The sequence below is a fragment of the Pseudomonas reinekei genome, assembly GCF_001945365.1.
GTDB lineage: Bacteria > Pseudomonadota > Gammaproteobacteria > Pseudomonadales > Pseudomonadaceae > Aquipseudomonas > Aquipseudomonas reinekei.
On the sequence record NZ_MSTQ01000003.1, the window covers coordinates 114,672 to 172,114 of the forward strand.

Below are 57,443 nucleotides of genomic sequence, written 5' to 3' on the forward strand. Positions count from 1 at the left end.
TATTTGATGGCGGCCAGTGCGATCAGGCTGCTGACGGGACGTTTGAGCAGCGGCCAGAGTGGGTCGGCGCGACTGTCATTGGCGCGCACCGCGAAACTGTTGATCGAGAAAGGTCGCGGCAGTGACGAGCCATTAAGGACCGAGGATGAACGCGATCAGGGAATGCTGGTTGAGCAAACGCCCTGGGGGCCTGCGCATCGCTTGCATGTGCCGCTGAAAATCACCGGGACGCCGTTGCAGTGGACGCTGGCAGCCGCGGAGTTGGGTTCACATCGCGCGCAGTGGTGGTAACCGGGCGATTGCCGTCGCGAGCAAGCTCGTTCCTACAGGTTATGCGCATGCCCTCTAGGCGAGAGCCTGCTCGCGATGACGCCAGAGCAACCAACAAAAGTGCTCGATCAGCAACAACCTCACAACCTCAACACCCCGCTATACAACCCGTACGCCGCCAACCCGGCACCGCTGATGACACAGGTAAATATGCCCTTCTCGATGGACGTGAACACAGGCTTGCCCTGTTCTTTCCGGGCCTTGGCAAACAGGATCACACCCGGCGCATACAGCAATGCCGAGAGCAGCAAATATTTCAAGCCGCCGGCGTACAGCAACCACACCGCGTAACTCAGGGCGACGCCGCCGATCAACAGATCCTTGGTCCGCTCTGCCGAGGCGTGTTCATAAGTTTCACCTCGCCCGCTCAACAACACTGCGTAAGCCGCCGACCACAGATACGGCACCAGAATCATCGACGAAGCCAGGTAGATCAGGCTGGTGTAGGTACCCGCGGAAAACAGCGTGATCAGCAGGAAAAGCTGGATCATCACATTGGTCAGCCACAGCGCATTGACCGGCACATGGTTGGCGTTTTCCTTCGTCAGGAACGCGGGCATGGTCTTGTCTTTCGCCGTGGCGAACAGGATCTCGGCACACAGCAGCGCCCACGAGAGCAGCGCACCCAGCAATGAAATGGCCAGGCCCACGCTGATCAGTAACGCGCCCCACGGGCCGACGATATGCTCCAGCACCGCCGCCAGCGACGGGTTCTGCAAAGTGGCCAACTCCGGTTGGCTCAGGATGCCCAGCGACAGCACGTTCACCAGCACCAGCAGCGCCAACACACCGAGAAAACCAATGACCGTGGCGCGGCCCACATCCGAACGTTTCTCCGCCCGCGCCGAATAAATACTGGCGCCCTCGATACCGATAAACACAAACACCGTCACCAGCATCATGTTGCGCACCTGGTCCATCACGCTACCGAAGCTCGGGTTGCTGCGCCCCCAGATGTCCCGCGTGAACACTTCGGCCTTGAACGCCACCGCGGCAATCACGATAAACATGATCAAGGGCACGATCTTCGCCACCGTGGTCAGCAGGTTGATGAACGCCGCCTCCTTGATCCCGCGCATCACCACAAAATGCACCGTCCACAACAGCACCGACGCACAGGCAATGGCGACCGGCGTATTGCCTTCGCCGAACACCGGAAAGAAAAACCCCAGCGTGCTGAACAACAACACGAAGTAGCCAACGTTGCCCAGCCAGGCGCTGATCCAGTAACCCCAAGCCGAGGAAAACCCCATGTAATCGCCGAAGCCAGCCTTGGCATAGGCATACACCCCCGAGTCCAGTTCCGGTTTGCGATTGGCCAGCGTCTGGAACACGAAAGCCAGTGTCAGCATGCCGACGGCGGTGATGGCCCAGCCAATCAGTATCGCACCGGCATCGGCCTTGGCGGCCATGTTCTGCGGCAGGGAAAAGATCCCACCGCCAATCATCGAACCCACGACCAGCGCGATCAGCGCGCTCAGGCGAAGCTTCTGCGGGGTTTGCGACATTGATGCGCCTCCAATGGCTCAGACTGTACCGGGTTAGTTATCAATGAACTAAACAGGTAAAGCGTAATAACGAACAGTAGATAATGCCAATTTACGACCACGCATCAACCGATCATGAATAAACTGCATTTCATATAATCATTCGCTTTAACCAGCATCATTAATAAAACGATTTTTTTGACCAACGCAAGCGTGAAAGTTTGCGTCTTAAAGAAAACGAACTAGCGTCATAAAGCCACCCAACAGGATCCCTTCACAGTAAAACCAAAGAGCCTCTAGGACGGGCCTTTCAGGAAAAAGACCGGTACTGCCATATCGCCCGAAGCCTTGTCTGTAAAAGGGCATGTACTGATCTATGTCAGCTGACTGAGTTGTAAACAGAACTACGCTGTTAACCCTCTTCACCTGCAATGGAGTAATGGAATGTCGGAAGCTCCCGGAAAACTTCGACTAGGTGCATTGGTTGCCCTGGTAGTCGGTTCGATGATCGGTGGAGGTATTTTTTCTTTGCCACAGAACATGGCTGCCAGTGCCGACGTCGGCGCCATTCTGATTGGCTGGGCCATCACCGCCGTCGGCATGCTGACCCTCGCGTTTGTGTTCCAGACCCTCGCCAACCGCAAGCCTGACCTCGACGGTGGTGTCTACGCCTACGCCAAGGCCGGCTTCGGCGACTACATGGGTTTCTCTTCAGCCTGGGGCTACTGGATCAGTGCCTGGCTGGGCAACGTCGGCTATTTCGTCTTGCTGTTCAGCACCCTGGGTTACTTCTTCCCGATTTTCGGCGAAGGCAACACGGTGGCGGCGGTGATCGGCGCGTCCGTTCTGCTCTGGGCGGTTCACCTGTTGGTACTGCGCGGCATCAAGGAAGCCGCGTTCATCAACCTGGTGACCACCGTGGCCAAGATCGTGCCGTTGGTGCTGTTCATCTTGATTGCCGTGTTCGCCTTCAAACTGGACATCTTCACCGCCGATATCTGGGGCCTGAAAAACCCCGATCTGGGCAGCGTGATGGACCAGGTGCGCAACATGATGCTGGTCACCGTGTGGGTGTTCATCGGCATCGAAGGCGCGAGCATTTTCTCGGCGCGTGCGGAAAAACGCAGTGATGTGGGTAAAGCCACGGTGATCGGTTTTATCTCCGTGCTGCTCATTCTGGTGCTGGTGAACGTGCTGTCGCTGGGCATCCTGACCCAGCCGGAACTGGCCAAGCTGCAGAACCCGTCGATGGCTGCCGTGCTGGAGCACGTGGTGGGCAAGTGGGGGGCGGTGCTGATCAGCGTCGGCCTGATCATCTCGCTGCTCGGCGCCCTGTTGTCGTGGGTATTGCTGTGCGCGGAGATCATGTTCGCCGCCGCGAAGGACCACACCATGCCGGCGTTCCTGCGCAAGGAAAACGCCAACCAGGTGCCGGTCAATGCCCTATGGCTAACCAACGCCATGGTCCAGATTTTCCTGATCATCACGCTGTTTTCGGCCAGTACTTACCTGTCGCTGATCTACCTCGCCACCTCGATGATCCTGGTGCCTTACCTGTGGTCGGCAGCCTATGCCCTGCTGTTGGCGGTACGCGGCGAAACCTATGAAGGTGCGGCGAGTGACCGGCAGAAGGATCTGATCATCGGCGCCATCGCGTTGATCTACGCGATCTGGCTGCTCTACGCCGGCGGCATCAAGTACTTGCTGCTCTCGGCCCTGCTCTATGCCCCCGGCGCGATCCTGTTCGCCAAGGCCAAGCTGGAACTCAACAAACCGGTTTTCACCAACGTCGAGAAGCTGATTTTCGTAGCGGTGATCGTGTGCGCGCTGGTGGCGGCCTACGGTCTCTATGACGGCTTTCTGACCCTGTAATTTGATTGTGTTGTCCTCTGGAGGATCACTGAAATGACCCAGGAAAAAGTTAAGTACGGCGTCCACTCCGAAGCCGGCAAACTGCGCAAAGTCATGGTTTGCTCCCCCGGCCTGGCCCATCAGCGGCTGACCCCGAACAACTGCGACGAATTGCTGTTTGATGACGTGCTGTGGGTGGCCCAGGCCAAGCGCGACCATTTCGATTTCGTCACCAAGATGCGTGAGCGCAATGTCGATGTGCTGGAAATGCACAATCTGCTGACCGACATCGTCGCCATCCCCGAAGCGCTCGACTGGATTCTGGAGCGCAAGATCACCGCCGACTCGGTCGGCCTCGGCCTGATCAATGAAACAGGTTCCTGGCTGCGCAGCCTGGAGCCGCGACACATCGCCGAGTTCTTGATTGGCGGCGTCTCTGCCGATGATCTGCCGGACAGTTTCGGCGGCAAGACCATCCAGATGTTCCGCGAGTTCCTCGGCCACTCCAGCTTCATCCTGCCGCCACTGCCCAACACCCAGTTCACCCGCGACACCACCTGCTGGATCTACGGTGGCGTCACGCTCAACCCGATGTACTGGCCGGCGCGTCGCCAGGAAACCCTGCTGACCACCGCCATCTACAAGTTCCACCCGCAATTCACCAACGCTGACTTCGAAATCTGGTACGGCGACCCGGACAAGGACCACGGCAGCTCAACCCTTGAAGGCGGCGACGTGATGCCGATTGGCAACGGCGTGGTGTTGATCGGCATGGGCGAACGCTCCTCGCGCCAGGCCATCGGCCAACTGGCGGTCAACCTGTTCAAGAACAAAGCCGTGGAAAAAGTCATCGTCGCCGGCCTGCCGAAATCCAGAGCGGCGATGCACCTGGACACCGTGTTCAGTTTCTGCGACCGCGACGTGGTGACGATTTTCCCGGAAGTGGTCAACCAGATTGTCGCCTTCACCCTGCGTCCGGACGAGAGCAAACCCGGTGGCATCGACATTCGCCGCGAAGAAACCAACTTCCTCGACACCGTGGCCCAGGCCCTCAACCTCAAGGCCTTGCGGGTCGTAGAAACCGGCGGCAACAGCTTCGCCGCCGAGCGCGAGCAATGGGATGACGGCAACAACGTGGTGGCCGTGGAACCGGGCGTGGTCATTGGCTACGACCGCAATACCTACACCAATACCCTGTTGCGCAAGGCCGGGATCGAGGTCATCACCATCAGCGCCGGCGAACTCGGACGCGGTCGCGGCGGCGGCCACTGCATGACCTGCCCGATCATCCGCGACCCGATCGACTACTAACCTATTAGCCTTGGCCCGCGCTTACCAGGAGCGGGCCAAGGGGATAACCGACACCTCAGGAGATCCAAAATGGCGTTCAATATTCATAACCGCAATTTGCTGAGCCTGGAACACCATACCCCTCGCGAATTGCGCTACCTGCTCGACCTCTCCCGCGACCTCAAACGCGCCAAATACACCGGCACCGAACAGCAGCACCTCAAGGGCAACAACATCGCCCTGATCTTCGAAAAAACCTCGACCCGCACCCGTTGTGCGTTCGAAGTCGCGGCCTATGACCAGGGCGCCAACGTCACCTACATCGATCCCAACTCCTCGCAGATCGGTCACAAGGAAAGCATGAAGGACACCGCCCGTGTGCTGGGGCGCATGTACGACGCGATCGAATACCGTGGCTTCAAACAGGAGATCGTCGAAGAGCTCGCCAAGTTTGCCGGCGTCCCGGTGTTCAACGGTTTGACCGATGAATACCACCCCACGCAAATGATCGCCGACGTGTTGACCATGCGTGAGCACGCCGACAAACCGATCCACGAAATCAGCTACGCCTACCTCGGCGATGCGCGTAACAACATGGGCAACTCGCTGCTGCTGATCGGCGCCAAACTCGGCATGGACGTGCGTATCTGCGCGCCGAAAGCCTTGTGGCCGCTGGACGACCTGGTGGCGCGCTGCAAACAATACGGTGAAGAAAGCGGCGCCCGCATTACGCTGACCGAAGACCCGAAAGCCGCCGTCAAAGGCGTGGACTTCATCCACACCGACGTCTGGGTGTCCATGGGTGAACCGGTGGAAGCCTGGGCCGAGCGCATCCAGCAACTGCTGCCATACCAGGTCAACGCCGAACTGATGAAAGCCACCGGCAACCCGCGCACCAAGTTCATGCATTGCCTGCCGGCGTTTCACAACAGCGACACCAAAATCGGCAAGCAGATTGCCGAGCAGTACCCGGACCTGAAAAACGGCATCGAAGTGACCGATGACGTCTTCGAGTCGCCGGCCTGCATTGCCTTCGAGCAAGCGGAAAACCGCATGCACACCATCAAGGCGATTCTGGTTTCGACGCTGGCTGACCTGTAACGGCTGACGCGGCTCTCACAGACTGAACATGGTCAATGTGGGAGCTGGCCTGCCAGCGATTGCAATGTGTCAGTCACCATCATCATGGATTGATCGATCGCAATCGCTAGCAGGCTAGCTCCCACAAGGGGCCAGTTCCGACAGTGCGATCAAGTCGTTTGCCTTTTCTCTGTTTAGAAGGACATGCACCATGCGTATCGTCGTTGCACTGGGCGGTAACGCCCTGCTCCGCCGGGGTGAGCCGATGACCGCTGACAACCAGCGGGCCAACATCCGGATCGCCACCGAACAGATCGCCAAGATCCATGCCGGCAATCAACTGGTCATCGCCCATGGCAATGGCCCGCAGGTCGGCCTGCTGTCGTTGCAGGCTGCTGCCTACACCTCGGTTTCGCCCTATCCGCTGGACGTGCTCGGCGCCGAAACCGAAGGCATGATCGGCTACATCATCGAACAGGAACTGGGCAACCTGCTGGACTTCGAGGTGCCGTTCGCGACCTTGCTGACCCAGGTCGAAGTCGATGCCAATGACCCGGCGTTCCAGAATCCCACCAAACCCATCGGCCCGGTATACACCAAGGCCGAAGCTGAAAAACTCGCTGCCGAAAAAAGCTGGGCCATCGCCCCGGACGGCGACAAATACCGCCGCGTGGTCGCCAGCCCCAAACCGAAACGCATCTTCGAAATCCGCCCGATCAAGTGGTTGCTGGAAAAAGGCAGCATCGTGATTTGCGCCGGCGGTGGCGGCATTCCGACCCTGTACACCGCCCCCGGCAAGCTCGAAGGTGTCGAGGCCGTGATCGACAAGGACCTGTGCTCGGCGCTGCTGGCCGAACAACTTGAAGCCGATCTGCTGGTGATCGCCACCGACGTCAACGCCGCGTTCGTCGACTTTGGCAAACCCACCCAGAAATCCATCGCCCAGGCGCACCCGGACGAAATGGAAAAACTCGGCTTCGCTGCGGGCTCCATGGGACCGAAGGTGCAGGCAGCCTGCGAATTCGCGCGCCATACTGGGAAAGTCGCGGTGATCGGTTCACTCGCCGACATCGAAGCGATCGTCCAGGGCAAGGCTGGCACGCGCATCAGCACTGCGACACCTGGCATTACTTACTCATAAGGAGAGACGTCTATGGCACAGTTTGATCCAGGCCACTTGCACATCGAACGTCATGCGCTGACCCCGGATGATGTCAGCTACAACATTCACCTGGACTATGAAGTCAGCAAGAATGACAAAGGTGAAAAAGGCATCCAGTTCACCATGCATGGCAACATTCAGGGCAAGGACATGTCAGAGCCCTTCTTCCTGCCCAAGGAGGAGGCCTACAACTTCGCCAGGGATGTCACAAGAATCGCCGAGAAGTACGGAATACCGAAAACGCACAGCCAGATCGGCTCCGTCCACAAGCATTACGATTTGGTGTTTGAAGACATCCGGCAACAGTTGGATATGAAATCCGGCGACCCGGTAAACCTGGAACATTTCGAATAACCCGAGCACACAGGCTGTGCTCGACCACAATCCACTGTGGGAGCGAGCCTGCGCGTGAAAGCGGTGCGTCAGTGGCCAACCACGTTGCCTGACACGACGCCTTCGCGAGCAGGCTCGCCGCGACAGGGGACATCGCTGACCTGAAGTCCTGCGCCGGATTTCACCTTACCCCCTGCTCCAAGGCATACTTGCCACCCTCCGCACTCCAGAACCCGAAAGCGTCCCATGCGTATCCACGTCAGCTTCATCGACCGCGTCGGCATCACCCAGGAAGTCCTGGCCTTGCTCGGTGGGCGCAATCTCAATCTGGATGCGGTGGAAATGGTCCCGCCCAACGTCTACATCGACGCCCCGACCCTGAGCCCGGAAGTTCTTGAAGAGCTGCGTGATGCGCTGTTCAGCGTGCGCGGTGTGCAAGCAGTGACGGTGGTCGACATCCTGCCCGGTCAGCGCCGGCACTTGCAGCTCGATGCGTTGCTGGCGGCCATGACCGACCCGGTGCTGGCACTGGACAGCGCCGGCAAAGTGCTGCTGGCCAATCCGGCATTGATCGCCCTGTACGGACGCGAGCCGGCCGGTGAAAGCATCGCCGAGCTGTTTGCCGACCCGGCGTTGCTCGACGCCTTGCTCGAACACGGTTTTCGCTTGCCGCTGCGGGAAATCACGGTCAACGGCCAGACTCTGTTGCTGGACGCCACGCCGATCACCGACGCCGGCGCCCTGCTCACGCTGTATCAACCCAATCGCATCGGCGAGCGACTGTCAGCCCTGCACCACGACCACGCCGAAGGTTTCGATGCACTGCTCGGCGAATCGCCGGTGATCCGCACGCTCAAGGTCCGCGCCCAGCGGGTGGCAGCCCTCGATGCGCCGCTGTTGATCCAGGGCGAAACCGGCACCGGCAAGGAGCTGGTGGCCCGTGCGTGCCATGCCATCAGTGCGCGGCACAGCTCGCCGTTTCTGGCCTTGAACTGCGCGGCATTGCCGGAAAACCTCGCCGAAAGCGAACTGTTCGGCTATGCCCCCGGCGCCTTCACCGGTGCGCAACGCGGTGGCAAGCCGGGGCTGATGGAACTGGCCAACCAGGGCACGGTGTTTCTCGACGAGATCGGTGAGATGTCGCCGTACTTGCAAGCCAAGTTGCTGCGTTTTCTCAACGACGGCAGCTTCCGCCGCGTGGGCGGTGATCGCGAGGTGAAGGTCAACGTACGGATTCTCAGCGCGACCCACCGCGACCTGGAAAAAATGGTCAGCGAAGGCCTGTTTCGCGAAGACCTGTTCTATCGATTGAACGTGCTGAATGTCGAAGTGCCGCCGCTGCGCGAACGCGGTCAGGACATTTTGCTGCTGGCCCGCTTTTTCATGCAGCAGGCCTGTGCGCAGATCCAGCGCCCGGTGTGTCGCCTGGCGCCTGGCACCTATCCGGCCCTGCTCGGCAACCGTTGGCCGGGCAACGTACGGCAACTGCAGAACGTGATCTTCCGCGCCGCAGCGATTTGCGAAAGCAGCCTCGTGGACATCGGCGACCTCGACATCGCCGGCACCTCCGTTGCGCGTCAGGGCGATCACGACGTCGACAGCCTGGAGCAGGCCATGGATGAGTTCGAGAAAAACCTGCTGGAAAAACTTTACGTCAGCTACCCCTCGACCCGCCAACTGGCCAACCGCCTGCAAACCTCCCACACGGCGATTGCCCATCGCTTGCGCAAGTACGGAATCCCCAACAAGCCGTAAGGCTGGAAATACGATCTCGTCCCCGACACAAAACCACTGTGGGAGCGAGCCTGCTCGCGAAGGCGGACTGACATTCACTATGGATGTCGACTGCGAGCAGGCCCGCCCCCACAGGTTTATGCGCGGTATGAAAAATCTCCTCAAAAACGACCTCCACCTGTACTGAAAGCGCTACAGCGGAACGATATCGCTACACCTCTCTCTGATCAGCGCTGCACAAGGCTTTGATCCACATACGCTTTTATCCGCGACAGATGCCGTATCGATTTCGCTACAGACAGCATTGACCAGCCTTCCAAAAAACACCCTAAATCATTGATTCAAATAACAAAAATAACATTGGCCGCGATCTTGCTATATAGAGCCCCATAAGCAGGGCATCGCCCAAGCATTCAATCGCGTCCACCAGACGAGTCTGGCCCCTTTAGGAGTTTCCATGAGCGAGTTGCGTTTTACTGAAGATCACGAATGGCTGCGCACCGAAGCTGACGGCAGCGTCACAGTCGGTATCACCGCTTTCGCACAAAACGCCTTGGGCGACGTGGTTTTCGTACAACTGCCTGAACTGCAGTCCTACGACAAAGGCGCCGAAGCCGCTACCGTGGAATCGGTAAAAGCCGCCAGCGGCGTGTACATGCCGCTCGACGGCGAAGTGCTGGCAGTGAACCCGGCGCTGGACAGCAGCCCTGAACTGGTCAACGAAGATCCGCTGGGCGAAGGCTGGTTCTTCCGCTTCAAACCTGCCGATGCCGCCGCTGTCGGCCAACTGCTGGATCAAGACGCCTACGACCGCCTGATCAAAGCCCAAGCCGAAGCCTGAGGAGCACTGACATGACCCAGATTAATCCTGCCGTTGTAAACATAAGTACCGCCAACGAATTCATCGCCCGTCACATCGGCCCGCGCGCCGGCGACGAGCAAGCCATGCTCAACAGCCTGGGCTTCGACTCGCTGGAAGCCCTGAGCGCCAGCGTGATTCCGGACAGCATCAAAGGCACCAGCGTACTGGGCCTGGAAGACGGCCTCAGCGAAGCTGACGCCCTGGCGCTGATCAAGTCCATCGCCGGCAAGAACCAGCTGTTCAAGACCTTCATCGGCCAGGGCTACTACGGCACCCACACGCCGTCGCCGATCCTGCGCAACCTGCTGGAAAACCCGGCCTGGTACACCGCCTACACCCCGTACCAGCCAGAAATTTCCCAAGGCCGTCTCGAAGCGCTGCTGAACTTCCAGACCCTGATCAGCGACCTCACCGGCCTGCCGATCGCCAACGCTTCGCTGCTCGACGAAGCCACTGCCGCTGCCGAAGCGATGACCTTCTGCAAACGCCTGAGCAAGAACAAAGGCAGCCACCAGTTCTTCGCCTCCGTGCATTGCCACCCGCAAACCCTCGACGTCCTGCGCACCCGTGCCGAGCCACTGGGCATCGACGTTGTGGTCGGCGACGAGCGCGAATTGAGCGACGTGACGCCGTTCTTCGGCGCGCTGCTGCAATACCCGGCGAGCAACGGTGATGTGTTCGACTACCGCGAACTGACCGAACGCTTCCACACCGCCAACGCGCTGGTGGCGGTGGCCGCCGACCTGCTGGCCCTGACCGTACTCACCCCGCCGGGCGAATTCGGTGCCGACGTGGCCATCGGCAGCGCGCAACGCTTCGGCGTGCCACTGGGCTTCGGTGGCCCGCACGCGGCTTACTTCTCCACCAAGGACGCGTTCAAGCGTGACATGCCGGGCCGTCTGGTCGGTGTCTCCGTGGACCGTTTCGGCAAGCCGGCCCTGCGCCTGGCGATGCAGACCCGCGAGCAACACATCCGCCGCGAAAAGGCCACGTCCAACATCTGCACCGCGCAAGTGCTGCTGGCCAACATCGCCAGCATGTACGCCGTGTACCACGGCCCTAAAGGCCTGACCCAGATCGCCAACCGCGTGCATCACCTGACCGCGATCCTGGCCAAAGGCCTGACCGCTCTGGGCCTGAACGTCGAACAGCAAAACTTCTTCGACACCCTGACCGTGGCCACCGGTGCCGACACCGCCACATTGCACGAGCAGGCACGCGCCCAACAGATCAACCTGCGCGTGGTCGACGCTGAGCGTCTGGGCCTGTCCCTCGACGAAACCAGCACCCAGGCCGACGTTGAAACCCTGTGGGCCTTGCTGTCCAACGGCAAAACCCTGCCGGACTTCGCTGCCCTCGCTGCTTCGGCCGTCAGCACGATCCCGGCTGCGCTGGTACGCCAGTCGCCAATCCTCAGCCATCCAGTGTTCAATCGTTACCACTCGGAAACCGAGCTGATGCGCTACCTGCGCAAGCTCGCCGACAAAGACCTGGCCCTGGACCGCACCATGATCCCGCTGGGTTCGTGCACCATGAAACTCAACGCTGCCAGCGAAATGATTCCGGTGACCTGGGCTGAATTCGGCGCATTGCACCCGTTCGCCCCTGCCGAGCAAAGCGCCGGTTACCAGCAACTGACTGATGAACTGGAAGCGATGCTCTGCGCCGCCACCGGTTACGATTCGATCTCGCTGCAACCGAACGCCGGTTCCCAAGGTGAATATGCAGGTCTGCTGGCGATTCGCGCCTACCACCAGAGCCGTGGCGAAGACCGTCGCGACATCTGCCTGATCCCGTCGTCGGCCCATGGCACCAACCCGGCCACCGCACAAATGGCCGGCATGCGCGTAGTCGTGACCGCGTGCGACGCTCGCGGCAACGTCGACATCGAAGACCTGCGCGCCAAGGCCATCGAGCACCGCGAACACCTTGCCGCGCTGATGATCACCTACCCGTCAACCCACGGCGTGTTCGAAGAAGGCATCCGCGAGATCTGCGGCATCATTCACGACAACGGCGGCCAGGTGTACATCGACGGCGCCAACATGAACGCCATGGTCGGTCTCTGCGCACCGGGCAAGTTCGGCGGCGACGTTTCGCACCTGAACCTGCACAAAACCTTCTGCATCCCGCACGGCGGTGGCGGCCCGGGTGTTGGCCCGATCGGCGTGAAATCGCACCTGACCCCGTTCCTGCCGGGCCACGCCCAGATGGAGCGCAAGGAAGGCGCGGTCTGCGCGGCACCGTTCGGCAGCGCAAGTATTTTGCCGATCACCTGGATGTACATTCGCATGATGGGCGGCGCAGGCTTGAAGCGCGCTTCGCAGTTGGCGATCCTGAATGCCAACTACATTTCCCGTCGCCTCGAAGAGCACTACCCAGTGCTGTACACCGGCAGCAACGGCCTGGTGGCGCACGAGTGCATCCTCGACCTGCGCCCGCTGAAAGACAGCAGCGGCATCAGCGTCGATGACGTCGCCAAGCGTCTGATCGACTTCGGTTTCCACGCGCCGACCATGTCGTTCCCGGTGGCGGGCACGTTGATGATCGAGCCGACCGAAAGTGAATCCAAGGAAGAACTGGATCGATTCTGCGACGCCATGATCCGCATCCGCGAAGAAATCCGCGCAGTGGAAAACGGCACCCTGGACAAGGACGACAACCCACTGAAAAACGCCCCGCACACCGCGGCGGAGCTGGTCGGTGAGTGGTCGCACCCGTACAGCCGCGAGCAAGCGGTGTACCCGGTTGCCTCGCTGATCGAAGGCAAGTACTGGCCACCGGTCGGTCGTGTCGACAACGTGTTCGGCGATCGCAACCTGGTCTGCGCCTGCCCGTCGATCGAAAGCTACGCTTAAACGAATGAGGGGGGCGGGTTTACCCGCCCCCACTTCCACGAACACCGCTCCCCCCTGTAGGAGCTGGCTTGCCAGCTCCTACAGGATCTCCACAAGATTTGCGCCAATTCCTATAACAAGAAACCGGAGAACCTCATGTCGTTAAGCGTGTTCGACCTGTTCAAGATTGGTATCGGCCCCTCCAGCTCCCACACCGTCGGCCCAATGCGCGCCGCCGCGCGCTTCGTCGAAGGCTTGCGTCGTGAAGAACTGTTGACCGCGACCGCCTGCGTCAAAGTCGAGTTATACGGCTCGCTGGGCGCCACCGGTAAAGGCCACGGCAGCGATAAAGCCGTGCTGCTGGGCCTGGAAGGCGAGCACCCGGACACGATCGATACCGAAACCGTCGCCGCACGCCTGCAAGCCATTCGCGGCAGCGGACACTTGAACCTGCTCGGTGAACACCGCATTGCGTTCAACGAGAAAGAACACCTGGCGATGATTCGCAAACCGTTGCCGTACCACCCCAACGGCATGATTTTCCGTGCGTTCGACGCCGCCGGCCTGCAAATTCGCAGCCGCGAGTACTACTCGGTCGGCGGTGGTTTTGTCGTCGATGAAGACGCCGCCGGCGCCGATCGCATCGTCGAAGACGCCACGCCACTGACATTCCCGTTCAAAAGCGCCAAGGATTTGCTCGGTCATTGCGTCAAATATGGGCTGTCGATCAGCCAGGTCATGCTGACCAATGAAAGCGCCTGGCGCCCGGAAGCGGAAACCCGCGCCGGCCTGCTGAACATCTGGCAAGTGATGCAGGACTGCGTCGCCGCGGGATGCCGCAACGAAGGCATCCTGCCCGGTGGCTTGAAGGTCAAACGCCGGGCCGCTGCGCTGCATCGGCAATTGTGTAAGAACCCGGAATCGTCCCTGCGCGATCCGCTGTCGGTGCTCGACTGGGTCAACCTCTACGCCCTGGCGGTCAATGAGGAAAACGCCAACGGCGGCCGCGTGGTGACAGCGCCCACTAATGGTGCAGCGGGGATCATTCCCGCAGTCCTCCATTACTACATGCGCTTCATCCCGGGCTCGAATGACGACGGCGTCGTGCGCTTCCTGCTGACCGCCGCAGCGATCGGCATTTTGTACAAGGAAAACGCCTCGATTTCCGGCGCCGAAGTCGGCTGTCAGGGCGAGGTCGGCGTGGCGTGTTCCATGGCCGCCGGGGCCTTGTGCGAGGTCCTCGGCGGCACCGTGCAACAAGTGGAAAACGCCGCCGAAATCGGCATGGAACACAACCTCGGCCTGACCTGCGATCCGATTGGCGGGCTGGTGCAGGTGCCTTGCATCGAGCGCAATGCCATGGGTTCGGTCAAGGCAATCAATGCCGTGCGCATGGCCATGCGGGGTGACGGACAACACTTCGTCTCCCTCGACAAAGTCATTCGCACCATGCGCCAGACCGGCGCCGACATGAAAAGCAAATACAAGGAAACCGCCCGTGGCGGTTTGGCGGTCAACATTATCGAGTGCTGATGCACGCTCATCTGCACCCATCTTCAGGAGCTGAATATGTCCACCGAACAACTGTTGAAAACCCCATTGCATGCGCTACACATCGAGCTCGCCGCGCGCATGGTGCCGTTCGCCGGCTACGACATGCCTGTGCAATATCCGCTGGGCGTGATGAAGGAACACCAGCACACCCGCGACCAGGCCGGCCTGTTCGATGTGTCGCACATGGGCCAGATTCGCCTGACCGGCGCCAATGCCGCCAAGGCCCTGGAAACCCTGGTGCCGGTGGACATCATCGACCTGCCTGTGGGCATGCAGCGCTACGCGATGTTCACCAATGAGACCGGAGGCATCCTCGACGACCTGATGGTCGCCAACCTGGGTAACGACGAACTGTTCCTGGTGGTCAACGCCGCGTGCAAGGATCAAGACCTGGCGCACCTGCGCAAGCACATTGGCGAGCAGTGCAGCATCGAGCCGCTGTTCGAAGAACGCGCCCTGCTCGCCCTGCAAGGGCCGGCGGCCGTGACGGTACTGGCACGTCTGGCGCCGGAAGTGGCGAAGATGACCTTCATGCAGTTCGCCCGCGTAACAATGCTGGGCGTGGACTGTTTCGTCAGCCGCTCGGGTTACACCGGTGAAGACGGCTTCGAAATCTCCGTGCCGGCCGACAACGCCGAAGCCCTGGCCCGCGCCCTGCTGGCGGAGCCGGAAGTCGAAGCCATCGGCCTCGGCGCGCGTGACTCCCTGCGCCTGGAAGCCGGCCTGTGCCTTTACGGCCACGACATGAACACCGACACCACCCCGATCGAAGCCAGCCTGCTGTGGGCCATCTCCAAGCCGCGTCGCGCCGAAGGCGCGCGTGCCGGTGGTTTTCCTGGTGCTGAAAGGGTATTCGCCCAGCAACAAGGCGGTGTCAGCCGCAAACGCGTCGGCCTGCTGCCGCAAGAACGCACCCCGGTGCGCGAAGGCGCTGAGATCGTCAACGAAGCTGGCGAGATCATCGGCAGCGTCTGCAGCGGTGGTTTCGGGCCGACGTTGGGCGCACCGCTGGCCATGGGTTACGTCGACAGCGCGTATGTCGCTCTCGACACACCGGTGTGGGCGATCGTTCGTGGGAAAAAGGTGGCTTTGCTTGTAAGCAAAATGCCATTTGTTCCACAACGCTACTATCGTGGCTGATCAACTGTTCCTATAAGTAACGCAGTTGCGCTTACAACGCACTAATGTGTAACGCAACTGCCATAAAATAGTGCATCGTTTGGCTCTAAGCTTCGATTATGAACTTTGCTTATAACGATCGAAAACAATTGAACAGGACGATCGCATAAGCCAGCACTAGTTGGCATATTCATGCCAGCAAGGCGAGCAAATCCGGGCCTTTCACAGGGCTTGTTTTTTCTCCCGTAGTTGGCGTAGAGTTTGTTCACTGTGTTTGCATGGGTCGCTTGGAATCGTGACCTGGGCAGTAGCCTACAAGTTAGCTACATCCCGTTCGACGTCTTCTTACTCTCCTGCAACCAGCCCCAGTACTCTTTCATGAGAAGGAGACTGTCATTAATTTTTTGCGTCAAAGGAAATAAGAAATGTCCCAACGTCAGAGCGGTACCGTCAAGTGGTTTAACGACGAGAAAGGTTTTGGTTTTATCACTCCTGAAAGCGGTCCGGATCTGTTCGTGCATTTCCGCGCCATCCAGGGCAACGGCTTCAAGAGCCTGAAAGAAGGCCAGAAAGTGACTTTCGTTGCTGTGCAGGGCCAGAAAGGCATGCAGGCTGACGAAGTACAAGCAGAAGCCTAATCTTCTGTAACGAAAAAGCCCCTGATGCTGACATCAGGGGCTTTTTTGTGCGCGTAAATCCGTAAAATGGCTTCTTTTTTCCGCCGAGAACACCTCATGTCGAAACACCTGCTTACCCCCCAGGGCGAATTTCCTGCCGCTGGCCTGGGTCGTCGTCTGGCAGCGATGTTCTATGACTTTCTTCTGTGCACCGCCCTGCTGATCGTCACCAGCGGCGTTTACAAGATGATCCAGATGGCGATCATCGGCGAAGAGAAAATGCGTACCCTGACCGAAGCCGGCGCACTGGACGGTGACCCGCTGCTGTCGACGGTGTTGCTGTTCGTTCTATTCGGCTTTTTCGCCAAATTCTGGACTTATTCGGGGCAGACCCTCGGCATGCAGGTCTGGTGCATCCGCGTGCAGAATGCTGACGGCTCGTCCATCAGCCTGTGGCAGGCGCTGCTGCGCTTCGTGGTATCGATCGCGTCGCTGCTATGTGTAGGCATGGGGTTCATCTGGTCGCTGTTCGACAAACAGAAACGCAGCTGGCATGACATGTACTCCAATACACAGCTGGTGCGCATTCCGAAGAAGACCAAATAGTCCCGCCATACGAAAACCACTGTGGGAGCGAGCCTGCTCGCTCCCACAGTTTTTTGCGACCTAAACGGAGAGACGTTAAGCGTTACCGGCCAATTTCATCCGCGCAGCCTGGGTGAAATCGAGCATGCGTTTCAACGGGCGAATCGCCTGAGGAATCAGCGCCGGGTCGACAAAGATCTCGTTCGCCCCCTCCTTCAAGCTCTTCAGCGTGCGCTCAAGGGTATTCATCGCCATCCACGGGCAGTGCGCGCAGCTTCGGCATGCAGCGCCATTACCCGCCGTAGGCGCTTCGATAAAGACTTTGTCCGGGCACAGCTGCTGCATCTTGTAGAAGATGCCACGATCGGTCGCGACAATCAGCGTCTTGTTCGGCAGGGACTGGGCCGCGGCGATCAACTGACTGGTGGACCCAACGGCGTCTGCCAACTCGATCACCGAGGTCGGCGATTCGGGATGCACCAGGATTGCCGCATCCGGGTACAGCGCCTTCATGTCTTCAAGCTGCTTGGACTTGAACTCTTCGTGAACGATGCACGCACCGTCCCACAGCAGCATGTCGGCCCCGGTCTGGCGCTGGATGTAGGTGCCCAGATGTTTGTCCGGGCCCCAGATGATGGTTTCACCGTTATCCATCAGGCTTTCGACGATTTCCAGCGCGCAGCTGGAAGTCACTACCCAGTCAGCCCGGGCTTTGACCGCAGCCGAAGTATTGGCGTAAACCACGACCGTGCGCTCTGGATGCTGATCACAGAACGCGGAAAACTCATCAACCGGGCAACCCAGGTCCAGCGAGCAAGTCGCCTCCAGGGTCGGCATCAGGATACGTTTTTCGGGATTGAGGATTTTGGCCGTCTCGCCCATGAATTTCACACCGGCGACGACCACGGTCTTGGCCGGGTGAGCATTGCCGAAACGGGCCATCTCCAGCGAATCGGAGACACAGCCACCGGTTTCTTCGGCCAGGGCCTGAATAACCGGATCGCAATAGAAGTGAGCCACCAGCACCGCGTCCTGAGCCTTGAGCTCGGCAGCGATGGCAGCACGGTAATGAGCTTCCTCATCGGCGGTCAGCGGCTTGGGCTGCTTGGCGTCGAGGTGGGCTTGAACCAGAAGGCGTTCGGAAATCTGCGTCATGTTCGCAAGACCTGCAGGCGCATTCGCGCGAAAGTCGAGTATACACCCGGCTCCGGACCCTTCAGGGTACCGCCGGGAAAGTGAGTATTCATCAGGCACGGACAACGTTGAAGCTGCGCAAGGCTACAGAATATCCGGTGGATGCAAAAGATGATTCTGACCTGCGTCATGCAGCGCCGCTTCAGGATTGGGCAAACACAAATCGCGGGCAAAAAAAAATCCGGAAATCCTCACTTTCGTGGGCCTTCCAGACTTTTAAAACTGCTTGAAAATGGTGGGTCGTGTGGGATTCGAACCTACGACCAATTGGTTAAAAGCCAACTGCTCTACCAACTGAGCTAACGACCCGCTGTGTGGTGGCGCGTATAATACTGATTTTTAAGGACTATTCAACACCTATTTTGAAATAAATTAAAAATAAGGTGTAGGGTCGCTAATTCCGGCCGCCGCAAAGCCTTCCGCACGCAATCTGCAGCTGTCGCATTTGCCGCAGGCACGGCCGTCATCGTCGGCCTGATAGCAGGAAACCGTCAGCCCGTAATTCACGCCAAGCTTGGTGCCCGCTTGGACGATCTGCGCCTTGCTGAGGTTTTGCAGCGGTGCCTGAATGCGGAAACCGTTACCCTCGACACCGGCCTTGGTCGCCAGATTGGCCATGCGCTCGAAAGACTCGATGAACTCGGGGCGGCAGTCCGGGTAGCCAGAGTAATCCACCGCGTTGACACCGATGAAGATATCGCGTGCGCCAAGCACTTCAGCCCAGCCCAGCGCCAGGGACAAAAACACCGTGTTGCGCGCCGGCACGTAAGTCACCGGAATGCCTTCACCCAGTTCCTCAGGAATATCGATACTGCTGTCCGTCAGCGCCGAGCCCCCCATGCCGTTGAAGTTGAGCCCGATGACCTTGTGCTCGACCACACCCAAATCACGGGCGACGCGCTCGGCAGCGTACAACTCAGCGTGAGAACGCTGACCGTAATCGAAACTCATGGTGTAGCAGCTGTAACCTTCGGCGCGAGCCATGGCCACGACAGTTGCAGAGTCCAGGCCACCGGAGAGCAGGATGACCGCACGTTTATCCGTAGTGTTCAGTTGTTCAGTCATTTCAGCGCCCCGGCTCGTCATTCCATAGATATTTATGCAGCTGCAATTGCAAGCGCACTGGCAGGTTATCCGCCACGACCCAGTCCGCCAGATCCCGAGCATTCAGATCATGGTGACTTGGCGAGAACAGGACTTCACCGGCGCGCTGGTCCAGACCGTACTGGATCAGTTTGGACACGGACCAGTCGTAGTCCTCCCGGGAACAGATCACAAACTTCACCTGGTCGTTAGGCGTGAGCAGCTCAATGTTTTCATAGCGATTGCGATGTGCTTCCTTCGAACCCGGGGTTTTCAGGTCGACAACGCGACTGACCCGGGAATCTACCGCCGAGATATCGATAGAGCCACTGGTTTCCAGTGACACTTCGTAACCGGCGTCGCACAAGCGCTTGAGCAATGGGATGGCGTTGGGTTGCGCCAGGGGCTCGCCGCCCGTGACACACACATAACGCGGACGGTAACCGGCCACCTGCTCGAGGATATCGTCGAGGGTGCGGATGGTGCCGCCGGTGAATGCGTAAGCGCTGTCACAGTACTGACAACGCAGAGGGCAACCGGTCAGGCGCACAAAAACAGTGGGCAGGCCAGCCGTCCGCGTTTCACCCTGCAACGAGTAAAAAACTTCGGTAATTCTCAATGTGTCTTGCATAGTCGCCACGGGCGTAACAGCTAAACAGGCTGTCCGCCTCCGTCAGGCACTTCAAGGAACCCCGGCAATGCGCAGATCCCAAAAAGCGTGTTTCATAAAAAGGGCGTGAATTCTAACGAAAAAACCCGCGACAAGCGCGGGTTTCTTCGAAACGGTGCAAACAGGCTTACATTTTCTGCAGATCGCGTTGAGCCAGCTGAGCGGCGGAAGTGCCCGGATATTGGGACACAACCTGCTGCAGAATGCCTTTGACCCGGTCGGTATGACCCAGGCGGCGCTCTACATCAGCGAGCTTGTACAGCGAATCAGGCACTTTTGCATGCTTTGGGTAAAGCTGCGAAACCTTGGCAAATGCCTGGCCTGCGCCCTGCAGGTCACCCTTTGCCAGGTTCACTTCACCCAACCAGTACTGGGCATTGCCCGCGTATTGGCTGTTCGGGTATTTGCGCAGGAATGCGGCGAAGGCCTGACTGGCCTTGTCGAAATCCTTGGCCTTGATCAGGTCGAAGGCAGCATCGTAATAGAGCTTTTCCTTCGCCGGATCTGCCGGTTCGCTACCTGCGGCGGGTGCCTGGGCGGCAGCTGCCCCTGCACCTGCTGCTGCACCGGCGGCGTTCAAATCACCACCGGTGGAAGAATTTTCAGGAGTCGCGGCTGGTGCAACGCCGGTTCCTATGCGCCGATCAAGATCCTGATATCGCTCCAGGTTTTCCTGCTTCATGCGCGCTACATCATTTTGCAGAACTTCAATCGCACCTTGTTGGCGCTCGATCTGTTGCTGCATTGATTGCAGTTGGTTGAACAGCTCGCCCTGTGCCGAGACAGGGGCCGAAACCCCTCCCCCGGCATAGGCGCCGTTCGTACCGTAACCTGCAGGCGGATAACTGCTCCCGCTATTGTTATAGCCGGAGTCATTATCGACCACAGGAACCGCAGCCCACGCCGCAAGCGGCGCGAGACTGAGAGCCAGAACAGTTACAGCACGACGGCACGTTCGCATGACGAATTACTTACGCAGTTCGACGCGACGGTTTTGAGCCCAGGACTGCTCGTCGTTGCCGGTAGCAACTGGACGCTCTTCGCCGTAGGAAACCAGTTCCAGCTGAGCTGGGGAAACACCTTGCAGTACCAGGTAGCGTTGAACGGCTTTAGCACGACGCTCGCCCAGTGCCATGTTGTACTCACGAGTACCACGTTCGTCGGTGTTGCCTTCCAGAACAACGCGAGCGCCGTTTGCTTTCAGGTCTTTGGCGTGAACGTCCAGAGCGCGCATGGCTTCTGGCTTCAGGTCCGAGCTGTCGTATTCGAAGTAGAAAGTGGTGATAGCGCGCAGAGCAGCTTCTTCGCTCAGGGAGCCGTCAACTGCACCAGTGTTTGCGCCGTAACCAGCGTTTGGATCTACAGCGCCTTCACCGGCATTGTCGCCGCCTTTGGACGAGCAACCTACAGCTACAGCCATGGCCAGAGCCAGCGCAGCAAATTTACCAAACTTCAGCATTTCCATCGTGAAACTCCTAATGAACCCCAGTGTGTTAAGTAAAACGTATAGCGCCGCGTCAGTTCAGGTAAGGGGACCAGGAAGGTTCTCTGACTTCGCCTTGTGCGGTAGGAAGCGGGAGCCTTACGCGTCCATTGATGGACACGAGCATCAAGACTCCCCGGCCCTGCTGGCGGGTGGCGTAGATTACCATGGTGCCGTTGGGCGCAACAGTAGGCGACTCGTCCAGAGTGCTATCAGTGAGGATTTTTACGCTACCGCGCTGCAAATCCTGAGCCGCCACTTTGAAATTGGTGAAACCATCCTGGCGGTGAATCATCACCAGGGTCTTTTCATCAGCCGACAGTTTAGGGTTGGCGTTGTAGTTACCCACGAACGTCACACGCTCCGCACCGCCACCGCCCACGCTGGTTTTGTAGATCTGCGGTTTGCCGCCACGGTCAGACGTGAAGTAGATGGTCGAGCCATCCTTGCCCCAGAACGGTTCGGTGTTGATGCCAGGACCGTTGGTGACACGGGTGATCTGACGGGAACCGAGGTTCATCACGTAGATGTCCGGGTTGCCGTCCTTGGACAGCACGAACGCCAGGCGATTGCCATCCGGTGACCAGGCAGGCGCGCCGTTCAGGCCTTCGAAGTTGGTGATCTGCTCACGACGACCGGTGTCGATGTTCTGCATGAAGATACGCGGACGCTTCTGCTCGAACGACACATAAGCGATGCGCTTGCCGTCCGGTGCGAAACGCGGCGACAGGATCGGCTCGCGCGATTGCAGCAGGGTTACAGCACGGGCACCGTCATAGTCCGAACGTTGCAGCGTGTAGCGCGTGTTCTTCTCGGAAAAACGCTCGGCCGTCACATACAGCAGGCGAGTCGAGAACGCACCTTTGATGCCGGTGAGTTTTTCGAACGATTGGTCAGCGATGTAGTGGGACATGTCGCGCAGTTGATCGACACCGCCCGACACGCTGCCGGTCAGCACTTGCTGTTCGGTGGCGACGTTGAACAGTGCGTATTGCACCTGCAGGCGACCGCCCGCGGGGGCAATGCTGCCGACCATGACGTACTGGGCGCCCAGCGCCTTGAAGTCACGGAAGATGATTTCGCTGGCCTGGCTAGGCTGGCTGATCATGTTCTGCTTTGGAATCGGCGAGTAGTAACCCGAGTTACGCAGGTCATTACCGATGATTTCAGCCATGTCGTCCGGCAGCACGCTGCCGCCCTGGTTGCCGAACGGCACGACGGCGATCGGTGTTGCCCGATCACTACCGCTGGTAACCAGAATGTTTTTCTCATCTGCCATCGCCATTCCTGCCATGCAGCAGATAGCGATCAGCATTCCTCGAAGAAGGTTTCTCACGGGGCTAAATCCTCAGGCGTGAATGTCATCTTGAATGAACGATACGGAGCGAAATCACTCGGCTTCATTCCCTGCATTTCTGTCAAACGTCCAATATTCTTGACCGCTGCCACAGCCGATGCGTCAAACGGACCGTCGCCACTGGACTTGATCACGCTGACCGTGGTCACCGTACCGTCCGGCAACATGCCGATTCGCAACTCGACCGTCATGCCTTTGCGTGCCGAAGGTGGGCGAGCCCAGCCTTCTGCCGCTCGAAGACGAATCAGGTCATCGAAGCTGCCGGCGACTTCGTCACCCTGCTCATCGGCCAAGGCCTGCTGACGCTGCGGCGTGTCGGAAAGCAAATCTGCCAAGGCCTGAGCCTTTTTGTCTTCGGTAGATTTACGTGCCGCTTCCTGCGCCTTCTTCTTCGCAGCATCGGCAGCAGCTTTCTTCTTCGCTTCGTCGGCGACTTTCTTCTTCGCCTCTTCAGCTTCAGCTTTCTTCTTGGCGTCTTCCGCGGCTTTCTTCTTCGCGTCTTCGACGATCTTTTTCTTCGCTTCTTCAGCGGCCGCTTTCTTGGCCTCTTCTTCAGCAGCCTTCTTGGCTTCCTCTTCCGCTTTCTTCTTGGCTATATCAGCCAATTGTTTCTCTTCTGCCTTCTTGGCTTCGGCGGTCTTCTTCGCTTCATCGGCTTTCTTGGCTTCATCAGCCTTTTTCGCCTCTTCCGCTTTCTTCGACTCGTCGGCCTTCTTGGCTTCCTCGGCCTTTTGAGCCGCTTCTTCTTTCTTTTGTTCCGCAGCTTTCACCGCTTCCTGCTCGACCTTTTTCTGCTCCAACTGCTCGACTTCGGTCTGGCGCGCGGCGGTTTTCTTCGCCTCACCCGCAATCTTCTGATTGGTCTGGGTGGTTGCCTGACTTTTCGACTTCAGCTGGTACAGGGTCGCCTGGACAATCGGCTTGGCCGGCGGCAACTCCGGGGTAAAGGCAAAACTGACGAACAGCATGCCGAACACCAGCACGTGCAAGCCAATCGCCCAGACACTAGGCCAGAAGTAGCTTTCCGAGGCGGACGGCTCTCGCATTTGCTGCATCAGGGTGCCTCGGTAATCAAGCCGACATTACCGACGCCGGCTTTCTGCAACCCGCCCATGGCGCCCATGACGGAGCCGTAGTCGACAGTCTTGTCGCCGCGAATGAAGACCTGGGTGCGTTTGCCGTTATCGTTACCGGCGGCAATGATCTTGGTCACTGCACTGGTCATTTGCGGCAGGGTCATCGCCCTGTCCTGTTGCTTCTCGGTGTCGACTTCGCTGCCAAGGTTCCAGTAATAGGTCTTGTCAGCCTTGATCGAAATGGTCAGGACCTGGGTGTTGTTGTCCTGCGGCAAGGCTTCGCTGGAAACCTTGGGCAGATCAACTTTCACGCCCTGATTGAGCATCGGCGCGGTCACCATGAAGATGACCAGCAGTACCAGCATCACGTCGATGTAAGGCACTACGTTCATCTCGGCAACCGGCTTGCGCTTTTTGCGAGCTCGAGCGATTAAAGCCATCTGGAAATTACCTGCTTATTCTTCGCTGGTGTGCACTTTGCGGTGCAGGATCGCCTGGAATTCATCGGCGAAGGTGTAGTAGCGGCCGATCAGCGTTTCGCTGCGAGCGGCGAAACGGTTGTAGGCGATGACGGCAGGAATGGCGGCGAACAGACCGATCGCAGTGGCGATCAGTGCTTCGGCGATACCCGGGGCCACAGTGGCCAGGGTCGCTTGCTGTGCGGTCGCCAGACCCCGGAAGGAGTTCATGATGCCCCACACGGTACCGAACAGACCGATGTACGGACTCACGGAACCGACGGTGGCCAGGAACGGCAGGCTTTGCTCAAGCTTTTCTTCTTCGCGGGAAATGGCTACGCGCATGGCACGGGCCACGCCTTCCATGACCGCTTCAGGATCGACGCCTGGTTGCTGGCGCAGACGGGAGAACTCCTTGAAGCCGGCGCGGAAGATCTGCTCGACACCCGAATCCGGGTCCGGATTGCTGCCGGCCTGGCGGTAGAGTTTGGACAGGTCTATCCCCGACCAGAAGCGCTCTTCAAAGCTCTCCAGGGCACGTCGACCGGCGCGCAGCAGATTGCTGCGCTGAAAGATCATGATCCATGAGGTCACCGATGCGGCTACCAGGGTCAGCATTACCAGTTGCACCACGATACTGGCATTGCTGACCAGGCTCCACATGGAGGAATGGTCGACGACGTTAGCTTCCACGCTTTATCTCCTGCTTTGAGTGTTTACCCGCGCCGCTCACGTCGGCAAAGGCCGCTCGTAGAGTTTCGGGAATGGCCCGGGGTTTCAAACTGTCAGTGCGCACACAGGCCACCAAAAACTGCCCTTCACAGAGCAGCGCATCATCCGTCGCCCGCCTGACCTGCTGTTTGAATCTCAGGCTGGCACGGTTCAATTCGATTACTTCAGCGCTTACCAGAAGCTCGTCGTCCAGTCGCGCCGGCGCGTGGTAGCGCGCTTCGCTGGAATGCACGACGAACAACAGGTCCTCACCTGCCAGCTGCGATTGGGCAAAGCCCAGCTCTCGTAGCCGCTCGGTTCGAGCCCGTTCCATAAACTTGAGGTAATTAACGTAATACACGATGCCGCCCGCATCGGTGTCCTCGTAATAAACGCGACAACGATGTGCGAAAGGCTCAAGCCCGTTTTGCGCGCGCATACTCTAGTGCTTACTCCTCAGGTTGCCAATCCGGCCAGGCAACTGTTTTTCATTGTTCTGCGGCTTTCTCGCGAAAGTACGGTCCTAGGACAGCACAATGCCCGAAAATTCTGCTCGCAAATGTTAATTAATCGTCCACGGCATCCAGGAATTCGTCTACCACGGGCATCTCGCCCAATCGTGACGGAATGTTTAAGCCAAAATGCAGGTAGGCATGGCGCGTCACCACCCGTCCGCGCGGCGTGCGCATGATGTAGCCCTGCTGGATCAGGTACGGCTCCAGCACATCCTCAATGGTGTGGCGCTCTTCACTGATCGCGGCAGCCAGGCTGTCGACGCCGACCGGTCCGCCGTCGAACTTCTCGATCATGGTCAGCAACAGACGGCGGTCCTGGTGATCGAAGCCACGTTCATCGACATCCAGCAGGTTCAGCGCGAGATCGGCAATCGGTTTGGTGATGTGCCCCTTGGCGCGAACTTCGGCGAAGTCGCGTACACGGCGCAGCAATCGATTGGCGATTCGCGGGGTGCCGCGGGCACGCCGGGCGATTTCGAAGGCGCCCTCCGGGTCCAGCGGCAAACCGAGGATGCTCGCCGAACGACTGACAATCGTCGACAGGTCGGCGTTGTTGTAGAACTCCAGGCGCTGGACGATCCCGAAACGGTCCCGCAACGGATTGGTCAGCATCCCCGCCCGAGTCGTTGCGCCGACCAGGGTGAAGGGCGGCAGATCAAGCTTGATCGAACGCGCGGCCGGCCCTTCGCCGATCATGATGTCGAGCTGAAAATCTTCCATCGCCGGATACAGGACTTCTTCGACGATCGGTGACAACCGATGGATCTCGTCGATAAACAGCACATCATGGGGTTCAAGATTGGTCAGCAGCGCCGCGAGATCGCCCGGGCGCTCGAGGACCGGCCCCGAGGTACTTTTGATCGAGACGCCCATTTCCTGGGCGATGATGTTGGCCAAGGTGGTTTTACCCAGGCCCGGCGGACCGAAGATCAGTGTGTGATCCAGGGATTCGTTACGGCCACGGGCAGCCTGGATGAACAACTCCATTTGCTCGCGAACGGTCGGCTGGCCAATGTATTCGGCCAGGCTGACGGGACGAATAGCCCGATCCTGGACCTCTTCGCGGTCACGGGGACCTCCCGTGGCGGCGATCAGACGATCAGCTTCAATCACTTAGATCATTCCCTTCAGGGCACGACGAATCATGTCTTCACTGCTCAAGTCTTTCTCCTTGATCGCGGAAATCGCCTTGCTGGCTTCCTGCGGCTTGTAGCCCAGGGAGATCAGCGCGCTGACCGCATCGTTTTCCGCCGTATTGACCGGTGCGGGGCCGTCCGGCTGGTTCGGCACCAGGGCAAACATCGCCGGCACGGTTTCCCAGGCCTTGAAGCGGTCCTTGAGCTCGACCAACAGGCGTTCAGCGGTTTTTTTGCCCACACCCGGCACCTTGGTCAACGCCGAAGTGTCCTGGGATTGCACGCAACGAACCAGTTCGTCGACCTCCAGACTCGACATCAACGCCAGGGCCAGTTTCGGCCCCACACCATTAAGACGGATCAACTCGCGAAAAAAGTCTCGCTCACGTTTGCCGACGAAGCCATAGAGTAACTGCGCGTCTTCGCGTACGACCAAATGGGTGTGCAAGGTCAGCGGCTCACCGACCGACGGCAAGCGATACAGCGTGGTCATGGGCACTTCCAGCTCATAACCCAGACCGTTTACATCCAGAATCAGGTGCGGTGGCTGTTTTTCAGCCAGAGTGCCGCGCAAGCGTCCAATCACGTTACAGATCCTTGAGCGTTGGCCAGCCGAGGCCAGCGACTGACAGAGCAAGGGTTCGGCCGACAACACAGGCACAACACCCTCATTCCAGAAAAATGATTGCTGATGCTATCAGAGACGCAGGCGCCCGCCACGACTGCGTGCCGTCCCCAACCCGTGGGGCAGGAGGCTGGAACGGGTGTGAGCATGGCAAATGGCGATGGCCAGGGCATCCGAGGCATCGATTTGTGGCTTGCTGGTCAGTTTAAGCATGTGCATGACCATCATTTGAACTTGCTCTTTGTTGGCGGCGCCGGTGCCGACGACGGCCTGCTTGACCTGGGTCGCGGAGTACTCGGCAATCTCCAGGTTTTCTTCCGCACCCGCCACGATGGCGGCACCCCGGGCCTGCCCCAGCTTCAGGGCGGAGTCGGCATTGCGGGCCATGAAGACCTTTTCGATGCCCATGGTCACCGGCTTGTACATCTGGATAATCTCCCGCACGCCGCGGTAGACAATTTGCAAACGCTCATGCAGTTCACCGGCGCCGGTACGGATACAACCGGAGGCCACGTACTCACAGCCACGCCCGGTATCACGAACCACGCCATAACCGGTGATGCGCGAACCGGGGTCGATACCAAGAATTAAAGTCATAACGCCTGCGGTTAAGTAAAAGCACGATATTCAATACAACGAATAACAAATGTGGGAGCAGGCCTGCTCGCGATAGCGGTGTCATATTCAGCAACGATGTTGCCTGAAAATCCGCATTCGCGAGCAGGCTCGCTCCCACAATGAATCCTGGCCGCCCTTAACCGAGCTGCGCGGCGACCGATTCCGGAATATCCGCGTTGGAGTAGACGTTCTGCACGTCATCCAGGTCTTCGAGCATGTCGAGCAGCTTGAGGACTTTCTCGGCGCCTTCCAGATCCAGTTCGGCACTGGTGGTCGGCAGCATGACGATTTCGGCGTCATCACCTTTGAACCCCGCCGCTTCCAGTGCGTTACGCACGGAATAGAACCCGGCAAACGAGGTGAACACATCGATCGAACCGTCTTCGTTGGTCACCACGTCATCGGCGTCGGCTTCCATCGCGGCTTCGATCAGGGCGTCTTCGTCGACACCGGCGGCGAAGGAAATCTGCCCCTTGCGCTCGAACAGATACGCCACTGAACCGTCGGTCCCGAGGTTACCGCCGCACTTGCTGAACGCATGACGAACAGCGGCTGCGGTGCGGTTGCGGTTGTCGGTCATGCACTCGACCATCACCGCTACGCCGCCTGGACCATAACCTTCGTAGGTCAGTTCGACCATGTCATCGGTGTCAGCTGCGCCGGCACCGCGGGCCACCGCGCGATCGATGATATCGCGACTCATGTTCGCACCCAGGGCCTTGTCCAGGGCCAGACGCAAACGTGGGTTGGAACCGGGATCACCGCCGCCCTGACGGGCAGCAACGGTCAGTTCACGAATCCACTTGGTGAAAATCTTGCCCTTCTTGGCATCCTGACGTTCTTTGCGGTGCTTGATGTTCGCCCACTTGGAATGACCTGCCATAACTCGCTCCGAATTCTCTTTGAAACATTGCCCGCCACGCAGTATCGCTTCGGCCGGCAAACAAAAAATTTCGACCCGTATAAAGAAAAGGCGCATCCGAAGATGCGCCCCTTCAGGTCAGCCTTACTCAGCTTTCGGCGTTTCGCGCAGACGAATGTGCAATTCGCGCAATGCCTTGGCATCTACCTGACCCGGTGCCTGAGTCATGACGTCTGCCGCGCTCTGGGTTTTCGGGAAGGCGATCACTTCACGAATCGACTGGGCACCGGTCATCAGCATGACCAGACGGTCCAGACCGAAGGCCAGGCCACCGTGTGGCGGTGCGCCATACTTCAGTGCGTCGAGCAGGAAGCCGAACTTCTCTTCCTGTTCCGCTTCGTTGATGCCCAGCAGACGGAATACCGATTGCTGCATTTCCTTGCGGTGGATACGGATCGAACCACCACCCAGCTCGGTGCCGTTCAACACCATGTCGTAGGCACGGGACAGGGCGCCAGCCGGGTTGGCTTCGAGCTCGGCCGGGGTGCACTTCGGTGCGGTGAACGGGTGGTGCAGGGCGGTGAAGCTGCCGTCGTCGTTCTCTTCGAACATCGGGAAGTCGACGACCCACATTGGCGCCCACTTGCAGGTCAACAGGTCCAGGTCGTGGCCAAGCTTGATCCGCAGGGCACCCAGGGCTTCGCTGACGATCTTGGCCTTGTCGGCACCAAAGAACACGATGTCGCCATCGACCGCGCCGACGCGATCGAGGATCACGTTGAGGTTGGCTTCAGGGATGTTCTTGACGATTGGCGACTGCAGGCCTTCAACGCCTTTGGCGCGCTCGTTGACCTTGATGTACGCCAGGCCCTTGGCACCGTAGATGCCGACGAACTTGGTGTAATCGTCGATCTGCTTGCGCGGCATGCTCGCGCCGCCGGGCACGCGCAGGGCGGCGATGCGGCATTTCGGGTCGTTGGCCGGGCCGCTGAACACCTTGAAATCGACTTCCTTGAGCTGATCGGCAACGTCAACCAGTTCCAGCGGGTTACGCAGGTCAGGTTTGTCGGAACCGTAACGGCGCATGGCCTCTTCGAAGGTCATGTGCGGGAAATCACCGAACTCCAGATCCAGCACTTCCTTGAACAGGTTGCGGATCATTGCTTCGGTCAGGCCCATGATGTCTTTTTCATCGAGGAAACTGGTCTCGATGTCGATCTGGGTGAATTCCGGCTGGCGGTCGGCACGCAGGTCTTCGTCGCGGAAGCACTTGGCGATCTGGTAGTAACGGTCGAAGCCGGCCACCATCAGCAGTTGCTTGAACAATTGCGGCGATTGCGGCAATGCGAAGAACGAACCGGCGTGAGTACGGCTCGGCACCAGATAGTCACGGGCGCCTTCCGGGGTAGCACGGGTCAGGATCGGCGTCTCGACGTCGAGGAAGCCGTTCTCGTCCAGGAAGCGACGGATGCTGGTGGTCATGCGCGAACGCAGACGCAGCTTCTCGGCCATTTCCGGGCGACGCAGGTCGAGGAAACGGTAGCGCAGACGGGTTTCTTCGCCAACGTCGGAGAACTCGTTCAGCGGGAACGGTGGGGTTTCCGATTCGTTCAGTACTTCCAGTTCGTAACCCAGGACTTCGATCATGCCCGACGCCATGTTGGCGTTGGTGGCACCGGCCGGACGCAGGCGGACCTTACCGGTGATCTTCACAACGTATTCGCTGCGCACGCGGTCAGCAGCGGCGAAGCTCTCAGCGCGGTCCGGATCGAACACCACCTGGGCCAGACCGTCACGATCACGGATATCGAGGAAAATCACCCCACCGTGGTCACGGCGACGATGAACCCATCCGCAAAGGGTAATTTCCTGGCCTTCCAGGCTTTCGTTCAGTTGGCCGCAATAATGGCTGCGCATCATGGTAGTGGTTTCACTTCTCGTAATTCGAAATTCGGTTGCAGACCTCGCGTACATCAGGTGCAAGGGCTCGCGCGTGTCGTTCAAGTCAGGCTCTAAACCTAGTCAGCTTTGTCGCCGCCGGCCAGATTCTTCTTGGAACCGGTCTTGAAATCAGTCTCGTACCAGCCATTGCCGCTCAAGCGGAAACCCGGCATGGACAGCATCTTTTTCAGCTCTGGCGCCTGGCAGGCAGGGCAGTCGACCAGCGGTGCATCGCTGATCTTTTGAATGGCTTCCAACTGATGACCACAGGAAGCACATTGATAATCGTACATCGGCATGGGGGTTGTCTCGGCGATCAGATTGCTACCGCACACGCTGGGTTTTGCGGCAAAGAGCGGGATTATATCCATTAAATGCTGCCTGTGCAGCCGTAAGACTGCACAGATCGACACTCTGTCTTTTGCGCGCCTTGGCTAAGCCATGACCAAGCAATTACCTTCCTTGAGACTGTGCACGACACAGACCACCCGCACTAACCCACTGAAGTTCTTCACCCCGCCATGGCGCAAGTGCACCTCGCGATCCAGGTAAGACAACAGTGCGCTGACCGAACAGCAGTTGACCCTGGCCATTTCGGTCAAAATATCCCAGTAAACCTGCTCAAGCCGCAAACAGGTGGCAAAACCATTCAAACGCACCGATCGGGATAACGGTTGAACCAACCCCATGTCGAATTCACTGACAAACGGATCAATCCTGATGCCTGTTACCGGACCGCTCCGTCCCTCGTTTCGCTTCTCTCCATGAACCATAACGCTGACACTCCTTTGTCATCCGTGGTTTCCATAAGCGCAATCTGCCTGCTTATAAAACCGCGAGCACCACGTTATATCCAGATGACTTTTTGACCATCCGCGTAGGAGAAGCCAACAGTTGAAGGGAGATCATGGAGCGCGTCCTACTCGGGAGCGTTTCCTACATCCAGTAGCGAAAGCTCATTCAACAAGCAGGTGCTTTTCGAGGAAAAAAAGATAAACGCGCGAACAACACTCAATGTGTCATTCGCGCGCCTGGGGTCTTACTGGTCGAGCAGTGCGCGCAACATCCACGCCGTTTTCTCGTGAACCTGCATGCGCTGGGTCAGCAAGTCGGCCGTGGGCTCGTCGCTGACTTTATCCAGCAGCGGAAAGATGCCGCGTGCGGTGCGCGTTACGGCTTCCTGACCTTCGACCAACTGCTTGATCATGTCTTCGGCAGCAGGCACCCCCTCCTCCTCCTTGATAGAAGACAGCCGCGCATAGACCGCATAGGCACCGGGCGCCGGAAATCCGAGCGCGCGAATCCGCTCGGCAATCGAATCGACCGCCAGGGCCAACTCGTTGTATTGCTCCTCGAACATCAGGTGCAACGTCCGGAACATCGGCCCGGTGACGTTCCAGTGGAAGTTATGGGTTTTCAGATAAAGCACGTAAGTGTCCGACAACAGACGGGAGAGCCCGTCGACGATGGACTTGCGATCCTCTTCACTGATACCGATATCAATTGCCATGTTTTTCCCCTAAAGGTGATGAAATTCATCCAGCAGGTGCAGGACCACTCTAGCAAGCCTGTCGTCGCATCGCAGCCCTGGATCACTCATGGACCCGCGACAAATCGCCCTCGGCACACCGCTGGACGCCCTGATTTGAGTAGCTTGCGGCTTTGCTGTTAAATAGACAGCGTGTCGTGGGTGCCTATTTTTTTCGGGTGCCGCGCATAGGCTGATATCCGTACGTGTCCAACGCCTCCTATTGTTCTGAAGCGAACCGTGCCTCGTCAGCTCTTCCTTGTGAGCCGTCTTAACGTGAGCCAATCAAAATGTTGAAAATCGTCCACCTGCTAATAGGTGCAGCGGCCTTGCTGCTGTCCTTCATCCCTAGCCTGCGATCCGAAGCCGTACCTTACCTGCAACAACCCGACGCACTGTACCTGGCCTTTTTCGGCCTGCTTAACCTCACCCTCGCGCCCGTCATCCCTTACTGGAACAAAGGCCCGCGTCATCAACTGCAAAACCTGGTCAGCGCCCTGCTGGTACTGGCTGTCGTTCTGCAAACCCTGACGCTGATCGCACCGATGCCCGTCATCGCTGGTCAACCTGCCGTTCTGTTCAGCCTGGTCGCCGCTCTGGTCGCTGTTTTTCTGCACCTGGCCATCAGCTTCTACAAATCGTCACCGGCCGCCGCCTCGCCAAGCTACGACATGAGCAACCGCGATACCGGCACCGTCAAGTGGTTCAACACCTCCAAAGGCTTCGGCTTTATTTCCCGCGACTCCGGAGACGACATTTTTGTGCATTTCCGGGCTATTCGCGGTGAAGGCCATCGCGTCCTGGTCGAAGGCCAGCGCGTGGAGTTCTCTGTCATGAATCGCGACAAGGGCCTGCAAGCCGAAGATGTGATCGCTGCACTGCCTCGACGCTGATTCAAGGCGTAAAAAAACCGCGACCAGCCTGGCTGGACGCGGTTTTTTTATTGCCTGCCTTTCAGTAATGAGGCGGCGGTGCCTCTTCCTCGAAACTCTCGAACTGGCCGGCCATTTCTTCCTGGCGCTTGAGCAAGGCAGCCATCTGCAGCTGCAGACGCTCAACCGCCCGCTGCTGCGCCGCCAGCACATCATTCAACGCCTGGATGGTGTCATCCTGAAACGCCAATTGACTCTCCAGATCAGTAACGCGATCTTCAAGGCTCATGTTTCAACCCTCCACGAACGTGAAATCGTCGGTCAGCACCAGACGCAGACGCTCACGAATCACCGCGACCTGCTCTGCGCTGTACGGCTTGGCCGGGTGTTTGCCCCAGACCGGAGCAGGCCAGGCGGCGTCCTCTCGTTTGCGCACGATCACATGCATGTGCAACTGGCTGACCACGTTGCCCAGCGCCGCAACATTGAGTTTATCGGCATCGAACGAATCCTTGAGCAGCTCTGCCAGCGCGGTGGTTTCCTGCCACAGTTGCAGCTGATCGGCGACATCCAACTGAAATATCTCGCTGATATCGTCGCGACGAGGCACCAGGATGAACCAGGGATAGTTCGAGTCGTTGGACAACAGCAGCCGGCACAGCGGGAAATCACCGATCGGTAGCGTGTCTTGTTGAAGTCGTGGATCTAAAGCGAACACTGCGCGCACTCCCGCCAGGTCATCAATTTTCAGCTTAGCGCTCATCCCGAGGGAGCGCGCGCCAAGCGACAGGACGGCAGCATACCTGCGAACGTCGCCCGCTTCACGACGAACCATGATGCAAGTCCGTTGAGGTTCTAATAATGGCCGCCTCCACGCCCCGAGATGAAACACTTCCCGGAAAAACGCACCATTACCGAACCGACAGCCCCAAAAAATATGCTGAAATGACCGAAAAGCCCCTGCGTGCTCCTACCCGGAGAGTCGCCAGGCTGTATGGATTCAGCACAACAAATAAAAATTTTTGCACCAAAACCGCACAGTGTGTCTACGCTGAGTGCTTCGCACATCCGCAATTTACTCAATTGCGGGGTGAACCGGTAACGTTTTTGGTTGTCACGCAGCGGTAACAGGTCGATCAACACCATGCGATGGACGGCGTCAAGCCCCTCCCTGAGCAGGACGAGACCCCCGGTTTTATGAGGCTTTTACGGCACCAGGTAGCACTTCAGAAAAAAATATTGAGGGATTTCTGGTTTGTGCACGCTTGTTGCATTCACACCCACATCGTCGATGAGGCACCGCTGGAAGCGAGCACCTTAAAGACTCAATAAAACAGTGGCAGGGTAGCCCGATGGAGATTCAAACGTTTCACCAGGGACTCTTTTTACCGACGCTCAACCCCAGCAAAACAGCGCTTAAGTTGTGTCTCCGGTTGCATCGGGGCTGTAAATTTGCGACATCTAGCAAGCTGTTAGCGACAGGGTCGTAAAGAAGCTGAAAGGTTAGATGCGCAAGTATCGCCAACATTGTCGGCGTGATATAAGTTTGCGCCGACACAAAAAGAAAGAGCCGCCCAGATAATAAAACAGGTGGGACGGCAGTACTCTTCTAAAAAACCAAAGGAGCAAATCACGATGCGCGTGATGAAGTGGAGCATGATCGCACTGGCTGTTGCAGCAGGCACCTCGCAGTTCGCAATGGCGTCCTCGCAGGACGAATCCAAGGGTTTCATCGATGATTCGAGCCTGAAACTCAAAACCCGTTTTGAGTACATGAACCGCGACTTCAAAAACGGTGCACGCAACAACGCAGACTCCGGCTATCGTCAGGACTCCGGTCTGAGCCAGTTGCTCACTTACGAGTCGGGCTTCACTCAAGGTACTGTTGGTTTCGGTCTCGATGCCATGGCAATGGGCTCGGTAAAACTGGACGGCGGTTCGGGCCGCCGTGGTAACGGCCTGTTCGCTAACGACAGCGACAATAATCCTGAAAAATCCCAGGGCAAGGTAGGCGGTGCGGTTAAACTGCGTCTGTCCGACACCGTCCTGAAATACGGCCAGCAATTCGTTGCCAGCCCAGTGTTCGCTACCGACGACAGCCGTCTGCTGCCAGAAGTCGCTACCGGTACCCTGCTGACCTCCAACGAAATCAAGGGTCTGGAACTGAGCGCCGGTCGTTTTACCTCCCTGAGCAAGCAAACCGGTATGGCGCGTGACAGCATCGGCGGCATCTCCGAGACTGGCGGCAGCGAAAAAGGCCTGACCAACATCAACATCTTCGGTGCAAGCTACGCTTTCACTGATAACTTCACCGGTGCCCTGGCTGCATCCGATGCAGACGACTACTTCAAAAAGTACTACGTCAACCTGAACTACACCTTGCCGATCAATGACGAGCAGTCCCTGAACTTCGACTTCAACGGTTATAAAACCAAAGGTGAAGATCGCGGTGATCTGTACGATGCCCTGGGTGACGGCAACACCGGTGTAGACAACAACCTGTGGTCCCTGGCAGCTGCGTACAGCCTGGGCGCTCACAAGTTCACCGTTGCGTACCAGCGTTCCAGCGGCGACAACATGTACTACTATGGTGTTGACGGTGGCAGCGCCATCTTCGTTTCCAACTCCATTCAAATCTCCGACTTCGTGGGCCGCGAAGAAAAATCCTGGCAGGCTCGCTACGACCTGAACATGGCCACCTACGGCGTACCTGGTCTGAGCTTCATGACTCGTTACGTAATGGGTGACAACATCAAGACCGAAGGTCTGGGTGAAGGTAAGGAAAACGAGTGGAACCTGGAGTCCAAGTACGTAGTACAGGAAGGTCCAGCTAAAGATCTGTCGTTCCGCGTACGTTTCGCCAACTACCGTGCAAACGGTGCATATCAGGCTTACGCCAACGACAACTACGACACCCGTGTAATCATCGAGTACCCGCTGAGCATCCTGTAATCAGGGTGTAACCCCGGCAGTACTGTAAACATAAAAACCGCCCACCTTTTCAGGTGGGCGGTTTTTTATGCCCGCCACAAACCGAATGCAACGACAAACAACTTAGACTCCTGACATTAGTACTTTTTGAATTGACCCAATCAAAAGTCACAAAAAAGCCCAAGCGACTATTAATCCCTTGGGCTCAATGTAAGTAACGATTGAAAGCGCGCTTACTGTACCGATGGCTCCTGAACCACACGAACAACACGCTGTGGAAACGGAATGTCGATCCCGGCGGTTTTCAATCGATCGCGGGACTGCTCGTTAAACATGAACATCACATCCCAATAGTCCGCCGTTTTAACCCAAACACGCAGGGAAACAGTGATCGAACTGTCGCCCAGGGTCGAAATCACCGCCTGAGGCTCCGGATCGGTCAGGACCCGTGGATCCTTGGCCAGCTCCAGCAGCACTTCACGAGCCTTCTGCAGGTCCGCTTCGTAATCAACACCCACATCAAACACGACCTTGCGGGTGGGCTGACGGTTGGTGTTGGTGATGATGCCGTTCGACAGGTTACCGTTTGGCAGGATGATGGTTTTGTTGTCGCCTGTGCGCAGCACGGTGTGGAAAATCTGGATGCTGTCGACAGTACCCGCCACACCCTGGGCTTCGATCCAGTCACCGATGCGGAACGGACGGAACAACAGAATCAGCACGCCGCCAGCGAAGTTCGCCAGGCTGCCCTGCAAGGCCAGGCCAATGGCCAGACCCGCCGCACCAATCGCCGCCACGAACGAGGTGGTTTCCACACCGATCATCGACGCCACGCTGACGACCAGCAGCACCTTCAGAATGATATTCGCCAGGCTGCTGATAAAGCCTTGCAGCGCCAGATCGGCATTGCGCAATGCAATCAGGCCACCGAGCTTCTGGGTCACCTTGTTGATCAGCCACCAACCGATAGCCAGTGTGATCACTGCCAGCAGCACGCGGCTGCCGTATTCCATGATCATCGGGATCCAGGCTTGGGATGCCTTGACCAGATTATCGACTTCAGCATTCAAATCCATATCCGTTCTCCTGATTTGCGGCTATCCGGCACGCGAAAAATAGCGGCAGAAAGACCGACCCGATCCGGGTCAATCCATTCTGCCGTTGCTTGGGCCTCGGACGCCGAAAACGCCGAGAGGTTCCCGTGTCCGGGATCAGTCGCGGAAGTTGTTGAACTGCAGCGGCATGCCAAATTCCTTGGCCCGCAGCACGGCGATGGCTTCCTGAAGATCGTCACGCTTCTTGCCGGTGATGCGCACTTGCTCGCCCTGAATGGCGGCCTGAACCTTCAATTTGGCGTCTTTGACGTGAGCGACGATTTTCTTCGCCAGCTCTTTGTCGATGCCTTCCTTGAGGATGGCGTCCTGTTTCATCAGTTTGCCGGAAGCAAACGCATCCTTGACCTCAAGGCACTGCACGTCGATTTTGCGCTTGACCAAGGCCAGCTTGAGGATCTCAATCATCGCTTCGAGCTGGAAATCGGCTTCGGCGGTCAGGTTGACGGTCAGGTCCTTTTCCTTGAACTCGAAGCTGCCCTTGCCTTTCAGGTCATAGCGACGGTCGAGTTCCTTGACGGCGTTCTCGACCGCGTTGGTGACTTCGTGTTTGTCCAGTTCGGATACCACGTCGAACGACGGCATGTAATCTCTCCAATAAATAGGGGGCGCTCGATCAAGAAGGAGCACACCTGGCTTGCGGTAAAAATCCGCGCTGATTATAACGGGTCTTTCCCATCATTCACTGCGAGCTGTCCATGCGCGCGTCAAACAGAGCAAAAAGCTGATGTCCACCACCTGGCATGTCCTCGGCGCCGGCAGCCTCGGCACGTTGTGGGCCACGCGCCTGGCACGGGCCGGGGTGCCGGTGCGGCTGATCCTGCGTGACGTCGGGCGGTTGCAGGCTTATGAAGCGGCCGGCGGCCTGACACTGGTCGAGCATGGCGCGGCGCAGCACTACCCGGTGCCCGCCGAAACACCCGACAGTACGGAGCCGATCAACCGGCTGCTGGTGGCCTGCAAAGCCTATGATGCCGAACACGCTGTGGCGCAACTGGCGCCGCGCCTGGCTCCCGGGGCCGAGTTGATCCTGCTGCAGAACGGCCTGGGCAGTCAGGACGCCGTGGCGGCCCAGGCGCCCCAGGCACGCTGCATTTATGCCTCCAGCACCGAAGGCGCTTTCCGCGAGGGGGATTGGCGCGTGGTGTTCGCCGGCCATGGGTTCACATGGCTGGGGGATGCCAGTCATCCCGTTGCGCCGATCTGGCTTGAGGACTTGAGCAACGCCGGCATTCCCCATGAGTGGAGTCCCGAGATCCTCACCCGCCTGTGGCGCAAACTGGCGCTCAATTGCGCAATCAATCCGTTGACCGTACTGCACGATTGCCGCAATGGCGGCTTGCAGGAACACCATTGTGAAGTCGCCACCCTCTGCGGCGAACTCGGCGAACTGCTCGAGCGCTGCGGCCAGCCGGCGGCGGCCGAGAACCTGCAACAGGAGGTCGAACGGGTCATTCAAGCCACTGCAGCCAATTTTTCGTCGATGTACCAGGACGTCAGCAACCAGCGGCGCACCGAAATCAGCTACTTGCTGGGCCATGCCTGCAAAGTCGCCGCCCGCCATCAATTGAATCTGCCACACCTCAATCAACTGCAACAGCGCCTGATCGCCCGCCTGCTCAGCCTTGGATTGCCCAGCGACTAAGCAGCGGCTACGCTGGCCACTTGTTCCTTTGCAGCGATAATCCTGATGCCATTGCGCCAGCGCCTCGAAAACCTGCCGGTCGGCCAGAAACTTCTGGCCGCCCTGCTGGTGCTGTTGACCACTGTACTGCTGGTCGCCAACCTGACCTTTATCAGCGCCGCGTATTACATTTCCCAGGAAAGCATGGCGCCGCAAGCCTTGCAGACCATCGGTCGCCTGGTGTCCAACCCGAGCCTGATTTCCGAGGCATTGACGTCACCGCAAAGCGCACAGCGCCTGCTCGACGAACTCAACAGCTATTCACCGTTGCGTGCCGCTGCGCTGTACGACGGCCGGGGCGAACGCCTGGCACAGCTGCAGCATGGCGATCACCTGAAATTGCCGGAGCGTTACCGGCATATCGAATCCTGGCAGGCCACCGAGTTTCGCAGCAATCAAATCATCACCCTGCCCCGCCCGGGCGCCGCACCGGGCCATTTGCTGTTGGTGGCCAGCAGCGAACTGCCCATGGCGTTCTATACCGGGACCCTGACCGCCAGCCTCGGGATTCTGATCTTCAGTGTGCTGCTGTGGCTGGTCATCGCCCGGCAGATCAAACGCCTGATTACCCGGCCGATTCATCAGCTTGAAGAGCTGTCGCGCCAGGTAACCCGAGAAGAAAACTACGCCCTGCGAGCTTCCCGGGGCAACCACGATGAAATCGGCAGCCTCGCCGAAGCGTTCAATACCATGCTGTCGCGCATAGAAGCCCGGGAGCAGCAGCTCAAACGCGCGCGGGACGATTCCCAGGCCGCCTATGACCAGGCGCAGGGCCTGGCCGAGGAAACCCGCCACACCAACCGCAAACTGGAACTCGAAGTCCAGGTGCGCAGCAAGATCGAGAAGAAACTCACCGGGTTCCAGAACTACCTCAACAGCATCATCGACTCCATGCCGTCGGCGCTGATCGCCCTCGACGAACAGCTCTACGTGACCCAGTGGAATCAGGAAGCCAGCGCCCTGTCCGGCACGCGCCTGGACGAAGCCTTGAACCAGCCGATCTTCCTCGCCTTCGAGCCACTCAAGCCGTTTTTGCCGCAACTCAAGCAAACGGTCGAGCAACATACGGTGGCCAAGATCGAGCGTGTGACCTGGTTCAAGGATGACGAGCCCCGGCACTATGCCCTGACGTTCTATCCGCTGATGGGCGGCGCCGGGCGTGGCGTGGTGATCCGGATCGACGACATCACCCAGCGCCTGTCCCTCGAAGAAATGATGGTGCAGTCGGAAAAAATGCTTTCCGTTGGCGGCCTCGCCGCCGGCATGGCCCATGAGATCAACAACCCCCTCGGCGCGATCCTGCACAACGTGCAGAACATTCGCCGACGCCTGTCCCCCGAACTGCCGAAGAACCTCGAACAGGCCGAACACATCGGCGTCGAGCTATCGACCGTCAATCAATACCTGCAAGCCCGGGAAGTGCCGCAGCTACTCGACGGCATCCAGCAGGCCGGCGCCCGGGCGGCGAAAATTGTCACTCACATGCTCAGCTTCAGCCGCCGCAGCACCCGGCAAATGGCACCGTGCGATCTTCCGGCGTTGATCGATCAGGCGGTGGAAATCGCCGGTAACGACTTCGACCTGGCCATCGGTTTCGACTTCAAGGGCCAGGCCATTATCCGCCAGTTCGATCCCGCGCTTGGCCCGGTGCCCGGTACTGCCAACGAACTGGAGCAAGTACTGCTCAACCTGCTGAAGAACGCCGCCCAGGCCATTCACCTGCGTGAAGACGACAGCGAGCCGGGACGGATCATACTGCGCACCCGGCTCAATCCGCCTTGGGCGGAGATACAAGTCGAGGACAATGGCATCGGCATGAGCGAAAGCGTGCGCAAGCGCACCTTCGAACCGTTTTTCACCACCAAGGAAATCGGCCAGGGCACCGGCCTCGGGTTGTCGGTTTCGTACTTCATCATCACCAATAACCATAAAGGGCAGATGGAGGTGCAGTCGACCCTCGGCCAAGGCACCTGCTTCACCTTGCGCCTGCCATTGGCGGGCACCCCGCTCGTCTCTCATGAATTCAATCAGCTTTCGAGGTAACCATGGGCTTTCGCTTGTCGAAGATTTACACCCGCACCGGCGACAAAGGCGAAACCGGCCTGGGCGATGGCCGCCGCGTACCGAAGGATCATCCACGGATAGAAGCCATTGGCGAGGTCGATTCGCTCAATAGCCAGATTGGCGTGTTGTTGGCGGAGCTGACGGCTGAACGTGCCGAGTATCCGGGATTGCAGGAGGTGATCGAGGTGTTGGCGCCCTGCCAGCATCGATTATTCGACCTTGGCGGTGAGCTGGCGATGCCGGCGTATCAGGCGTTGAACGTGGCCGAAATCGAGCGACTGGAAGCGGCGATCGATGTGTGGAATGAAGAATTGGGGCCGCTGGAGAATTTCATTCTGCCGGGTGGCTCGGCGCTAATTGCCCAAGCCCACGTGTGCCGTAGCCTGGCGCGCAGTGCCGAGCGGCGTTGCCAGCAGTTGAATGCGATTGAGCCGTTGGCCGGGGTTGGCCTGGCGTATATCAATCGGTTGTCGGATTTGTTGTTTGTGGTGGCAAGGTTGATTGCCAAGCGTCAGGGGGTTGCGGAGATTCTTTGGCAGGCAGCGGCGAAGCCTGAGGTTTAGTCGGCGCCTGTCAGGCCCTCTTCGCGGGCTAGCCCGCTCCTACAATGATCGCGTCGAACACAAAATCTGTGTACACCGCTAAACCTGTGGGAACGAACTTGCCCGCGAAGAGGCCGGCAGCATCACTGCATAATCAGGCCTCAGGCCAAAAAGCCCGAATCCCCGCCACACCCTGCGCACCTGCCGCCCAAGCCTTCTGCACGTGCGCCGGGCCAACACCGCCCAGCAAAAACACCGGTTTGCTGAAGCCCTCAATCAAGGTCGAAGCCTGTTCCCAGCCCAGCGGTGCAGCTCCCGGATGTGTCAGCGTCGGCTGCACCGGCGACAAGGTCACGAAGTCCACGCCCATTTCTTCGGCCAGCGCCAACTCTTCGGCGTTATGGCAGGACGCGGCCAACCAGCGCGAAGCAGGCAATGGCCGACCGGCCGCCGCATATTTGCGCAACTGGGCCGAGGTGATGTGCCAACCGGCGGACGGGAAATCGCCCAGCCACTCGAACGGCCCCTTGATCATCAACTGCGCCTTGCCGGCACACAGACCTGCCGCGTCAACGGCCAGGTCGCGATACTTCGGGTCGTAACCGTTGGGTGCGCGCAGCTGGATCAACTTGATACCGCCGGCAATGGCTTTCTGAATACCGCGCAGCAAGGCCGGGGTTTCCAGATCTTCCGGGGTGATCAGGTACTGCTCGGGTAACCGAGCCGCCGCGACGATCGGCCGGTTGGCTTCAGGGAACTCGTAACCCGACAGTTCACGGGCGCTGACCCAGGCCAATGGCTGACCTTCAGCGCCGTGCGGCTCGCCGGTAAACGCCGATACTTCCCAGACATCCAGCAATACCTGCTTGTCCGGGTAATCGTGGCGAACCTTGATCAACGGGCGCGCCGCGCTGACGACAATACCCAGCTCCTCATTCAGTTCGCGGGCCAGCGCGGTTTCCACCGACTCGTCGGCTTCGACCTTGCCACCGGGAAACTCCCACAAACCGCCCTGATGCTGGGTATCGGCACGGCGAGCAATCAGGATCTTGCCGCTGTTATCACGGATAACGGCAGCGGCGACATGGACTCGTTTCACCGCTCGATTTCCTCCAGTCCGGCCTTCTGCCAGGCCTTGAACGCAGGCCATTGGTAGAGGGTTTCAACATAGGTTTCGTCTACCGCGGACAGCTTCACCTGATAGGTACGCAGGCGTACGGCAATGGGTGCAAAAAATACGTCGGCCAGACTGATGCGGCCGAACAGATACGGCCCGGCTTCAGTCGCGGCGGCACGGCACTCGGCCCACAACGCCGACATGCGCTCGATCTCCGCCTGCACGTCCGCCGGGACAGGCGACAGGGGTGCGTCATGGCTCAGGTCGAACGGCATGTTGCCGCGCATGGCGAAGAAACCGCTGTGCATCTGCGCACAGGCTGAACGCGCCTGCGCTCGGGCGGCGGTGTCGGTAGGCCACAGGTTGGCGCCTGGGAACTGTTCGGCCAGGTATTCGGCGATGGCCAGGGAATCGGCGATGGTGCCGTGTGCGGTTTTCAGCAGCGGGACTTTGCCGGTCGGCGAATGCTTGAGCAGACGCTCGCGGGTGTCGGGCTGGTTCAGCTTGATCAGCTCTTCGGTGTAGGAAGCGCCAGCCAGATCGAGGGCCAGAGCACCACGCAGGGACCAGGAAGAAAGCAGTTTGTCGCCGATGATCAGGTGCAGGCTCATGTTCGGGACCTTTGGATTTAGAGGCTAGCCAGTCTAGCGGCTGACCGGTAAACCGCCATCGCGGGCTTGCCCGCGATGGGGTCAACGCAGTCTCAAGTACGGTACTCGGCGTTGATTTTCACGTACTCGTGGGACAGGTCGGTGGTCCAGATGGTTTCGCTGCAATCGCCGCGACCCAGTTCGATACGGATGGTGATTTCTTCCTGTTGCATCACCGCCGCGCCCTGGGCTTCGGTGTAGGTCGCAGCGCGGGCGCCACGGCTGGCGATGCACACTTCACCGAGGAACACGTCGATCTTGCTCACGTCCAGGCTCGGCACGCCGGCACGGCCAACGGCTGCCAGGATGCGGCCCCAGTTCGGGTCGGAAGCGAACAGCGCGGTCTTGATCAGCGGCGAGTGCGCCACGGTGTAGCCGACGTCCAGGCACTCCTGATGATTAGCGCCGCCATTGACTTCAACGGTGACGAACTTGGTCGCACCTTCGCCGTCACGCACGATGGCCTGGGCCACGTCCATGCACACTTCGAACACCGCCTGCTTCAATTTGGCGAACAACTCGCCTTCGGCGCGGGTGATCTCCGGCAGTGCAGCCTGACCGGTAGCGATCAGCATGCAGCAGTCGTTGGTGGAGGTGTCGCCGTCGATGGTGATGCGGTTGAACGACTTGTTGGCGCCGTCGAGCATCAGGTTGTGCAGTACATCGCGGGACACTTTGGCGTCGGTGGCGATGTAGCCGAGCATGGTCGCCATGTTCGGACGGATCATGCCCGCGCCTTTGCTGATGCCGGTCACGGTGATGGTCACACCGTCATGCTGGAACTGACGGCTGGCACCTTTAGGCAAGGTGTCGGTGGTCATGATGCCGGTGGCAGCCGCTTCCCAGTTGTTGATCGACAGGTCATCGAGGGCCGCTTGCAGTGCGCCTTCGATTTTCTCGACCGGCAACGGCTCGCCGATCACACCGGTGGAGTACGGCAGCACCTGGCTGGCGTCGACACCAGTCAGCTCGGCCAGCTTGGCGCAAGTGCGCTCGGCAGCCGCCAGGCCCGGCTCGCCGGTACCGGCGTTGGCGTTGCCGGTGTTGGTCAGCAGGTAACGCACCGGACCTTGCACGCGCTGCCTGGCGAGGATTACCGGGGCGGCGCAAAAAGCGTTCAGGGTAAATACACCCGCCACCGTCGAGCCTTCGGCACAGCGCATGACCACGACATCCTTGCGCCCCGGGCGCTTGATACCGGCCGAGGCGATACCGAGTTCAAAACCGGCAACCGGGTGCAACGTTGGCAAAGGACCAAGACCAACAGCCATGAATGCGCTCCTTACTAAATGATGTCTGCACCGCTCGGCAGGAACGGTGGTTTAAATGGCAAAACGCCGCGACGGCTTGAGCCGGTCGCGGCGCGGGTATTTCAGCGGTTGAAACGGGTTTTACTGGATCTGCCCGTGGCAATGCTTGAATTTCTTGCCCGAACCGCAGTAGCACAGTTCGTTGCGGCCCAGCTTCTGCTCGTTGCGAACCGGCGCGGTGGCGAGGGCAACATCGACCTCTTCACCCAACACTTCCGGCTGCTCCAGTCCAGGGGCTTCTTCGTGCAGGAACTGCATGCGCGCCGCCAGTGCTTCGGCTTCCTGACGCAGGCGAGCTTCTTCCTCGGCCGGATCTTCGCGACGAACCTGAACGTGAGACAGCACACGGATCGAGTCGCGCTTGATCGAATCCAGCAACTCGGAGAACAGCGTGAACGACTCGCGCTTGTATTCCTGCTTCGGGTTCTTCTGGGCATAGCCACGCAAGTGGATGCCGTGACGCAGGTGGTCCATGGTCGACAGGTGGTCTTTCCACAGGTCGTCGAGTACGCGCAGAACGATTTGTTTCTCGAAGGTGCGCAGCGCTTCGGCGCCCGCCTGGTCTTCTTTCTCGTTGTAGGCGGCAATCAGTTCCTGCATCAGCTTTTCGCGCAGGGTTTCTTCGTACAGGTGATCGTCTTCGTCGAGCCACTGCTGAATCGGCAGTGCCACACCGAAATCGCTCTGCAACGCCGCTTCCAGACCCGCCACGTCCCACTGCTCAGGCAGCGATTGCGGTGGAATGTGGGCGCTGACGGTCGCGTCGAGCACGTCCTGACGGAAATCGGCGATGGTTTCACCGATGTTGTCGGCGGCCAGCAACGTGTTACGCATGTGATAGATCACTTTACGCTGTTCGTTGTTGACGTCGTCGAACTCGAGCAGTTGCTTGCGAATGTCGAAGTTGCGGCCTTCAACCTTGCGCTGAGCCTTTTCGATGGCGTTGGTCACCATGCGGTGCTCGATCGCTTCGCCAGGCTGCATGCCCAGGGCTTTCATGAAGTTCTTCACCCGGTCAGAGGCGAAGATGCGCATCAGGCTGTCTTCCAGCGACAGGTAGAAGCGGCTGGAACCGGCGTCACCCTGACGACCGGCACGACCACGCAACTGGTTGTCGATACGGCGCGATTCGTGACGCTCGGACGCAATCACCTGCAAACCGCCCGACTCGAGCACTTGCTGGTGACGCTTCTGCCAGTCGGCCTTGATCTGGGCAATCTGCTCAGGTGTCGGGTTTTCCAGCGAGGCCACTTCCACTTCCCAGTTACCGCCCAACAGGATGTCGGTACCACGACCGGCCATGTTGGTAGCGATGGTCAGTGCGCCTGGGCGACCGGCCTGGGCAATGATCTCGGCTTCTTTTTCGTGGAACTTGGCGTTCAGGACCTTGTGTTCGATGCCTTCCTTCACGAGCAGACTGGACATGTGCTCGGACGTTTCGATGGTCGCGGTACCCACCAGCACCGGGCGACCGGCAGCCATGCTTTCCTTGATGTCGGCGACGATCGCGGCGTATTTCTCGTCGGCGGTCAGGAACACCAGGTCGTTATAGTCCTTACGGGCCAACGGCTTGTTCGGCGGAATGACCATGACCTGCAGGCCATAGATCTGGTGGAATTCGAACGCTTCGGTGTCGGCTGTACCGGTCATGCCGGACAGCTTGTTGTACAGACGGAAATAGTTCTGGAACGTGGTCGATGCCAGGGTCTGGCTTTCGGCCTGGATGTTCAGGTTTTCCTTGGCTTCGATGGCCTGGTGCAGGCCTTCGGACAAACGACGGCCCGGCATGGTACGACCGGTGTGTTCGTCAACCAGCACGACCTGACCGTCCTGCACGATGTACTCGACGTTGCGATGGAACAGTTTGTGCGCACGCAGGCCGGCGTAAACGTGAGTCAACAGGCCGAGGTTGTGTGCCGAGTACAGGCTCTCGCCTTCAGCCAGCAGGCCGATGCTGGTCAGCGTTTCTTCAACGTACTGGTGACCGGCTTCGTTGAGTTCGACCTGACGGGTCTTCTCGTCGACGGTGTAGTGACCCGCCTTGGTGACTTCGCCTTCGACTTCTTCGACGTGCAATTCCAGCTGCGGGATCAGTTTGTTGATCTCGATGTACAGCTTGGAGCTGTCCTCGGCCTGACCGGAGATGATCAGCGGGGTACGGGCTTCGTCGATGAGAATGGAGTCGACTTCGTCGATCACGGCAAAATTGAGTTCGCGCTGGAATTTTTCTTCCATGCTGAACGCCATGTTGTCGCGCAGGTAATCGAAACCGAATTCGTTGTTGGTGCCGTAGGTGATGTCGGCGGCATAGGCAGCGCGCTTCTCTTCCGGCGGCTGGAACGGCGTGACTACGCCGACCGTCAGGCCGAGGAATTCATACAGCGGACGCATCCAGTTGGCGTCACGACGGGCCAGGTAGTCGTTCACCGTCACAACGTGCACGCCCTTGCCGGACAACGCGTTGAGGTAAACGCCCAGTGTTGCCACCAGGGTCTTGCCTTCACCGGTACGCATTTCGGCGATCTTGCCTTCATGCAAGGTCATGCCGCCGATCAGCTGGACGTCGAAGTGGCGCATGCCCATGACACGCTTGCCGGCTTCGCGGGCAACCGCAAAGGCTTCTGGCAGCAGCTTGTCGAGGGTTTCCCCTTTGGCGATGCGGGCCTTGAACTCATCCGTCTTGGCACGCAATTGATCGTCCGAAAGGGCCACCATTTGCTCTTCGAAGGCATTGACGAATTGCACCGTCTTGAGCATGCGTTTGACTTCACGCTCGTTCTTGCTTCCAAAAAGTTTCTTTAACAAAGGCGCAAACATATCGGCAGGATCTTCCACACTAAAGGGATGGAGGGCGGCCCCGTGAGTCGCCCGTGCAGCCCTCATGGCCGCATGCGAACGAACATTCTACCCGGAAACGGTGGTGAGGAAAGTGGCGATATTCCACGATGCTGGCACTGCGCTTTGACGGGGCTCACTTAAAATAAGGGCGTTTTGCTCAACTTCAACCCATCCAGGGCAGAAGTTAATTGTTGATTTAATGGGTAAAGCCTCGACAAAAGCAATGGGCGAGTGCGTACGGCGCTTTCTGCTACCATGGCGGCTCTGTTACTTCAGGTGTCTGATCATGGCATTTCGCCCTCTTACGGCCAGAGCACCCGCCGTTCTCCTTCGCGAAGCCAAGCCGCTCAAAGCCATTCTCGGCCACGCTCAACGCCTGGGTCATCTGCAACGCCTGCTGGAAAGCCAGCTGCAACCTGCCGCTCGCGAGCATTGCCATGTCGCGTCGTGGCGCGAAGGCAGTTTGCTGCTGATCGTGACGGACGGCCATTGGGCCACTCGTCTGCGCTACCAGCAAAAACGCCTGCAACGGCAACTGCAGATGTTCGACGAATTCGCCAGTCTCACGCGAATCCTGTTCAAGGTGCAGCCGCCGACCGTTCAACAAGGTGCGGCCGGACACACCATGGATTTGTCCAATGACGCGGCGGCGACCATTCAGGCAACGGCCGATGGCATCAGTGATCCGAACCTGCGGGCGGCGCTGGAACGATTGGCGGCGCATGCACGGCCCAAGGTTTAACCGCCAGGCCAAACGATCGCAGCCTGCACTGGAGGCTGCCGCAGGCTGCGATCGTTTGCATTCATCGGCGTTTTTTGCCACCTAACAAAGACCCCATCAACCCGCGCACCAACTGGCGACCGATCTGATTCGCCGCCTGCTGCATCGCCGACTTCAGCGCCTTCCCCGCCGCCGTGCCGAGAAATTCCCCGGCCTGCTCGGTGAAGCTCGGCTCTTGCGCAGCCGGTTTACCCGGTGCAGCCTCGGGCTCTGGCGCCAGCCCTTTGCGGCCCATTAGCACTTCATAGGCCGACTCGCGATCAATCGGCTTGTCGTACCGTCCCTTGCACGGCGAACCGGCGATCAGCAGTGTACGCTCGGCCTCGCTCAATGGCCCGATCCGCGACTGTGGCGGTGCGACCAGCACGCGCTGGACCCTCTCTGGCGTGCCCTTCTCCTGCAACGTGCCGACCAGCGCCTCACCGATACCCAGCTCTGTCAGCACCGACAGCGCATCGAACGCCGGGTTCGGCCGGAACCCGTCAGCCACCGCCCGCAGGGATTTCTGCTCCTTGGCAGTGAACGCGCGCAAGCCGTGCTGCACACGCAAGCCAAGCTGCGCCAGGACGTCGTCCGGCAGGTCACCCGGCGACTGGGTCACGAAATACACACCCACGCCTTTCGAACGGATCAGCCGCACCACTTGTTCCAGGCGATCCTGCAATGCCTTGGGGGTGCCGGTGAACAACAAGTGCGCTTCGTCAAAAAACAACGCCAGCAGCGGTTTGTCCGAATCGCCGCGCTCCGGCAATTGCTCGAACAGTTCGGCCAGCAGCCACAACAGGAAGGTCGCGTAGACCTTCGGCGCTTCATGCACCAGCCGACTGGCGTCCAGCAAATGAATGCGGCCACGCCCGTCGACCGCCGGCTGCAGAATGTCTTCGAGTTGCAGCGCCGGCTCACCGAACAGCGCATCGGCGCCCTGTTGTTCGAGCGTCGCCAGGCGGCGCAGCAGGGCCTGGCTGGAACCGGTGGTCATCAGCGCCGCATCATCGCCGAGCAGCTCCGGATGGTCCTTCAGGTGATTGAGCAGTGCCTTCAGGTCTTTCAGGTCCAGCAGCAACAAGCCTTCGCGGTCGGCGACCTTGAACGCGGCGTACAACGCCGACTGCTGGCTGTCGGTCAGCTCCAGCAGGCTGCCCAACAGCAATGGCCCCATTTCGCTCAAGGTCGTGCGCAATGGATGACCGGATTGCCCATGAATGTCCCACAAGGTCACCGGATAAGCCTGAGGTTTGTGGTTCAGCCAGGGCATCCCGGCGATTCGCTCGGCGATCTTGCCTTGTGGATTGCCGGCCGCGCCCAGGCCACACAAGTCACCTTTGATATCGGCGGCGAATACCGCTACGCCGGCATCGCTGAAAGCTTCGGCCATGCGTTGCAGGGTCACGGTCTTGCCGGTCCCCGTTGCACCCGCGATCAAACCGTGGCGGTTGGCCAGGCGCATGGCCTGGGCAATAGGTTGCCCCGAAAGATCGGCGCCGATAACAAGTTGCAATGAGTCAGGCATTTGGTCACCCATGGTTAAACTTTGATCGATCACTGCCGATATCAGAGGCTGAACTGCGTTGATAATCCGCTAGGGCGAGGACGGAAATATCAACCTGATTTCACCGTCGCCCGTGACGTGTTCCACTTATAAAAGCACGCCATGGGCATTGAGACCTTATCGGAGCCTCAATCCATGAATAAAAATATGCGCTTCAGCCATAAAATCCTGCTTGCCGCCGCCCTCATCGTCACTGCCGCTTTCGCTTTATTTACCTTGTACAACGACTACAAACAACGTCATGCGATCCGTAATGACCTGGACAATTATCTGCAGGAAATGGGCAGAGTGACTGCCAACAACATCCAGACCTGGCTGAACGGAAGCAGCCTGTTGATTGAAAATCTCTCACAAAACGTAGCGCTGAATGCGGACACGGGCAACATTACCCAACTGCTCGAACAGAAAGCGCTGGCCTCAGCCTTCATGGGCGTCTTTCTGGGCAGCGCCGATGGCGCCTTTATCATCCGCCCGGATGCCAGGATGCCTGAGGGTTTTGACCCCCGCCTCCGGGATTGGTACAAGAGCGCCCAGCAAACCAGCGGCCCGGTATTGACCGAACCCTACATCGATATGGCCACCGGCCAACAAGTCATTTCCATCGTCCACAGCGTATTCAAAGACGGTCAAAACATCGGTGCACTCGGTGGTGACCTGAGTATGCAAATGATCATAGACAGCCTGAACGCGCTGGACTTTGACGGCATGGGCCATGCCTTCCTGGTCAACGCCGACGGCAAAATCCTGGTGCACCCGGACAAAACGCGGGTCATGAAATCCCTGTCCGAGGCTTACCCGGACAACACCCCTCGCATCAGCAGCGACCTCAGTGAAACCGAGGTCGATGGCAAAACCCGCATCGTCACGTTCACCCCCATCAAAGGCCTGTCTTCGGTCAACTGGTACATCGGGCTTTCGGTCGATAAAGACAAAGCCTTCTTGAAGCTCAGCCAATTCCGCACTTCGGCAATCATTGCGACCATGATTGCGGTAGCGATCGTCATCGCACTGCTGGGCATGCTGATTCGCCTGCTGATCCAGCCGCTGCACGTCATGACCCGCGCCATGGGCGACATTGCCGACGGCGATGGCGACCTGACCAAACGCCTGACCATCGCCAACAACGATGAATTCGGCGCCCTCGGCACGGCGTTCAACCGTTTCGTCGAGCGCATCCATGGCTCGATCCGCGAGGTGTCGTCGGCCACCGGCCACGTCAACGAAGTGGCCTTGCGTGTGGTGGCTGCTTCGAACTCATCAATGTTCAACTCTGACCAGCAGGCCTCGCGCACCAGCAGCGTGGCCGCCGCAATCCACCAGCTCGGCGCCGCCGCCCAGGAGATTGCCCGCAACGCCGCGCAAGCGTCGAGTCAGGCCAGTGACGCCCGCCACCTGGCCGAAGAGGGTCAACAGGTTGTGGATCGCAGCGTTGCCGCGATGAACCAGCTGTCGAGCCTGCTCAGCGCCTCGAGCAGCAACATCGAGTCTTTGAACAGCAAGACCGTGAACATCGGGCAGATTCTCGACGTGATCACCAGCATTTCCCAACAGACCAACTTGCTGGCGCTCAATGCCGCCATCGAAGCGGCGCGGGCCGGTGAAGCCGGGCGCGGGTTTGCGGTGGTGGCCGATGAAGTGCGCAACCTCGCGCACCGCACCCAGGAGTCGGCGCAACAGGTGCAAACCATGATCGAGGAACTGCAAGTGGGTGCACGCGAGTCCGTCAGCACCATGAGCGACAGCCAGCGTCACAGTCAGAACAGCGTCGACATTGCCAATCTGGCGGGTGAGCGTTTGGGCAGCGTGACCCGGCGAATCGGCGAAATCGACGGCATGAACCAGTCGGTGGCGACCGCAACCGAAGAGCAGACGGCGGTGGTCGAGTCGATCAACATCGATATCACCGAAATCAACATCTTGAACCAGGAAGGTGCGGAAAACCTGCAATCAACGTTGCGGGCGTGTTCGGATCTGGAACAGCAGGCGGCGCGTCTTAAACAGTTGGTAGGCAGTTTCCGTATCTAGCGTCTGAACACCAAGCAATGTGGCGAGGGAGCTTGCTCCCTCGCCATAACCGTCATCTCCCCGGCGTTACCCTCCAAACCCCAAACGAACATCTATTCTTCATTAAGGTCAACCCAAGGAGAGCAACGGACCGGAGGAGTGATCATCGTGCATATCGCTGACATAACCATGTTTTACGCCCCTGCCAGCGGTGGCGTGCGCACTTATCTGGATGCAAAGCATCATCGTCTGTTTACAAGGCCCGACACTCGCCACAGTTTATTGATCCCCGGGGCGGTTTTCAGTGAACAGAACGGCGTCTATACCGTTCCGGCGCCCGCCCTGCCTTTCGGCAAGGGTTACCGATTCCCTCTGCGTCTTGCCCCCTGGCGAAATGTCCTGCAAGACCTGCAACCCGAACTGATCGAAGTCGGCGACCCCTACCTCACCGCTTGGGCAGCCCTCGACGCACGCCGGCAACTGGATGTGCCCGTGATTGGCTTCTATCACTCGGACCTGCCCCTGCTGGTCAGCAACCGCATGGGCAACTGGGTGACCACCAATGTAGAAGCGTATGTCAGCAAGCTGTACGGCAACTTCGACCGGGTGCTCGCGCCCAGCCGGGTCATGGCCGACAAGCTCACCCATCTCGGGGTGAAAAACGTATTTGTCCAACCCCTGGGCGTCGATTTGCAGACGTTCCATCCCGACAAACGCGACCCAGGTCTCAGGGCCGAGCTGGGCCTGGACGAAAACACCCACCTGCTGATTTTTGCCGGGCGCGGCTCCAAGGAAAAAAACCTGCCAGTGCTACTGCAGTGTATGAAACGCCTGGGCCGGCGTTATCACTTGTTGCTGGTTGGTTCCTCGATGCCGACCATGGTGCCGGGCAATGTCACCGTCATCGATGAGTTCTGCCCCGCCGCGCAAGTTGCACGCTTGATGGCCAGCGCCGACGCATTGCTGCATGCAGGGGATCAGGAAACCTTCGGCCTGGTGATACTCGAAGCCATGGCCAGCGGCATTCCAGTGGTGGCGGTGGCGGCGGGTGCTTTTCAGGAGATCGTCACCGAGCAATGCGGCCTGCTGTGTGCACCGAACGACCCGCTGGCGATGGCCAATGCCGTGCGCGAACTGTTCGCTCAAGGCAATGCGGCCCTTGGCCGGCAGGCACGCCGGCATGCCGAGCAGCACTATGCGTGGGACTCGGTGGTCAACAGTTTGCTCGGTCACTATCACGCCGTACTCGGCACTCAATGGCCGCGAGTGGCCAATGATTGAGCCAATGCACACGCCCAGCCTGCTATTGGTCCTGCACGATGTGGCGCCGCCAACCTGGGCCGACTACCAACCCTTTGTCGACGCCGTGGATGCACTGGGCAACGTACCCATTACCTGGCTCGTGGTGCCGAACTTCCACAAGCACAACGACCTGCACGACCATCCGGACTTTCGTCAAAGGCTTGAAGAACGAATAGAACGTGGCGACGAACTGGCGCTGCACGGCTATTTCCATTGCGATGACGGATCGCCGGTGAACAATCCGAGAGACTGGTTCATGCGCCGGCTCTATACCCACGAAGGCGAGTTTTACAGCTTGTCCCGGGAGGCTGCCCTCAGCCGCCTGCACGAAGGCATCGCCATGTTTGATCGTTACGACTGGCCGCTGCAGGGTTTTGTCGCCCCGGCCTGGTTGATGAGTGAAGGCACCCGTCAGGCCTTGCGCCAACTGCCATTGAGCTACACCAGCGACCCACAGCATCTTTATCGGCTACCGGATTTCACGACGGTCGACGCACCCGGTCTGGTCTGGAGTGCGCGCAGCGCCTGGCGTCGCGGGCTATCCAAACTCGTCAGTGATGAACGCGAACAACGCTGGCGCCAGGCACCGGTCATCAGGCTGGGCCTGCACCCGGTGGACATGCGCCATGAATTCTCGCGAACCTACTGGCTACACACCCTCAAGCGCCTGCTCGAAGACGGCCGAATACCCATGACCAAGGCGAGCTGGCTGGCCCTGCAAAGCCAGGACAGGGAGCGCGCCGCATGAGTCGCGCGATCCTGCTGGTGATCGGCCTGCTCGCGGCGGTGCTGATCCCGTGGCTTTTGGGTGGAAGCGAAACCTGGTCGCGATTGAGTGGTTTTCCGCTGAGCGGATTGCCGGTCATGTTTGCCATGATCCTGCTGTGCTGGGTCCTGAACACCCTGCGATTGCGCCTGTTACTGGGGGATCAACGCACCAAGGTCAGTCCGATCAAAAGCCTCGGCGTGGTCATGGCCGCCGAATTCGCCTACTGCGCCACGCCTGGCGGCAGCGGCGGGCCGTTGACCATCATGGCCCTGCTGGGGCGCAATGGTGTGCGTCCAGCCAGAAGCAGCGCCGTGTTCGCCATGGACCAGTTGAGCGATTTGCTGTTTTTCCTCTGTGCGCTGAGCGCTATTCTGATCTATGCACTGTTTCAGCACCTGAGCCAACGCATGGAGTGGCTGTTGATCGTCAGTGCGGTATCGATGTTCGGCGGATTGATCAGTTGCGTGCTCGTGGCCCGGTATCACCGCTTGTTGATTCGCCTGAGCGGCCGGCTGCTGATCCGTCTCAACGTCCAGTCCACCACGCGGATGCGCTGGGCGCGAAAGCTCCTGAGTTTCCTGGCAGCGTTTACCGACACGCTGAAGCTGCCGTTCCAGACATTGATTACGGTGTTTGGCCTGACCTGCCTGCATTGGATCCTGCGCTACAGCGTGCTGTATCTGGCCCTGCACGGGCTCGGAGCTGACTTGCAATGGGCCTGGAGCTTTTTGATCCAGATGCTTTCACTCAGTGCAGGGCAATTCAGCCTGTTGCCGGGCGGGGCGGGCGCGGCGGAATTGACCTCGGCGGCGCTGTTGGCGCCGATGGTGGGCAAGTCCACGGCCGCGGCAGCGATTCTGATCTGGCGGGCGGTGACCTATTACTTCTACTTGCTGGTCGGCGGGCCGGTGTTTTTGCTGATGCTGGGGCGGCCGCTGCTCATGAAGTTGATGAAGCTCAAGCAGGCTTAGGCGGGTTGTCAGGTTCTTGCTGCAATTGCTCCCACAATTCGGCCGCTCCGGGAAAATCCGTGCCATCCTCAGGGCTCATGTCGTCCGGGTCATAACGACTCAAACAGCCCTCGCCCAACGTGGCGGGTGCCTTGGAAGTGGCTTTGTCCAGTGGATCGCTCATGGTCATGTCCTCAGTGCAGAAACGGCGAAGGGCCTGAAGCGATTGAACGCCCAGGCCCTTCGAATTTCAACCGTGTCGTGGGGAAATCAGAACACGACGGTTTTGTTGCCGTGTACCAGCACGCGATCTTCCAGGTGATAACGCAGGCCGCGGGCCAGCACCATCTTCTCGACGTCACGGCCGAAACGCACCATGTCTTCGATGCTGTCGCTGTGGCTGACGCGCACCACGTCCTGCTCGATGATCGGGCCGGCGTCCAGCTCTTCGGTCACGTAGTGACAGGTCGCGCCGATCAGCTTCACACCACGCAACGACGCTTGATGGTACGGCTTGGCACCCACGAACGACGGCAGGAAGCTATGGTGAATGTTGATCACCTTGTGTGCATATTCGTTGCACAACTGCGGCGGCAGGATCTGCATGTAACGGGCAAGGACCACCACTTCGGCGTCGTGCTGTTTGACCAGACGGGACACTTCGGCGAAGGCCGGTTCCTTGTCCTGGGGATTGACCGGCACGTGGTAGTACGGAATCCCGTGCCACTCGACCATGCTGCGCAGATCATCGTGATTGGAGATCACGCAGGCGATTTCGCAGTCCAGTTCATCGCTGTGCCAGCGATGGAGCAGGTCGGCGAGGCAGTGGGACTCGCGGCTGGCCATCAATACCACGCGCTTCTTCTGCTCGGTATCGGTGATGCGCCAGTCCATCGAGAACTCTTCGGCAATCGGCGCAAACGCTTCGCGCAAGGCTTCGATACCGAAAGGCAGCGAGTCGGCACGAATCTCGTGACGCATGAAGAACCAGCCACTGAGATTGTCCGAGTGGTGGCTCGCTTCAGTGATCCAGCCATTGTGTGACGCCAGAAAGTTACTGACTTTAGCAACGATGCCGACGCGGTCGGGGCAAGAAATCACCAGCCGAAAAGTGCGCATGGGGGGGAAACTCCAGAACTTCGCAAAGGCGGCCATTCTAGCGAGTGCGCAGCAAAACTGCAGTATTGATGATGTGCGATGCTGCCCGATGGTTACCGACGAGGTTCCCGCCCGCGCACGCAGCGTACACATCAGCGGCGCTGTAAGCTTTCTACAAGCCCTGCTTTGTAAATATCTGTAGCGACTGCTTCAAACTATTTAACAGCATCGAAAAGGGGTAGCGAATTTCCGGCAATTTAATTAAATAAACCTGCTTTAATGTTTACTTGATGAAACACCCTGACTATTATTGCGGCACTGTCACCCTGCCATCCAGCGCCCCACATAAGGTAGTAATCATGTCCTTGATCAACGAATACCGCGCCACCGAAGAAGCTATCAAAGAGCTGCAAGCCCGTTTGAAGAACCTGTCCCAAGACGACAAACTGCAAACCGAGCTGGAATTCGAAGGCAAACTGCGCACCCTGATGGGCGAATACTCCAAGTCCCTGCGTGACATCATTGCTTTGCTGGATCCAGAATCCAAAACCAAAGCTCCACGCGGCGGCGCAGTAAAAACTACCGGCACCAAGCGTGCTCGCAAAGTTAAGCAATACAAAAACCCGCACAATGGCGAAGTCATCGAAACCAAAGGTGGCAACCACAAAACTCTGAAAGAGTGGAAAGCCAAGTGGGGCGGTGACGTGGTTGAAGGCTGGGCTACCCTGCTGGGCTAAGCCGCCACGCCTGTCGCAGATAAATAGGCGACAAAAAAAACGCCAGCTTATCGCTGGCGTTTTTTTATGCCCGGAGTTCTGGCCCCGGGTATTTTCGATTTCAAAGATTCAAACGTTGGCGCACCCCTTGAACATGTTGCTGCCATTGACTCAGTACCTGTTGCTGAAACGATGTCGCAGTAACGGCCAGTTGGGCTGCGGCCTCCACGAAACTTTCCAGGGTATTGGGCGCACCCCATTCAGGGTCGGACAAGCGCTTCTGGCAGAAGATTCGCCAGCGCTCTTGCTCTCCGGAATTCAGCGTTTCCGGAAAGTTGCGTGCGCGATATCGAAATAATAATTCAGGCAAACGTTCATCATCGAAAGGCCATTGCTCTTGCGCTAATTGCGCAGGGTCCACCGAACGCACTTGTTCACATAGTCGTCGATCACGGTCACCGATAAATCCATCGTATAACTGTTGTTCCGGGTCCTGGCTGACAGAAAAATCCTCGCGGGCATAAATGGCCGTAACTTTATCCAGCCAGACTTGCTGCGCGTCACTTAGCCGCAGTGCACGTTGCTGATACAGCGGCATATCCAGCCCGAGGCGCTGCTGATCTTGCGGACGAAGTACCGACAACGGCGCCACCACCGGGCATTTATTGATGTGGATGAGCTTGAGCGGCACGGGCAACTCACCCTCTGCCAAATCATCGCGACGGGTATACAAGCGCTGGCGCAGGGCGTCGGCATCCAGATCGAGCAAGCCCTGCGGGTCGAGATGCAGGTCGCAGACAATCAGGGCATTCTTGTTACGCGGATGCCAGGCCAGCGGCAGCACCACACCCACATAATGACGCGCCGCAGAGAAGCGCCCGGAAATATGCACCATCGGTTGCAACAGTCGAACCTGGTCCAGCACCTTTTGTTTACTGCGCAACTTGAACAGCCATTCATATAACTTCGGCTGTTTTTCCCGAATCAAACGCGCCAGGGCGATCGTCGCGCGGACATCCGACAACGCTTCGTGGGCATTGCCATGATCGATGCCAT

At 58.9% G+C, this 57,443-nt stretch carries 55 protein-coding genes, 1 tRNA gene and 1 pseudogene (2 of these 57 cut by a window edge); 25 read left to right on the top strand and 32 right to left on the bottom strand.

The genetic code is table 11. The features are described from left to right. Positions 1-291, top strand: partial view of a CoA transferase gene (locus BVK86_RS05230; RefSeq protein ID WP_075945424.1) — the 3' end only. The gene continues 1,059 nt to the left of window position 1, outside the view; only the last 291 of its 1,350 coding nucleotides appear in the window; the start codon falls outside the window, past its left edge; its stop codon occupies positions 289-291. Between the two features lie 119 nt (positions 292-410). On the opposite strand, the gene arcD (BVK86_RS05235) is transcribed toward BVK86_RS05230, so the two are convergent. Continuing rightward, positions 411-1,838 carry an arginine-ornithine antiporter gene (arcD, locus tag BVK86_RS05235; protein WP_075945425.1) on the bottom strand — a complete coding sequence of 476 codons (1,428 nt, stop codon included), beginning with the start codon at positions 1,836-1,838 and terminating at the stop codon, positions 411-413. Between the two features lie 423 nt (positions 1,839-2,261). Between arcD (BVK86_RS05235) and arcD (BVK86_RS05240) the strand changes: the two genes are divergently transcribed. The 12 genes from arcD (BVK86_RS05240) (at position 2,262) to BVK86_RS05295 (ending at position 16,862) form a co-directional block, all read left to right on the top strand. After that, a complete protein-coding gene (gene arcD / locus BVK86_RS05240) occupies positions 2,262-3,689 on the top strand; it encodes an arginine-ornithine antiporter (protein ID WP_075945426.1) in 1,428 nt (475 codons plus the stop codon). A 33-nt stretch (positions 3,690-3,722) separates the two neighbouring features. Next, on the top strand, positions 3,723-4,979 hold the full coding sequence (gene arcA / locus BVK86_RS05245; protein WP_075945427.1) for an arginine deiminase: 1,257 nt from the start codon (positions 3,723-3,725) through the stop codon (positions 4,977-4,979). Between the two features lie 69 nt (positions 4,980-5,048). Then, positions 5,049-6,059 (top strand): ornithine carbamoyltransferase, encoded by a 1,011-nt coding sequence (locus BVK86_RS05250; protein ID WP_075945428.1) that lies wholly within the window; start codon positions 5,049-5,051, stop codon positions 6,057-6,059. Between the two features lie 190 nt (positions 6,060-6,249). Continuing rightward, on the top strand, positions 6,250-7,179 hold the full coding sequence (gene arcC / locus BVK86_RS05255) for a carbamate kinase (RefSeq protein ID WP_075945429.1): 930 nt from the start codon (positions 6,250-6,252) through the stop codon (positions 7,177-7,179). Between the two features lie 12 nt (positions 7,180-7,191). Beyond that, positions 7,192-7,554 (top strand): DUF5064 family protein, encoded by a 363-nt coding sequence (locus tag BVK86_RS05260; RefSeq protein ID WP_075945430.1) that lies wholly within the window; start codon positions 7,192-7,194, stop codon positions 7,552-7,554. A 225-nt stretch (positions 7,555-7,779) separates the two neighbouring features. Continuing rightward, positions 7,780-9,288 (top strand): sigma-54-dependent transcriptional regulator, encoded by a 1,509-nt coding sequence (locus BVK86_RS05265; RefSeq protein WP_075945431.1) that lies wholly within the window; start codon positions 7,780-7,782, stop codon positions 9,286-9,288. A 436-nt stretch (positions 9,289-9,724) separates the two neighbouring features. Continuing rightward, positions 9,725-10,108, top strand: coding sequence for a glycine cleavage system protein GcvH (gene gcvH, locus BVK86_RS05270; protein ID WP_075945432.1), 384 nt, complete (start codon positions 9,725-9,727; stop codon positions 10,106-10,108). An 11-nt stretch (positions 10,109-10,119) separates the two neighbouring features. Then, on the top strand, positions 10,120-12,987 hold the full coding sequence (gcvP, locus tag BVK86_RS05275; RefSeq protein WP_075945433.1) for an aminomethyl-transferring glycine dehydrogenase: 2,868 nt from the start codon (positions 10,120-10,122) through the stop codon (positions 12,985-12,987). Between the two features lie 135 nt (positions 12,988-13,122). Further along, positions 13,123-14,499 carry an L-serine ammonia-lyase gene (locus tag BVK86_RS05280; protein ID WP_075945434.1) on the top strand — a complete coding sequence of 459 codons (1,377 nt, stop codon included), beginning with the start codon at positions 13,123-13,125 and terminating at the stop codon, positions 14,497-14,499. A 36-nt stretch (positions 14,500-14,535) separates the two neighbouring features. After that, on the top strand, positions 14,536-15,660 hold the full coding sequence (gene gcvT, locus BVK86_RS05285; protein ID WP_075945435.1) for a glycine cleavage system aminomethyltransferase GcvT: 1,125 nt from the start codon (positions 14,536-14,538) through the stop codon (positions 15,658-15,660). A 404-nt stretch (positions 15,661-16,064) separates the two neighbouring features. Beyond that, positions 16,065-16,277, top strand: a complete 213-nt coding sequence (locus BVK86_RS05290; protein ID WP_003175786.1) for a cold-shock protein — start codon at positions 16,065-16,067, stop codon at positions 16,275-16,277. A 96-nt stretch (positions 16,278-16,373) separates the two neighbouring features. Further along, the gene (locus BVK86_RS05295) at positions 16,374-16,862 is read left to right on the top strand and encodes an RDD family protein (RefSeq protein WP_075945436.1); all 489 of its coding nucleotides are present in this window, start codon (positions 16,374-16,376) and stop codon (positions 16,860-16,862) included. Positions 16,863-16,937: 75 nt separating this feature from the next. Here BVK86_RS05295 and nadA read toward each other — a convergent pair whose 3' ends face one another. The 19 genes from nadA to BVK86_RS05390 all read right to left on the bottom strand — a co-directional run bounded on the left by nadA (position 16,938) and on the right by BVK86_RS05390 (position 32,080). Next, complete coding sequence (gene nadA, locus BVK86_RS05300) at positions 16,938-17,996, bottom strand: quinolinate synthase NadA (protein ID WP_075945437.1); 1,059 nt, start codon at positions 17,994-17,996, stop codon at positions 16,938-16,940. Between the two features lie 272 nt (positions 17,997-18,268). Next, positions 18,269-18,344, bottom strand: a tRNA-Lys gene (locus tag BVK86_RS05305). Between the two features lie 63 nt (positions 18,345-18,407). Next, positions 18,408-19,100 (bottom strand): 7-cyano-7-deazaguanine synthase QueC, encoded by a 693-nt coding sequence (gene queC, locus BVK86_RS05310; protein ID WP_075945438.1) that lies wholly within the window; start codon positions 19,098-19,100, stop codon positions 18,408-18,410. 1 nt (position 19,101) lies between these two features. Then, complete coding sequence (queE, locus tag BVK86_RS05315; RefSeq protein WP_056852655.1) at positions 19,102-19,749, bottom strand: 7-carboxy-7-deazaguanine synthase QueE; 648 nt, start codon at positions 19,747-19,749, stop codon at positions 19,102-19,104. 166 nt (positions 19,750-19,915) lie between these two features. Then, entirely contained in the window at positions 19,916-20,749 is an 834-nt protein-coding gene (ybgF, locus tag BVK86_RS05320; RefSeq protein WP_075945439.1) for a tol-pal system protein YbgF, read from the bottom strand. A 6-nt stretch (positions 20,750-20,755) separates the two neighbouring features. After that, complete coding sequence (gene pal / locus BVK86_RS05325; protein WP_003178634.1) at positions 20,756-21,253, bottom strand: peptidoglycan-associated lipoprotein Pal; 498 nt, start codon at positions 21,251-21,253, stop codon at positions 20,756-20,758. A gap of 52 nt (positions 21,254-21,305) precedes the next feature. Then, positions 21,306-22,586 (bottom strand): Tol-Pal system beta propeller repeat protein TolB, encoded by a 1,281-nt coding sequence (gene tolB, locus BVK86_RS05330; RefSeq protein ID WP_408002989.1) that lies wholly within the window; start codon positions 22,584-22,586, stop codon positions 21,306-21,308. A gap of 17 nt (positions 22,587-22,603) precedes the next feature. After that, the gene (tolA, locus tag BVK86_RS05335) at positions 22,604-23,683 is read right to left on the bottom strand and encodes a cell envelope integrity protein TolA (RefSeq protein ID WP_075945441.1); all 1,080 of its coding nucleotides are present in this window, start codon (positions 23,681-23,683) and stop codon (positions 22,604-22,606) included. Next, positions 23,683-24,135 (bottom strand): protein TolR, encoded by a 453-nt coding sequence (gene tolR, locus BVK86_RS05340; protein ID WP_162279067.1) that lies wholly within the window; start codon positions 24,133-24,135, stop codon positions 23,683-23,685. The genes tolA and tolR overlap by 1 nt, the downstream gene beginning before the upstream one ends. A 24-nt stretch (positions 24,136-24,159) precedes the next feature. Beyond that, on the bottom strand, positions 24,160-24,855 hold the full coding sequence (gene tolQ, locus BVK86_RS05345; protein ID WP_075945442.1) for a protein TolQ: 696 nt from the start codon (positions 24,853-24,855) through the stop codon (positions 24,160-24,162). After that, positions 24,845-25,312: a tol-pal system-associated acyl-CoA thioesterase gene (gene ybgC, locus BVK86_RS05350; RefSeq protein ID WP_075945443.1), complete on the bottom strand. Its 468-nt coding sequence runs from the start codon at positions 25,310-25,312 to the stop codon at positions 24,845-24,847. Before ybgC ends, tolQ begins: the two co-directional genes overlap by 11 nt. A gap of 127 nt (positions 25,313-25,439) precedes the next feature. After that, positions 25,440-26,501, bottom strand: coding sequence for a Holliday junction branch migration DNA helicase RuvB (gene ruvB, locus BVK86_RS05355; RefSeq protein ID WP_056852660.1), 1,062 nt, complete (start codon positions 26,499-26,501; stop codon positions 25,440-25,442). Next, positions 26,502-27,110 carry a Holliday junction branch migration protein RuvA gene (gene ruvA / locus BVK86_RS05360; protein ID WP_075945444.1) on the bottom strand — a complete coding sequence of 203 codons (609 nt, stop codon included), beginning with the start codon at positions 27,108-27,110 and terminating at the stop codon, positions 26,502-26,504. Between the two features lie 111 nt (positions 27,111-27,221). Beyond that, the gene (ruvC, locus tag BVK86_RS05365; protein WP_075945445.1) at positions 27,222-27,746 is read right to left on the bottom strand and encodes a crossover junction endodeoxyribonuclease RuvC; all 525 of its coding nucleotides are present in this window, start codon (positions 27,744-27,746) and stop codon (positions 27,222-27,224) included. A 157-nt stretch (positions 27,747-27,903) separates the two neighbouring features. Continuing rightward, complete coding sequence (locus BVK86_RS05370; protein ID WP_075945446.1) at positions 27,904-28,650, bottom strand: YebC/PmpR family DNA-binding transcriptional regulator; 747 nt, start codon at positions 28,648-28,650, stop codon at positions 27,904-27,906. A gap of 123 nt (positions 28,651-28,773) precedes the next feature. Then, positions 28,774-30,549 (bottom strand): aspartate--tRNA ligase, encoded by a 1,776-nt coding sequence (gene aspS, locus BVK86_RS05375; protein ID WP_075945447.1) that lies wholly within the window; start codon positions 30,547-30,549, stop codon positions 28,774-28,776. 98 nt (positions 30,550-30,647) lie between these two features. Next, a complete protein-coding gene (locus BVK86_RS05380) occupies positions 30,648-30,869 on the bottom strand; it encodes an FmdB family zinc ribbon protein (RefSeq protein WP_075945722.1) in 222 nt (73 codons plus the stop codon). A 135-nt stretch (positions 30,870-31,004) separates the two neighbouring features. Next, positions 31,005-31,343 carry a ribbon-helix-helix domain-containing protein gene (locus tag BVK86_RS05385; protein WP_075945448.1) on the bottom strand — a complete coding sequence of 113 codons (339 nt, stop codon included), beginning with the start codon at positions 31,341-31,343 and terminating at the stop codon, positions 31,005-31,007. 266 nt (positions 31,344-31,609) lie between these two features. After that, positions 31,610-32,080 carry a Dps family protein gene (locus BVK86_RS05390; protein ID WP_075945449.1) on the bottom strand — a complete coding sequence of 157 codons (471 nt, stop codon included), beginning with the start codon at positions 32,078-32,080 and terminating at the stop codon, positions 31,610-31,612. 308 nt (positions 32,081-32,388) lie between these two features. Between BVK86_RS05390 and BVK86_RS30320 the strand changes: the two genes are divergently transcribed. Then, on the top strand, positions 32,389-32,991 hold the full coding sequence (locus BVK86_RS30320) for a cold-shock protein (RefSeq protein WP_056852666.1): 603 nt from the start codon (positions 32,389-32,391) through the stop codon (positions 32,989-32,991). A 61-nt stretch (positions 32,992-33,052) separates the two neighbouring features. On the opposite strand, the gene BVK86_RS05400 is transcribed toward BVK86_RS30320, so the two are convergent. Both BVK86_RS05400 and BVK86_RS05405 read right to left on the bottom strand, forming a co-directional pair. Then, a complete protein-coding gene (locus BVK86_RS05400; RefSeq protein ID WP_075945450.1) occupies positions 33,053-33,259 on the bottom strand; it encodes a SlyX family protein in 207 nt (68 codons plus the stop codon). A 3-nt stretch (positions 33,260-33,262) separates the two neighbouring features. Continuing rightward, complete coding sequence (locus BVK86_RS05405; protein ID WP_075945723.1) at positions 33,263-33,688, bottom strand: HIT domain-containing protein; 426 nt, start codon at positions 33,686-33,688, stop codon at positions 33,263-33,265. 917 nt (positions 33,689-34,605) lie between these two features. Between BVK86_RS05405 and BVK86_RS05415 the strand changes: the two genes are divergently transcribed. Then, positions 34,606-35,922: an OprD family porin gene (locus tag BVK86_RS05415; RefSeq protein WP_075945452.1), complete on the top strand. Its 1,317-nt coding sequence runs from the start codon at positions 34,606-34,608 to the stop codon at positions 35,920-35,922. A gap of 212 nt (positions 35,923-36,134) precedes the next feature. Here the strand turns inward: BVK86_RS05415 and BVK86_RS05420 are convergent, their stop codons facing one another. Both BVK86_RS05420 and BVK86_RS05425 read right to left on the bottom strand, forming a co-directional pair. Then, positions 36,135-36,977, bottom strand: a complete 843-nt coding sequence (locus tag BVK86_RS05420; RefSeq protein WP_075945453.1) for a mechanosensitive ion channel family protein — start codon at positions 36,975-36,977, stop codon at positions 36,135-36,137. A gap of 135 nt (positions 36,978-37,112) precedes the next feature. Beyond that, complete coding sequence (locus BVK86_RS05425; RefSeq protein ID WP_075945454.1) at positions 37,113-37,598, bottom strand: YajQ family cyclic di-GMP-binding protein; 486 nt, start codon at positions 37,596-37,598, stop codon at positions 37,113-37,115. A gap of 142 nt (positions 37,599-37,740) precedes the next feature. Between BVK86_RS05425 and BVK86_RS05430 the strand changes: the two genes are divergently transcribed. Genes BVK86_RS05430 through BVK86_RS05440 form a run of 3 tightly spaced genes read left to right on the top strand, consistent with a single transcriptional unit; the run spans position 37,741 to position 41,324 of the window. Beyond that, on the top strand, positions 37,741-38,658 hold the full coding sequence (locus BVK86_RS05430; protein WP_075945455.1) for a putative 2-dehydropantoate 2-reductase: 918 nt from the start codon (positions 37,741-37,743) through the stop codon (positions 38,656-38,658). A 45-nt stretch (positions 38,659-38,703) separates the two neighbouring features. Continuing rightward, a complete protein-coding gene (locus BVK86_RS05435) occupies positions 38,704-40,740 on the top strand; it encodes a sensor histidine kinase (protein ID WP_075945456.1) in 2,037 nt (678 codons plus the stop codon). A gap of 2 nt (positions 40,741-40,742) precedes the next feature. Next, entirely contained in the window at positions 40,743-41,324 is a 582-nt protein-coding gene (locus BVK86_RS05440) for a cob(I)yrinic acid a,c-diamide adenosyltransferase (RefSeq protein ID WP_075945457.1), read from the top strand. Between the two features lie 133 nt (positions 41,325-41,457). Here the strand turns inward: BVK86_RS05440 and BVK86_RS05445 are convergent, their stop codons facing one another. From BVK86_RS05445 to secA, 4 genes are all read right to left on the bottom strand, one after another. Further along, entirely contained in the window at positions 41,458-42,402 is a 945-nt protein-coding gene (locus tag BVK86_RS05445; RefSeq protein WP_075945458.1) for a Nudix family hydrolase, read from the bottom strand. After that, entirely contained in the window at positions 42,399-43,031 is a 633-nt protein-coding gene (locus BVK86_RS05450; protein WP_075945459.1) for a glutathione S-transferase family protein, read from the bottom strand. Before BVK86_RS05450 ends, BVK86_RS05445 begins: the two co-directional genes overlap by 4 nt. A 92-nt stretch (positions 43,032-43,123) precedes the next feature. Beyond that, complete coding sequence (gene argJ / locus BVK86_RS05455; RefSeq protein ID WP_075945460.1) at positions 43,124-44,341, bottom strand: bifunctional glutamate N-acetyltransferase/amino-acid acetyltransferase ArgJ; 1,218 nt, start codon at positions 44,339-44,341, stop codon at positions 43,124-43,126. Between the two features lie 120 nt (positions 44,342-44,461). Further along, on the bottom strand, positions 44,462-47,197 hold the full coding sequence (gene secA, locus BVK86_RS05460; protein ID WP_075945461.1) for a preprotein translocase subunit SecA: 2,736 nt from the start codon (positions 47,195-47,197) through the stop codon (positions 44,462-44,464). A gap of 307 nt (positions 47,198-47,504) precedes the next feature. On the opposite strand from secA, the gene BVK86_RS05465 reads away from it, so the two are divergent. After that, positions 47,505-47,960 carry a DUF721 domain-containing protein gene (locus tag BVK86_RS05465; RefSeq protein ID WP_075945462.1) on the top strand — a complete coding sequence of 152 codons (456 nt, stop codon included), beginning with the start codon at positions 47,505-47,507 and terminating at the stop codon, positions 47,958-47,960. A gap of 61 nt (positions 47,961-48,021) precedes the next feature. Here the strand turns inward: BVK86_RS05465 and BVK86_RS05470 are convergent, their stop codons facing one another. After that, the gene (locus BVK86_RS05470; protein ID WP_075945724.1) at positions 48,022-49,509 is read right to left on the bottom strand and encodes a helicase HerA-like domain-containing protein; all 1,488 of its coding nucleotides are present in this window, start codon (positions 49,507-49,509) and stop codon (positions 48,022-48,024) included. A gap of 186 nt (positions 49,510-49,695) precedes the next feature. Here BVK86_RS05470 and BVK86_RS30465 point away from each other — a divergent pair. The 5 genes and pseudogenes from BVK86_RS30465 to gpgF form a co-directional block, all read left to right on the top strand. Beyond that, positions 49,696-50,715 (top strand): annotated as a pseudogene (locus BVK86_RS30465) (HAMP domain-containing protein); the annotation flags it as partial. A 93-nt stretch (positions 50,716-50,808) separates the two neighbouring features. Then, complete coding sequence (locus BVK86_RS30470; RefSeq protein ID WP_408002988.1) at positions 50,809-51,573, top strand: methyl-accepting chemotaxis protein; 765 nt, start codon at positions 50,809-50,811, stop codon at positions 51,571-51,573. 138 nt (positions 51,574-51,711) lie between these two features. Next, a complete protein-coding gene (gene gpgS, locus BVK86_RS05480) occupies positions 51,712-52,833 on the top strand; it encodes an N-acetylglucosaminyl phosphatidylglycerol synthase (protein WP_075945464.1) in 1,122 nt (373 codons plus the stop codon). Further along, positions 52,826-53,602, top strand: a complete 777-nt coding sequence (gpgD, locus tag BVK86_RS05485) for an N-acetylglucosaminyl phosphatidylglycerol deacetylase (protein ID WP_075945465.1) — start codon at positions 52,826-52,828, stop codon at positions 53,600-53,602. The genes gpgS and gpgD overlap by 8 nt, the downstream gene beginning before the upstream one ends. Next, positions 53,599-54,594 carry a glucosaminyl phosphatidylglycerol flippase gene (gene gpgF, locus BVK86_RS05490; RefSeq protein WP_075945466.1) on the top strand — a complete coding sequence of 332 codons (996 nt, stop codon included), beginning with the start codon at positions 53,599-53,601 and terminating at the stop codon, positions 54,592-54,594. Before gpgD ends, gpgF begins: the two co-directional genes overlap by 4 nt. Here gpgF and BVK86_RS29770 read toward each other — a convergent pair. Continuing rightward, on the bottom strand, positions 54,581-54,757 hold the full coding sequence (locus BVK86_RS29770) for a hypothetical protein (protein ID WP_167371495.1): 177 nt from the start codon (positions 54,755-54,757) through the stop codon (positions 54,581-54,583). The two genes, gpgF and BVK86_RS29770, sit on opposite strands and share 14 nt — an antisense overlap. Positions 54,758-54,843: 86 nt before the next feature. Further along, entirely contained in the window at positions 54,844-55,692 is an 849-nt protein-coding gene (gene purU, locus BVK86_RS05495; protein ID WP_075945467.1) for a formyltetrahydrofolate deformylase, read from the bottom strand. A 338-nt stretch (positions 55,693-56,030) separates the two neighbouring features. Between purU and mvaT the strand changes: the two genes are divergently transcribed. Then, entirely contained in the window at positions 56,031-56,408 is a 378-nt protein-coding gene (gene mvaT / locus BVK86_RS05500; RefSeq protein WP_007933316.1) for a histone-like nucleoid-structuring protein MvaT, read from the top strand. 100 nt (positions 56,409-56,508) lie between these two features. Here mvaT and sbcB read toward each other — a convergent pair whose 3' ends face one another. Further along, positions 56,509-57,443: the 3' portion of an exodeoxyribonuclease I gene (gene sbcB / locus BVK86_RS05505; RefSeq protein WP_075945468.1), read on the bottom strand. It continues 496 nt past the right edge of the window; the window shows 935 of its 1,431 coding nt (coding positions 497-1,431); its start codon lies beyond the right edge, outside the window; it ends in the stop codon at positions 56,509-56,511.

Coding starts and splice junctions, on each gene's coding strand:
- BVK86_RS05400 (WP_075945450.1), bottom strand. CDS start 33,259: ATGAGCCTTGAAGATCGCGTTACTGATCTGGAGAGTCAATTGGCGTTT.
- aspS (WP_075945447.1), bottom strand. CDS start 30,549: ATGATGCGCAGCCATTATTGCGGCCAACTGAACGAAAGCCTGGAAGGC.
- BVK86_RS05380 (WP_075945722.1), bottom strand. CDS start 30,869: ATGCCGATGTACGATTATCAATGTGCTTCCTGTGGTCATCAGTTGGAA.
- gpgD (WP_075945465.1), top strand. CDS start 52,826: ATGATTGAGCCAATGCACACGCCCAGCCTGCTATTGGTCCTGCACGAT.
- queC (WP_075945438.1), bottom strand. CDS start 19,100: ATGACTGAACAACTGAACACTACGGATAAACGTGCGGTCATCCTGCTC.
- argJ (WP_075945460.1), bottom strand. CDS start 44,341: ATGGCTGTTGGTCTTGGTCCTTTGCCAACGTTGCACCCGGTTGCCGGT.
- BVK86_RS05390 (WP_075945449.1), bottom strand. CDS start 32,080: ATGGCAATTGATATCGGTATCAGTGAAGAGGATCGCAAGTCCATCGTC.
- BVK86_RS05435 (WP_075945456.1), top strand. CDS start 38,704: ATGCCATTGCGCCAGCGCCTCGAAAACCTGCCGGTCGGCCAGAAACTT.
- pal (WP_003178634.1), bottom strand. CDS start 21,253: ATGGAAATGCTGAAGTTTGGTAAATTTGCTGCGCTGGCTCTGGCCATG.
- BVK86_RS05265 (WP_075945431.1), top strand. CDS start 7,780: ATGCGTATCCACGTCAGCTTCATCGACCGCGTCGGCATCACCCAGGAA.
- gpgF (WP_075945466.1), top strand. CDS start 53,599: ATGAGTCGCGCGATCCTGCTGGTGATCGGCCTGCTCGCGGCGGTGCTG.
- arcA (WP_075945427.1), top strand. CDS start 3,723: ATGACCCAGGAAAAAGTTAAGTACGGCGTCCACTCCGAAGCCGGCAAA.
- BVK86_RS05250 (WP_075945428.1), top strand. CDS start 5,049: ATGGCGTTCAATATTCATAACCGCAATTTGCTGAGCCTGGAACACCAT.
- BVK86_RS05440 (WP_075945457.1), top strand. CDS start 40,743: ATGGGCTTTCGCTTGTCGAAGATTTACACCCGCACCGGCGACAAAGGC.
- purU (WP_075945467.1), bottom strand. CDS start 55,692: ATGCGCACTTTTCGGCTGGTGATTTCTTGCCCCGACCGCGTCGGCATC.
- nadA (WP_075945437.1), bottom strand. CDS start 17,996: ATGACGCAGATTTCCGAACGCCTTCTGGTTCAAGCCCACCTCGACGCC.
- queE (WP_056852655.1), bottom strand. CDS start 19,749: ATGCAAGACACATTGAGAATTACCGAAGTTTTTTACTCGTTGCAGGGT.
- BVK86_RS05295 (WP_075945436.1), top strand. CDS start 16,374: ATGTCGAAACACCTGCTTACCCCCCAGGGCGAATTTCCTGCCGCTGGC.
- ybgC (WP_075945443.1), bottom strand. CDS start 25,312: ATGCGCGCGCAAAACGGGCTTGAGCCTTTCGCACATCGTTGTCGCGTT.
- gcvP (WP_075945433.1), top strand. CDS start 10,120: ATGACCCAGATTAATCCTGCCGTTGTAAACATAAGTACCGCCAACGAA.
- BVK86_RS05470 (WP_075945724.1), bottom strand. CDS start 49,509: ATGCCTGACTCATTGCAACTTGTTATCGGCGCCGATCTTTCGGGGCAA.
- tolB (WP_408002989.1), bottom strand. CDS start 22,586: ATGCTGATCGCTATCTGCTGCATGGCAGGAATGGCGATGGCAGATGAG.
- ybgF (WP_075945439.1), bottom strand. CDS start 20,749: ATGCGAACGTGCCGTCGTGCTGTAACTGTTCTGGCTCTCAGTCTCGCG.
- BVK86_RS05465 (WP_075945462.1), top strand. CDS start 47,505: ATGGCATTTCGCCCTCTTACGGCCAGAGCACCCGCCGTTCTCCTTCGC.
- BVK86_RS05420 (WP_075945453.1), bottom strand. CDS start 36,977: ATGGATTTGAATGCTGAAGTCGATAATCTGGTCAAGGCATCCCAAGCC.
- arcD (WP_075945425.1), bottom strand. CDS start 1,838: ATGTCGCAAACCCCGCAGAAGCTTCGCCTGAGCGCGCTGATCGCGCTG.
- BVK86_RS05370 (WP_075945446.1), bottom strand. CDS start 28,650: ATGGCAGGTCATTCCAAGTGGGCGAACATCAAGCACCGCAAAGAACGT.
- secA (WP_075945461.1), bottom strand. CDS start 47,197: ATGTTTGCGCCTTTGTTAAAGAAACTTTTTGGAAGCAAGAACGAGCGT.
- BVK86_RS05425 (WP_075945454.1), bottom strand. CDS start 37,598: ATGCCGTCGTTCGACGTGGTATCCGAACTGGACAAACACGAAGTCACC.
- BVK86_RS29770 (WP_167371495.1), bottom strand. CDS start 54,757: ATGAGCGATCCACTGGACAAAGCCACTTCCAAGGCACCCGCCACGTTG.
- BVK86_RS05430 (WP_075945455.1), top strand. CDS start 37,741: ATGTCCACCACCTGGCATGTCCTCGGCGCCGGCAGCCTCGGCACGTTG.
- BVK86_RS05280 (WP_075945434.1), top strand. CDS start 13,123: ATGTCGTTAAGCGTGTTCGACCTGTTCAAGATTGGTATCGGCCCCTCC.
- BVK86_RS05450 (WP_075945459.1), bottom strand. CDS start 43,031: ATGAGCCTGCACCTGATCATCGGCGACAAACTGCTTTCTTCCTGGTCC.
- gcvH (WP_075945432.1), top strand. CDS start 9,725: ATGAGCGAGTTGCGTTTTACTGAAGATCACGAATGGCTGCGCACCGAA.
- BVK86_RS30320 (WP_056852666.1), top strand. CDS start 32,389: ATGTTGAAAATCGTCCACCTGCTAATAGGTGCAGCGGCCTTGCTGCTG.
- arcC (WP_075945429.1), top strand. CDS start 6,250: ATGCGTATCGTCGTTGCACTGGGCGGTAACGCCCTGCTCCGCCGGGGT.
- gcvT (WP_075945435.1), top strand. CDS start 14,536: ATGTCCACCGAACAACTGTTGAAAACCCCATTGCATGCGCTACACATC.
- ruvC (WP_075945445.1), bottom strand. CDS start 27,746: ATGACTTTAATTCTTGGTATCGACCCCGGTTCGCGCATCACCGGTTAT.
- mvaT (WP_007933316.1), top strand. CDS start 56,031: ATGTCCTTGATCAACGAATACCGCGCCACCGAAGAAGCTATCAAAGAG.
- BVK86_RS05260 (WP_075945430.1), top strand. CDS start 7,192: ATGGCACAGTTTGATCCAGGCCACTTGCACATCGAACGTCATGCGCTG.
- tolA (WP_075945441.1), bottom strand. CDS start 23,683: ATGCAGCAAATGCGAGAGCCGTCCGCCTCGGAAAGCTACTTCTGGCCT.
- BVK86_RS05385 (WP_075945448.1), bottom strand. CDS start 31,343: ATGGTTCATGGAGAGAAGCGAAACGAGGGACGGAGCGGTCCGGTAACA.
- arcD (WP_075945426.1), top strand. CDS start 2,262: ATGTCGGAAGCTCCCGGAAAACTTCGACTAGGTGCATTGGTTGCCCTG.
- BVK86_RS30470 (WP_408002988.1), top strand. CDS start 50,809: ATGTTCAACTCTGACCAGCAGGCCTCGCGCACCAGCAGCGTGGCCGCC.
- BVK86_RS05415 (WP_075945452.1), top strand. CDS start 34,606: ATGCGCGTGATGAAGTGGAGCATGATCGCACTGGCTGTTGCAGCAGGC.
- BVK86_RS05290 (WP_003175786.1), top strand. CDS start 16,065: ATGTCCCAACGTCAGAGCGGTACCGTCAAGTGGTTTAACGACGAGAAA.